Annotated in this window: 38 protein-coding genes; 15 read left to right on the top strand and 23 right to left on the bottom strand. The window is 66.7% G+C overall.

Annotated features, from left to right (window positions below; translation table 11 throughout):
• Positions 1-681: 681 nt before the first annotated feature.
• Positions 682-1914, bottom strand: coding sequence for an ABC transporter substrate-binding protein (locus tag ACQR1E_RS33200; RefSeq protein ID WP_315717056.1), 1233 nt, complete (start codon positions 1912-1914; stop codon positions 682-684).
• Between the two features lie 269 nt (positions 1915-2183).
• On the opposite strand from ACQR1E_RS33200, the gene ACQR1E_RS33195 reads away from it, so the two are divergent.
• The 4 genes from ACQR1E_RS33195 (at position 2184) to ACQR1E_RS33180 (ending at position 6332) form a co-directional block, all read left to right on the top strand.
• Positions 2184-3323, top strand: a complete 1140-nt coding sequence (locus ACQR1E_RS33195) for an acyl-CoA dehydrogenase family protein (RefSeq protein ID WP_316171972.1) — start codon at positions 2184-2186, stop codon at positions 3321-3323.
• A gap of 214 nt (positions 3324-3537) precedes the next feature.
• The gene (locus ACQR1E_RS33190) at positions 3538-4707 is read left to right on the top strand and encodes an acyl-CoA dehydrogenase family protein (RefSeq protein WP_316172609.1); all 1170 of its coding nucleotides are present in this window, start codon (positions 3538-3540) and stop codon (positions 4705-4707) included.
• A complete protein-coding gene (locus ACQR1E_RS33185) occupies positions 4707-5363 on the top strand; it encodes a glutathione S-transferase family protein (RefSeq protein WP_315717059.1) in 657 nt (218 codons plus the stop codon). The genes ACQR1E_RS33190 and ACQR1E_RS33185 overlap by 1 nt, the downstream gene beginning before the upstream one ends.
• A gap of 177 nt (positions 5364-5540) precedes the next feature.
• Positions 5541-6332 carry a helix-turn-helix domain-containing protein gene (locus tag ACQR1E_RS33180; RefSeq protein WP_315827916.1) on the top strand — a complete coding sequence of 264 codons (792 nt, stop codon included), beginning with the start codon at positions 5541-5543 and terminating at the stop codon, positions 6330-6332.
• Here the strand turns inward: ACQR1E_RS33180 and ACQR1E_RS33175 are convergent.
• Entirely contained in the window at positions 6302-8884 is a 2583-nt protein-coding gene (locus ACQR1E_RS33175) for a cation-translocating P-type ATPase (RefSeq protein ID WP_434898065.1), read from the bottom strand. The genes ACQR1E_RS33180 and ACQR1E_RS33175 overlap by 31 nt on opposite strands.
• Positions 8885-9070: 186 nt before the next feature.
• Here ACQR1E_RS33175 and ACQR1E_RS33170 point away from each other — a divergent pair, with 186 nt between their 5' ends.
• From ACQR1E_RS33170 to ACQR1E_RS33155, 4 genes are all read left to right on the top strand, one after another.
• Positions 9071-9937: a 3-keto-5-aminohexanoate cleavage protein gene (locus ACQR1E_RS33170; RefSeq protein WP_315767746.1), complete on the top strand. Its 867-nt coding sequence runs from the start codon at positions 9071-9073 to the stop codon at positions 9935-9937.
• Between the two features lie 119 nt (positions 9938-10056).
• Positions 10057-11652, top strand: coding sequence for an AMP-binding protein (locus tag ACQR1E_RS33165; RefSeq protein WP_316171977.1), 1596 nt, complete (start codon positions 10057-10059; stop codon positions 11650-11652).
• A 140-nt stretch (positions 11653-11792) separates the two neighbouring features.
• On the top strand, positions 11793-13409 hold the full coding sequence (locus tag ACQR1E_RS33160) for an acyl-CoA carboxylase subunit beta (protein ID WP_316185575.1): 1617 nt from the start codon (positions 11793-11795) through the stop codon (positions 13407-13409).
• A gap of 17 nt (positions 13410-13426) precedes the next feature.
• On the top strand, positions 13427-15382 hold the full coding sequence (locus tag ACQR1E_RS33155) for an acetyl/propionyl/methylcrotonyl-CoA carboxylase subunit alpha (RefSeq protein ID WP_434898066.1): 1956 nt from the start codon (positions 13427-13429) through the stop codon (positions 15380-15382).
• Positions 15383-15609: 227 nt separating this feature from the next.
• Here the strand turns inward: ACQR1E_RS33155 and ACQR1E_RS33150 are convergent, their stop codons facing one another.
• From ACQR1E_RS33150 to ACQR1E_RS33130, 5 genes are all read right to left on the bottom strand, one after another.
• Complete coding sequence (locus ACQR1E_RS33150) at positions 15610-15972, bottom strand: response regulator (RefSeq protein WP_315717065.1); 363 nt, start codon at positions 15970-15972, stop codon at positions 15610-15612.
• On the bottom strand, positions 15959-17341 hold the full coding sequence (locus tag ACQR1E_RS33145; protein ID WP_316165647.1) for a sensor histidine kinase: 1383 nt from the start codon (positions 17339-17341) through the stop codon (positions 15959-15961). The genes ACQR1E_RS33150 and ACQR1E_RS33145 overlap by 14 nt, the downstream gene beginning before the upstream one ends.
• A gap of 330 nt (positions 17342-17671) precedes the next feature.
• The gene (locus ACQR1E_RS33140; protein ID WP_315717067.1) at positions 17672-17977 is read right to left on the bottom strand and encodes a c-type cytochrome; all 306 of its coding nucleotides are present in this window, start codon (positions 17975-17977) and stop codon (positions 17672-17674) included.
• Between the two features lie 12 nt (positions 17978-17989).
• The gene (locus ACQR1E_RS33135; protein WP_316165645.1) at positions 17990-18739 is read right to left on the bottom strand and encodes a CBS domain-containing protein; all 750 of its coding nucleotides are present in this window, start codon (positions 18737-18739) and stop codon (positions 17990-17992) included.
• Positions 18740-18830: 91 nt separating this feature from the next.
• On the bottom strand, positions 18831-20393 hold the full coding sequence (locus ACQR1E_RS33130; protein ID WP_316165644.1) for an AMP-binding protein: 1563 nt from the start codon (positions 20391-20393) through the stop codon (positions 18831-18833).
• A gap of 323 nt (positions 20394-20716) precedes the next feature.
• Here ACQR1E_RS33130 and ACQR1E_RS33125 point away from each other — a divergent pair, with 323 nt between their 5' ends.
• Positions 20717-21904 carry an ABC transporter substrate-binding protein gene (locus tag ACQR1E_RS33125; protein WP_315717071.1) on the top strand — a complete coding sequence of 396 codons (1188 nt, stop codon included), beginning with the start codon at positions 20717-20719 and terminating at the stop codon, positions 21902-21904.
• A gap of 59 nt (positions 21905-21963) precedes the next feature.
• On the opposite strand, the gene ACQR1E_RS33120 is transcribed toward ACQR1E_RS33125, so the two are convergent.
• Genes ACQR1E_RS33120 through ACQR1E_RS33105 form a run of 4 tightly spaced genes read right to left on the bottom strand, consistent with a single transcriptional unit; the run spans position 21964 to position 26573 of the window.
• Complete coding sequence (locus ACQR1E_RS33120; protein ID WP_315717072.1) at positions 21964-22356, bottom strand: MAPEG family protein; 393 nt, start codon at positions 22354-22356, stop codon at positions 21964-21966.
• Between the two features lie 26 nt (positions 22357-22382).
• On the bottom strand, positions 22383-23465 hold the full coding sequence (locus tag ACQR1E_RS33115) for a lipocalin-like domain-containing protein (protein WP_434898064.1): 1083 nt from the start codon (positions 23463-23465) through the stop codon (positions 22383-22385).
• Positions 23455-25917: an ABC transporter permease gene (locus ACQR1E_RS33110; RefSeq protein WP_316165640.1), complete on the bottom strand. Its 2463-nt coding sequence runs from the start codon at positions 25915-25917 to the stop codon at positions 23455-23457. The genes ACQR1E_RS33115 and ACQR1E_RS33110 overlap by 11 nt, the downstream gene beginning before the upstream one ends.
• On the bottom strand, positions 25914-26573 hold the full coding sequence (locus ACQR1E_RS33105) for an ABC transporter ATP-binding protein (protein ID WP_315717075.1): 660 nt from the start codon (positions 26571-26573) through the stop codon (positions 25914-25916). Before ACQR1E_RS33105 ends, ACQR1E_RS33110 begins: the two co-directional genes overlap by 4 nt.
• A 256-nt stretch (positions 26574-26829) precedes the next feature.
• Here ACQR1E_RS33105 and ACQR1E_RS33100 point away from each other — a divergent pair, with 256 nt between their 5' ends.
• Positions 26830-28134 (top strand): MFS transporter, encoded by a 1305-nt coding sequence (locus tag ACQR1E_RS33100; protein ID WP_434898063.1) that lies wholly within the window; start codon positions 26830-26832, stop codon positions 28132-28134.
• A gap of 60 nt (positions 28135-28194) precedes the next feature.
• Positions 28195-29070 (top strand): tetratricopeptide repeat protein, encoded by an 876-nt coding sequence (locus ACQR1E_RS33095; RefSeq protein ID WP_316204275.1) that lies wholly within the window; start codon positions 28195-28197, stop codon positions 29068-29070.
• A 4-nt stretch (positions 29071-29074) separates the two neighbouring features.
• Here the strand turns inward: ACQR1E_RS33095 and ACQR1E_RS33090 are convergent, their stop codons facing one another.
• The 9 genes from ACQR1E_RS33090 to soxX all read right to left on the bottom strand — a co-directional run bounded on the left by ACQR1E_RS33090 (position 29075) and on the right by soxX (position 38014).
• Positions 29075-30790, bottom strand: a complete 1716-nt coding sequence (locus ACQR1E_RS33090) for an N-acyl-D-amino-acid deacylase family protein (RefSeq protein ID WP_316204276.1) — start codon at positions 30788-30790, stop codon at positions 29075-29077.
• Between the two features lie 206 nt (positions 30791-30996).
• On the bottom strand, positions 30997-32214 hold the full coding sequence (locus ACQR1E_RS33085; protein ID WP_434898062.1) for an MFS transporter: 1218 nt from the start codon (positions 32212-32214) through the stop codon (positions 30997-30999).
• Between the two features lie 466 nt (positions 32215-32680).
• A complete protein-coding gene (locus ACQR1E_RS33080) occupies positions 32681-33718 on the bottom strand; it encodes an MBL fold metallo-hydrolase (protein WP_315717080.1) in 1038 nt (345 codons plus the stop codon).
• A 105-nt stretch (positions 33719-33823) separates the two neighbouring features.
• Positions 33824-35572 carry a thiosulfohydrolase SoxB gene (gene soxB, locus ACQR1E_RS33075; protein WP_315827931.1) on the bottom strand — a complete coding sequence of 583 codons (1749 nt, stop codon included), beginning with the start codon at positions 35570-35572 and terminating at the stop codon, positions 33824-33826.
• Between the two features lie 137 nt (positions 35573-35709).
• Positions 35710-36012 carry a hypothetical protein gene (locus tag ACQR1E_RS33070; protein WP_409977916.1) on the bottom strand — a complete coding sequence of 101 codons (303 nt, stop codon included), beginning with the start codon at positions 36010-36012 and terminating at the stop codon, positions 35710-35712.
• 23 nt (positions 36013-36035) lie between these two features.
• On the bottom strand, positions 36036-36884 hold the full coding sequence (gene soxA / locus ACQR1E_RS33065; RefSeq protein ID WP_316165632.1) for a sulfur oxidation c-type cytochrome SoxA: 849 nt from the start codon (positions 36882-36884) through the stop codon (positions 36036-36038).
• A complete protein-coding gene (soxZ, locus tag ACQR1E_RS33060; RefSeq protein WP_434898061.1) occupies positions 36881-37192 on the bottom strand; it encodes a thiosulfate oxidation carrier complex protein SoxZ in 312 nt (103 codons plus the stop codon). The genes soxA and soxZ overlap by 4 nt, the downstream gene beginning before the upstream one ends.
• Before the next feature lie 15 nt (positions 37193-37207).
• On the bottom strand, positions 37208-37702 hold the full coding sequence (gene soxY, locus ACQR1E_RS33055) for a thiosulfate oxidation carrier protein SoxY (protein ID WP_315717085.1): 495 nt from the start codon (positions 37700-37702) through the stop codon (positions 37208-37210).
• Positions 37703-37720: 18 nt separating this feature from the next.
• The gene (soxX, locus tag ACQR1E_RS33050) at positions 37721-38014 is read right to left on the bottom strand and encodes a sulfur oxidation c-type cytochrome SoxX (RefSeq protein WP_315717170.1); all 294 of its coding nucleotides are present in this window, start codon (positions 38012-38014) and stop codon (positions 37721-37723) included.
• A 189-nt stretch (positions 38015-38203) separates the two neighbouring features.
• On the opposite strand from soxX, the gene ACQR1E_RS33045 reads away from it, so the two are divergent.
• Positions 38204-38881, top strand: a complete 678-nt coding sequence (locus ACQR1E_RS33045) for a DUF938 domain-containing protein (protein ID WP_316171986.1) — start codon at positions 38204-38206, stop codon at positions 38879-38881.
• Positions 38882-39001: 120 nt separating this feature from the next.
• Here ACQR1E_RS33045 and ACQR1E_RS33040 read toward each other — a convergent pair whose 3' ends face one another.
• Positions 39002-41068, bottom strand: a complete 2067-nt coding sequence (locus ACQR1E_RS33040) for a prolyl oligopeptidase family serine peptidase (RefSeq protein ID WP_434898060.1) — start codon at positions 41066-41068, stop codon at positions 39002-39004.
• A gap of 210 nt (positions 41069-41278) precedes the next feature.
• Between ACQR1E_RS33040 and ACQR1E_RS33035 the strand changes: the two genes are divergently transcribed.
• Positions 41279-42496: an MFS transporter gene (locus tag ACQR1E_RS33035; protein ID WP_315751172.1), complete on the top strand. Its 1218-nt coding sequence runs from the start codon at positions 41279-41281 to the stop codon at positions 42494-42496.
• Positions 42497-42799: 303 nt separating this feature from the next.
• Here ACQR1E_RS33035 and ACQR1E_RS33030 read toward each other — a convergent pair whose 3' ends face one another.
• Positions 42800-43345: a carboxymuconolactone decarboxylase family protein gene (locus ACQR1E_RS33030; protein ID WP_316165627.1), complete on the bottom strand. Its 546-nt coding sequence runs from the start codon at positions 43343-43345 to the stop codon at positions 42800-42802.
• 153 nt (positions 43346-43498) lie between these two features.
• On the opposite strand from ACQR1E_RS33030, the gene ACQR1E_RS33025 reads away from it, so the two are divergent.
• Positions 43499-44683, top strand: a complete 1185-nt coding sequence (locus ACQR1E_RS33025) for an acyl-CoA dehydrogenase family protein (RefSeq protein WP_434898059.1) — start codon at positions 43499-43501, stop codon at positions 44681-44683.
• A 152-nt stretch (positions 44684-44835) separates the two neighbouring features.
• Positions 44836-45975 (top strand): acyl-CoA dehydrogenase family protein, encoded by a 1140-nt coding sequence (locus ACQR1E_RS33020; protein WP_434898058.1) that lies wholly within the window; start codon positions 44836-44838, stop codon positions 45973-45975.
• 207 nt (positions 45976-46182) lie between these two features.
• Here ACQR1E_RS33020 and ACQR1E_RS33015 read toward each other — a convergent pair whose 3' ends face one another.
• Positions 46183-46638 carry a fasciclin domain-containing protein gene (locus tag ACQR1E_RS33015; RefSeq protein ID WP_316165816.1) on the bottom strand — a complete coding sequence of 152 codons (456 nt, stop codon included), beginning with the start codon at positions 46636-46638 and terminating at the stop codon, positions 46183-46185.
• Positions 46639-47330: the final 692 nt, after the last annotated feature.

Below are 47330 nucleotides of genomic sequence, written 5' to 3'. Positions count from 1 at the left end.
CCCCGCGTTGACCGTTTCTTTCGAATGCCCATCGCAACCTCCTCATCGAGTGTTGCGACGACCAATTGAATCCGCCGCCGGCATTCCCTGCGCGATGGGTTGAACGCTTATACGCAGTCTCCCTGGTGCGCCGGCTTGTTGGCCACCATGGCGACAATGCGCTTGCGCGCATTGCGCTGGACACCAGCTTCGGGGTGTCAGGACGCTGCGACTTCACGTCCGCGAGCGATCGTTCGTCCGCGCCCTCGTGAGAAGACGCTGCGATCTCTCGCGGCCACCGCATCCCCGCCTCGCGTGTCGTGACGATCGCGCGCAACGCCCCTCTGCGGTGAGGCGGGATGTCGAGAGATGATCATGAATTCGGAAAAATAGCAAGAAGTTTTTGGATGGCAGAATGTTGCGTCACGGGCAGTCTGCTCCCCTCCCTCCTTGCGGGGAGGGGTCGGGGGTGGGGGTCCACGAAGACCGCTCGAAGTATTGGGGTGATGAGAAGGAATTGTTCTGGGGGGTGGTTGCGGCGCCGAAATGCGCTGTGCCCTTCACGGCCTTTGGAGTGCGGAGACCCCCACCCCCAACCCCTCCCAAGGGGGAGGGGAGCCGATCGTCGGCGTAGAGAGAGGGGGGCTCAAGCGATGCGGCGCGCCGTTGGACGATTCCGAGTGAGGCGCCGCAGCGACGCTGCTATCCCCCGACATCCGCGCTGATGATGTCGCCGAACAGATCCCACTTGCCGCCCTTGAACTGCATCATCTTGAGCTGCTCGATCGGGGCGAAATCGTTCGGGCCGGTGTTGACCTTGATGCCCGGGATCAGGGTATCCGGCGCGAAGTCCTTGAGGCTGGCGGCCTGCTTCATGACATTGTCGCGGGTGAGAGTGTCGCCGCACTGTTTCAGGGTCTGCACCATGGTCTGGGCCGCGGCATAGCCATAGGCGAGGTTGGCGTCGGAGATGTTGGCGCCCGGCATGTACTTGTCGATGAAGGCCATGAACTTCTTCATGCCCTCGTCGTCCTTCCACTGGGGGTCCGACGGATCCTTGAGATAGCCGGCGGACAGCACGCCCTCGGACGCCTCGAGGCCGGCCGGCTTCATCACCGCGCCGATCGAGATCGAGACGTCGGTCATCAGATGCATCGGCTTCCATTCCAATTCGGCGATCTTCTTGATCGCCTGCGCCGCGAATTTCGGCGTCGAGATGTTGACGAACACGTCGGCGCCGGTGCCCTTGAGCTTGACGATGTGGGAGTCGATCGACGGCTCGGTGGTCTCGTAGCTCTCCTCGGCGACGATCATGGTCTTGGCCTTGTCGCCGAGCACCTCCTTGATGCCGAGGACGTAGTCCTTGCCGAAATCGTCATTGGCATAGAAGATCGCGATCTTCGCGTTCGGCTTCTCCTTGAGGATGTACTTGGCGAAGATCCGCGCCTCGACGCGGTAGCTCGGCTGGAAGCCCATGGTCCAGGGGAATTCCTTCGGGTCGTTCCATTTGCTGGCGCCGGTGGCCAGGAACAGCTGCGGCACCTTCTTGGCGTTGTGATATTTCTGCACGGCGGTCTGGGTCGGCGTGCCCAGCGCGTTGAACACCAGGAACACCTCGTCGCTCTCGATCAGCTTGCGCACCTGCTCGACCGTCTTCGGCGGGCTGTAGCCGTCGTCATAGGAAATGAAGTTGATCCGGCGGCCGTTGATGCCGCCCTGATCGTTGATCATCTTGAAATAGGCCTCCTCGGTCTTGCCGATGATGCCGTAGGCCGAGGCCGGGCCGCTATAGGCCTCGACGTTGCCGATCCTGATCTCGGTGTCGGTGGCGCCGGTGTCGTATTTCTTTTGCGCAAGCGCGCTCTGGCTCGCCAGTACGGAAAAGGCGGCCGCGGCCGCGAATGAGAGCAGTGTCCTGGTCGTCATCGGCAACATTCCCTGGGCTTCCTCTGGTTGAATTTTCGTGATTGTCGTTCTTGTTCTTGGCTTGCGGCGATGGCGACCATGGAAGGCCGCTCACGGCAACGAGTGGGCAGATGTGTGCAATGCACTGTCTTGCGTCCAGGCGCTGGCCCCGGGAGGCCGGCCGGGCCGACCGGGCGCGCCGCAGGTGATTTTGCCGGTCAGCCACTCCACGCAAGTTGATGCGGGCGTTTCCGGCGCATCTTCGGAAGCGCACGAAGCAGGATGCTCCCGGCACCGCCATGACGAAAAGCCCGTTCTACACGGCCGAGCACGAGGCCTTCCGCGACGTCATCAAGCGCTTCGTCGACAAGGAGATCGCGCCGTTCGCGAGCGCGTGGGACGAGGCCGGAGAATTTCCGCGCGCGCTGTATCTGAAGGCGGCGGAGATCGGCCTGCTTGGGCTCGGCTTCCCGGAGGAATTCGGCGGCGTGCCGGCCGACCAGTTCATGAAGATCGTGTCGTCGCAGGAACTGGCGCGTGCGGGTGCCGGAGGCATCAGCGCCAGCCTGATGAGCCATACGATCGGCGCGCCGCCGATCGCGCGCGCCGCGCAGCCGCAGGTGAGGGCGCGCGTGCTGCCGGAGATTCTGGCTGGGCGCAAGATCTCGGCGCTGGCGATCACGGAGCCGAGCGGTGGCTCAGACGTTGCCAATCTCAGGACCCGGGCCGTCCGCAACGGCGATCACTATGTCGTCAGCGGCGAGAAGACATTCATCACCTCCGGGATGCGGGCCGACTACATCACGGTCGCGGTGCGCACCGGCGGACCGGGGCCGGCGGGCGTCAGTCTGCTGCTCGTGCCGGGCGACACGCCGGGGCTGACGCGCACCAAGCTCGACAAGATGGGCTGGTGGGCGTCGGACACCGCGACCCTGCATTTCGACGGCTGCCGCGTGCCCGTCGAGAACCTGATCGGAGAGGAGGGGCAGGGCTTCAAGCTGATCATGCACAATTTCAACAGCGAGCGGATGGGCATGGCGGCGAGCTGCACGGCCTACGCCCGTGTCTGCCTCGACGATGCGATTGCCTACGCCAAGGAGCGCCAGACCTTCGGCAAGCCGCTCGCGCAGCACCAGGTCATCCGCCACAAGCTGGTCGACATGGCGCAGCGCGTGGCGGCATCGCAGGCGATGCTGGAAATGCTGGCGTGGCGGCTCGAACAGGGCGACAATCCGGTCGCCGAGATCTGCATGATGAAGAACCAGGCGACGCAGACGATGGCCTACTGCGCCTCCGAAGCCGTGCAGATCTTCGGCGGCGCCGGTTTCATGCGGGGTGTCCGCGTGGAACGGATCTATCGCGAGGTCAAGGTCAACGCCATCGGCGGCGGCACCGAGGAGATCATGAAGGATCTGGCGAGCCGGCAGATGGGATTGTGACGCGCGCCTTCTCAGCACGTCATTCCGGGGCAGCCCGCAGAGCTGAACCCGGAATCTCGAGGTTGTTGCAACGAACGCAAAGCAATCTCTGGATTCCGGGTTCAAGGCCTGCGGCCTTGCCCCGGAACGACGAGCGTGACTCAGTCAAATGAGACCATATCGAGATTCCCGGTTCGGTCGCTCGCGATCGCCCCGGAATGACAGGGAATGAAACATGCTCTTCACCGCCGACCACGACGAACCGCGCCGCATCCTGCAGAAGTTCATCGCCGCCGAGATCAATCCTCACGTCGACGAATGGGAGGAAGCCGGCATCTTCCCCGCGCATGAGCTGTTCAAGAAGCTCGGTGACCTCGGCTTTCTCGGCCTCAACAAGCCGGTCGAGTTCGGCGGCCAGGGGCTCGACTATTCCTACGCGCTGATGATGGCGGAAGAGCTCGGCGCCATCAATTGCGGCGCGATCCCGATGGCGATCGGCGTACAGACCGACATGGCGACGCCGGCGCTGGCGCGGTTCGGCTCGGACGAGGTGCGCAAGGAGTTCCTGGCGCCCGCGATCTCAGGCGACTACGTCGCCTGCATCGGCGTCTCCGAGCCCGGCGCGGGCTCCGATGTCGCCTCGATCAAGACCCAGGCGCGCGGCGATGGCGACGACTACGTCATCAATGGCGGCAAGATGTGGATCACCAACGGCACCCAGGCCGATTTCATCTGCCTGCTCGCCAACACCAGCGACGGACCTGTCCATCGCAACAAGTCGCTGATCTGCGTGCCGATGAAGAGCAAGGGTGTGCAGGTCGCGCGCAAGCTCGACAAGATGGGCATGCGCTCGTCGGATACCGCGCAGATCTTCTTCGACAATGTCCGGGTGCCCAAGCGCAACCGCATCGGCGAGGAGGGGCAGGGTTTTACTTATCAGATGATGCAGTTCCAGGAGGAGCGGCTGTGGGCGGGCGCCGCCTGCCTGAAGGCGCATGAGTCCATCATCAACGCGACCATCGAGTACACGCGCAACCGCAAGGCCTTCGGTCGCTCGATCCTCGACAACCAGGTCGTCCATTTCAAGCTCGCGGAAATGCAGACCGAGGTCGAGCTGCTGCGCGCGCTGACCTACCAGGCCGCGGAGGCGCTGATCGCCGGCGAGGACGTGACGCGGCTCGCGACGATGGTGAAGCTCAAGACCGGCCGGCTCGGCCGCGAGCTCACCGACGCCTGCCTGCAATATTGGGGCGGCATGGGCTTCATGAACGAGACCCCGGTCAGCCGCGCCTATCGCGATTCGCGCCTGAGCTCGATCGGCGGCGGCGCCGACGAGGTCATGTTGACCATCCTGTGCAAGATGATGGGGACTTTGCCCGGCACCGGCAAAGCTGGGAGCGCCTGATGATCACGCTGTATCATTGCGACGGCGCCCGCTCGTTTCGCCCGTTGTGGATGCTGGAAGAGCTTCGACTTAACTATGAGTTGAAGATGCTGCCGTTCCCGCCGCGGGTGCTGGCGAAGGAGTATCTGGCGATCAATCCGCTCGGCACGATCCCGTTCATGATCGACGGCGAGACGAAAATGACGGAGTCCTCGGGCATCTGCCATTATCTCGGCATCAAGCACGGCCCGACGCCGCTGATGGTCGGGCCTGAGGAAAAGGACTACGGCGCGTTCCTGAACTGGATGTATTTCTCCGACGCCACGCTGACGTTCCCGCAGACGCTGGTATTGCGATACACTCAGCTCGAGCCGGAGGAGCGTCGCTCGCCGCAGGTCGCCACGGATTATGCCAAGTGGTTCCTGGGACGGCTGCGCGCCGTGGAGGCAGCGACCGCGAATGCCGAGTTCTTGTGCGCGGGTCGTTTCACCGCGGCCGACATCGTGATCGGCTATGCATTGCGTCTCGCAGACACGCTTGGGCTCGCCAAGGATTTTGGGCCGAATGTGGCTGCCTATTGGGTGCGATTGCAGCAGCGCGAGGGCTATCAGCGGGCACGCGCCGCCGAGCAGCGCGCGGGCGTGGAGCAGGGCATCGAGCCGCGGGTAAGGCCGTAGCTTTGGACACGTCATTCCGGGGCGATGCTCACGCGCGCCCCGGAATGACGATCATCTCGGATCGATGAGTTAACCGCGACAAAAATCGGCAATCGTCGCCGATGACAGGGGCGCGAATTGCGCTATGGTTCTTCTCCAAAGAAGCGGCCGACAGAGCCGCGCCTCAGGAGGAAGACCATGGATGTGACCCGCCGGGACTCCGGCCATCTCATGCTGATCACGCCCGAGCGCGTCTTCTACGCCGGGCTGCTCGGCCGTCCGCGCCAGCGCTGCTCGGGCGCGTGCCATATCTACGTCGCGCTCACCGGCAGCCTGCGGCTGATTCCCGACGGCGGCGAGGAGCGTCGCGGCGAGCTGCTGGTCGTGCCGCCCAACAGGCCGCACACGATCGAGAGTGATTATCGGACCGTCATCGTCGTAACGATCGAGCCGGAGAGCGTGCCGATCGGCACCTTGGATCGCTTCGCGAGCAAGGTCACCCGCGAGGCGGAGGCCTATGCTGGCCGCATCCGCGCCGCCTATGAGGAGCTGGTGCAGCGGCCGCTGAGCGGCGACGTCACCAGCGCCGTGTTCGACCGGCTGTGCTTCGGCGAGGTGCTGCCGCAGCGGACGCTCGATCCCCGCGTGGTCAAGGCGATCGGCCTGATCAGCCGCTTCTCCGGCGAGCCGGCCACGGCCGAGAGCTGCGCCGCCGCCGTCGGGCTCTCGACGTCGCGCTTCCTGCATCTGTTCAAGGAGGAGACCGACATCTCCTTCCGCTCGTTCCGCGCCTGGAAGCGCGCGCGGCATCTGCTCAACTACGCCAACCAGGACCTCAACCTGGCGCATCTCGCGCAGGACATCGGTTATCCGGATTCCACGCATTTCAGCCACTCAATCCGCCGCTTCTACGGGCTGAAGCCGCGCGCGATCTTCTCCGGCTCGCGCGATCTCGCGATCTACCGCGCCGGCGAGGTCGCCTTGACCTGACCTTTCCTGGCTGCGTGCCGCGCGAGCGCGGCGCGCAGCGGAAACTTCGACAGTTCGAGCAGGATCAGCGTGGTCAGCGCGGCTGTCGCGGTCAGGGCGAGATCGTCGGCGTGCAGCGGTCCGAACCGGAACAGCGCCGCGGCGGCGGGCAGCGTCAGGCTGGTCGCGAGCACGGCGACGACGAAGCCGATCACCAGCAGCAGCATGCGGTTCGGCCGCAGCAGCGCCTCGCGCAGCGAGCTCGAGAACGAGCGGTTGACGAAGATCAGGCTGACGATCACCGACACCAGGGTGAAGAACACCAGCGCGCGGAGCTCGTCGTCCGGCATGCCGTTGCGGTGTGCCAGCAGCAGGACGCCGCCCGTGGTGAGCATCGCCAGGATGCCCTGCAGCGCCCCCCACAGCACCAGCGGCCGCGGCAGCAATGGCTCCTGCGGATCGCGCGGCGGCCGCCGCATGATGTCGCTTTCCTCGGTCTCGGCCTCGAACACCAGCGAGCAGACGGGATCGATGATCATTTCGAGAAAGGCGATGTGCACAGGTCCGAGCAGCAGCGGCAGGCCCGTGACGAGCGGCAGCAGCGCCAGCCCGGCGATGGGAAAGTGCACGGCGAGGATGAAGCTCATCGCCTTGCGCAGATTGTCGTAGATGCGCCGGCCGAGCCGGATCGCCTTGACGATCGAGCCGAAATCATCGTCGAGCAGCACGATCGCCGAGGCCTCGCGCGCGACGTCGGTGCCGCGGCCGCCCATCGCGATGCCGATATGCGCGGCCTTGAGCGACGGCGCGTCGTTGACGCCGTCGCCGGTCATCGCGACGATCTCGCCACAGGCCTTGAGCGCGGTGACGATGCGCAGCTTCTGCTCCGGCATGATGCGCGCGAACGCCGTCGGCGCGCGCGCCGCAAGCGCCAGGGCGTCGTCGTCGAGATCGGCAAGCTCGGGGCCCGCGATGACGCGCTCGGGATCGATCCCGGCCTGCCGCGCAATGGCGGTGGCCGTCGCGGGATAGTCGCCGGTGATCATGATGACGCGGACGCCGGCGGAGCGGCACTCGGCGACGGCATCCTTCACCTCCGGACGCAGCGGGTCGGCGAAGCCGACGAGACCGCGGAACGAGAACGCGAAGTCCTGCTGTGTGTCGGGGAGCGCCTCGCCGCTCCAGCTCGCCTGGGCGACGCCGAGCACGCGCAGGCCCTCGGCGGCGAGCGTCTCGACGCGCGCCTGCAGCGCCGCCAGCTCGTCACCGTCGACGCCGCAGAGCGATGCGATCGCTTCCGGCGCGCCCTTGGCCGCCACGACGCCGGCGCCGTCGCGCGACCAGACGTTGGTCATCGCCAGCAGGTCGGGGCGCAGACCGTAGCGCCGCTGCAACGTGGCGCCCGCGGTGGCGTCGGCGCCGAGCGCGTGCAGCGCCTGCTCCATCGGATCATGCGACTGCGGGTCGCAGGCGAGCACGGCGGTGGCGACGAGATCGCGGAAGGGCGGTGTGATGGCGTCCGGCGTCGCCGTCGCAGGCTGCAGCGCGCCGCCGTCCGGCAGCACCAGCCTGGCCACCATCATGCGGTTCTGCGTCAGCGTGCCGGTCTTGTCGGAGCACAGCACGGTGGCGGCGCCGAGCGATTCGATCGCCGAAGCGCGCCGCGTCAGCACCCGCGCCTGCGAGATGCGCCAGGCGCCCATCGCCAGAAACACCGTCAGCACCACCGGGAATTCCTCCGGGAGCATCGACATGCCCAGCGCGATGCCGGCGAGGATTCCCTCCAGCCAGCCGCCGCGGTACACCGCATAGAGCACGACCGTGACCGCAACCACGATGGCGCCGGCGATCGCGAACGCCAGCACCAGGCGCCGGGTCTGCTGCCGCAACCGCGGCGTCTCGGTCTCCAGGGCGGTCACCGACTGGCCGATCCTGCCGATCGCCGTGTGCGGCCCGGTCGCCATCACCTCGGCAATGCCGCCGCCGCGCACCACCAGGCTGCCGGAGAACACGAAGGGCTGGTCGTCGCCGCCGGCCACGGTTGCCGCGTCCATCGCTTCGCCGGCGGCCGGCCGCTTGCGCACCGGCACGGATTCGCCTGTCAGCAACGATTCATCTGTCAGCAGATCGTCGCATTGCCGCAGCACCGCATCGGCTGCGACGCGATCACCTTCCGCCAGCACGATGAGATCGCCGCGCACCACCTCGCGGCCGGCGATGCGGATGCGCTCGCCGTCGCGGATCACCAGGGCGCGCGGGCTTGACAGGTCGCGCAGCGATTCCAGCACGCGCTCGGTCCGCGCCTCCTGCACGATGGTGATGAAGACGGAGGCCGAGGCGAACACGCCGAGCAGCATCGCTTCCGCCGCGTCGCCCAGCGCGAGATAGATGCCGGCGCCGCCCAGCAGCAGGAGAAGCATCGGTTCCTTCAGAACGTCGGCGACGAGGCGCAGGATCGAGCGCGAGCCCGGTTGCGGCAGCTCGTTGAAGCCTTCCGTCCGCAGCCGGCGCGCTGCCTCCGCCGCGCTCAAGCCATTGGGAAACATCGGCGCAGGTTGTGGGTCGATCGACATTGCACGCCCGTGAGGAGAAGCAGGAACCGCTTAGCGCCGTTTCCGGCCGCGGACTTGATGCAAAGCAATATCCGGTTGCGCCGCATGTCACCAGCGAGTCAACGCAAGCAGATCCCGGCGTGCGGCCGTCATATACGGACCCTGTCAGCACAGCGCCGCCTGCGCGCAGCCCATCGAACGAGTGCCATGAGCGACAAAGCCGTCATCACCTGCGCGCTGAACGGCGTGCTCACCGATCCCAGGCAGCATCATGTGCCGGTCACGCCCGAGGAGATGGCGCGCGAGGCGCGGCGCGCCTATGACGCTGGTGCTGCGATCATGCACATCCATCTGCGCCAGCAGGCGCCGGGCAAGGGGCATCTGCCGTCCTGGGACGTCGACGTCTCCCGCGAGATCCAGCAGGCGATCCGGGAGGCCTGTCCCGGCGTGATCATCAATCACACCTCGGGCGTGTCGGGACCGAACTATCAAGGCGCGCTCGACTGCATCCGGCAAACCCGGCCGGAGATCGCGGCCTGCAATGCCGGCTCGCTGAACTATCTGAAGGTCAAGGCCGACAACAATTGGGCCTGGCCGCCGATGATGTTCGACAACTCGGTCGAGAAGATCCAGGACTATCTCGCCGCGATGAAGGACGCGCACACGATCCCGGAATTCGAATGCTTCGATGTCGGCATCGTCCGCTGCGTCGGCATGTATCGCCAGGCCGGCATGTATGACGGCCCGCTCGAATACAACTTCGTGATGGGCGTCGCGTCCGGCATGCCGGCCGATCCCGAGCTGCTGCCCATCCTGCTCAAGCTGAAGCTGCCGGAAGCGCACTGGCAAGTCACGGCAATTGGCCGGGCGGAGATCTGGCCGCTGCACCAGCGCTGCGCCGAGCTCGGCGGCCATCTCCGCACCGGGCTGGAGGACACGTTCTATCTCGCCGACGGCACCAAGGTGACCTCGAACGGCCAGCTGATCGAGGCCATCGCGGCGTGCGCGCGGCGCGCCGGCCGCGAGATCGCAAGCCCGGCCGAGGCGCGGCAGATGTTCGGCACGGTGAACTGACGCAGGCAGACGCCGTCATTGCGAGCGCAGCGACGCAATCCAGAGTTCTGCACGACGCCCTGGATTGCTTCGTCGCCTTCGGCTCCTCGCAATGACGTGAATGGGGAGGGAACAGACCAATGACCAATCTCGACGCCACCGGCGGCGTGTCCGGTCCCGGCCGCATCGGCCGGGTTGCGATCGGCGACCTCCTGAAGCGCGCGGCGCGCCGCTTTCCCGAGCGGGTGGCGATCACCGATGGCGCCCGTCAGGTGACGTTCACCGAGCTCGAGCGCGATGCCAACCGGTTTGCGAACCATCTCGTCGCCAAGGGGCTGAAGCCGGGCGAGAAGATCTCGACCGTCTGCAACAACTCGATCGAGTTCGTCAAAGCGCTGTTCGGCATCCATCGCGCCGGTCTCGTCTGGGTGCCGATCAATACGATGCTCGGGCCCGCCGACATGGATTACATCCTCGGCCATGCCGAGGTGCGCTTCGCGCTCGTCGATGACAATCTGTTTGCGCAGCCGGAGCGGCGGGCGGCGCTGGAACAGCGCGGCGTCGAGCTGGTCGCCGTCGATCTCACCGGCACGGCGAGGACCGCGGGGCTTGCCAGCTTCGCCGACCTCATCCAGGGGCATTCGGACGTCGAGCCCGAGATCGAGATCAACGATCGCGATCTCGCGATGATCATCTACACGTCGGGCACGACGTCGCGGCCGAAGGGCGCGATGCACTGTCACCTCGCCGTGGTGATGGCCGTCATGAGCAACTGCATCGAGATGCAGCTCTCGCGCGACGACGGCATCACCGGGCAGTTCCCGCTGTTCCACTGTGCCGGTCACGTGCTGCTGCTCAGCTATCTCTCGGTCGGCGGCCGCATGGCGCTGATGCGCGGCTTCGACCCGGTCGCCTGCATGGAGGCGATCGTACGCGATCGGCTGACCGTGTTCGTCGGTCTGCCGCTGATGTACCAAGCCATCCTCGATCATCCGCGGCGGAAGGAGTTCGATCTTTCGCATCTGCGCACCTGCCTCTACACCATGGCGCCGATGGGCCGGCCGCTGCTGGAGCGCGCGATCAAGGAGCTGTGTCCGAACTTCGCGCTGACCAGCGGTCAGACCGAGATGTATCCGGCGACGACGATGTCGCGGCCCGAGGTCCAGCTCGACCGCTTCGGCAACTACTGGGGCGAGTCGCTGTTCGTCAACGAGACCGCCATCATGGACGATGCCGGAAATCTGCTGCCGCCCGGCGAGATCGGCGAGCTGGTGCATCGCGGGCCCAACGTGATGTTGGGCTACTACAAGGATCCGAAATCGACCGAGGACGCCCGCAAGTTCGGCTGGCACCACACGGGCGACCTCGCGGTCATCGACAAGGGCGAGGTGCTGTTCCTCGATCGCAAGAAGGACATGATCAAGTCCGGCGGTGAGAACGTCGCCTCGGTCAAGATCGAGGAGACCCTGCTGGCGCATCCGGCGGTGCAGAATGCCGCCGTCGTCGGCCTGCCGCATCCGCAATGGGGCGAGGCCGTCTCGGCCTTCGTCAAGCTCAAGCCCGGCGCGCGGGCCAGCGAGACCGAGCTGCTCGAGCACTGCCGCAATTCGCTTGGCGGCTTCCAGGTGCCGAAGCTGGTGCGGGTGCTCGAGGAGATGCCGATGACGGCCACCGGCAAGCTGCGCAAGGTCGAGCTGCGCCAGGCCTATGGCGAGCATTTCGCGAAGAGCGCGTGAGCCGTATCAACGACTTCCGCCGTCATTCCGGGATGGCCCGAAGGGCCAGGCCCGGAATCCATAATCACCATCGGGAGTATGGATTCCGGGCTCGCGCTCCGCGCGCCCCGGAATGACGGCCAAAAGAGAGAACCTCGTTCGTGGCAGTGATCGACAACACCATCTCTCCCGCCGGCGCGGCCTTCCAAGCCAACCGTGACGGCATGCTCGACCTGATCGCGCGGATGCGCGATCTCGAGGCGCGCACGCGCAATGCCTCGGCGGCGGCAAAGGAGCGCTTCCATCAGCGCGGCCAGTTGTTGCCGCGCGAGCGCGTCGCCTTGGTGCTCGATCCCGGCGCGCCGTTCCTGGAGCTATCGACGCTTGCCGGCTACATGTTCGATACGCCGGACCCGGCCAAGAGTGTGCCGGGCGGCGGCGTCGTCGCCGGCATCGGCTTCGTGTCCGGCGTGCGCTGCATGGTCTCGGCGAACGACGCCGGCATCGATGCCGGCGCGCTGCAGCCTTACGGCCTCGACAAGACCCTGCGCGTGCAGGAGCTGGCGCTGGAGAACAAGCTGCCCTACGTGCAACTGGTCGAGAGTGCCGGTGCCAACCTGCTGCGCTACCGCGTCGAGGATTTCGTCCGCGGCGGCAACATCTTTCGCAATCTGGCGCGGCTCTCGGCGGCGGGCCTTCCGGTCGTCACCGTGACGCATGGTTCGTCGACCGCGGGCGGCGCCTATCAGACCGGATTGTCCGACTACATCGTGATGGTGCGCGGACGCACCCGTGCCTTCCTCGCCGGGCCGCCGCTGTTGAGGGCCGCGACCGGCGAGATCGCCACCGAGGAGGAGCTCGGCGGCGCCGAGATGCACACCTCGATCTCCGGGCTCGGCGACTATCTCGCCGAGGACGATCGCGACGCGCTGCGCATCGCGCGCGAAATCATGGGCAAGCTCAACTGGGACCGGCCATCGCAGGAGTCGTCGCCGGTACAGCCGCCGCGCTACGATCAGGAGGAGCTGCTCGGCATCATGCCGCTCGACCACAAGCGCCCCGTCGACATGCGCCAGGTCATTGCGCGCATCGTCGACGACAGTGACTTCGTCGAGATGGCGCCGAACTACGGGCCTGCGACGGTGTGCGGCCATGCCCGCATCGAGGGCCAGGCGATCGGCATCGTCACCAACAATGGCCCGCTCGATCCGGCGGGCGCCAACAAGGCGACGCACTTCATCCAGGCCTGCTGCCAGACGCGCACACCGATCCTGTATCTCAACAACACCACCGGCTACATGGTCGGCCGCGCCTATGAGGAGGCCGGCATGATCAAACACGGCTCCAAGATGATCCAGGCGGTGACGTCGGCGACCGTGCCGCAGATCACGATCTATTGCGGGGCCTCGTTCGGGGCGGGCAATTACGGCATGTGCGGCCGCGGCTTCCACCCGCGCTTCTGCTTCTCCTGGCCCAACGCCAAGACCGCCGTGATGGGTGGTGAGCAGGCGGCGGAGACGATGGCGATCGTGACCGAAGCGGCCGCAGCGCGCCGCGGCAAGCCGGTGGAACGCGAGAAGCTCGACGCCATGAAGGCGCAGATCATCGGCGTGTTCGACAGCCAGATGGACGTGTTTGCGACTTCGGCGCGCGTGCTCGACGACGGCGTGATCGATCCGCGCGACACCCGCGCGGTGCTGTCGGAGGTGCTGGCGATCTGCCGCGAGGCGGAAGCGCGGCAGCCGCAGCGCATGCAGTTCTCGGTGTCCAGGCCATGAGCGGAGAGATGACGGGAATGCAACGCAGGCCGTTCCACAAGGTGCTGATCGCCAACCGCGGCGAGATTGGCTTGCGGATCATGCGCACCGCGCGCCGGCTCGGCTACGGCGTGGTCGCAGTCTATTCCGATGCAGATTTTGAGGCGCCGCATGTCCGGCTCGCCGATCAGGCGGTCCGCATCGGCGCGCCGCCGCCGGCACAGTCCTATCTCAACATCGCAGCGATCATCGCCGCCGCAAAGGCGACGGGCGCGGATGCCGTGCATCCCGGTTATGGCTTCCTCGCCGAGAACGAGGATTTTGCGCAAGCGTGCAAGGAGGCCGGTCTGGTGTTCATCGGGCCATCGCCCGAGGCGATCAAGGCGATGGGCAACAAGGCCGGCGCCAAGGTGATCATGAGTTGCGCCGGTGTGCCCTGCGTACCCGGCTATCAGGGGGAGGACCAGGGCGACGACGCGATGCTGCGCGAGGCGCGCCGCATTGGTTTCCCGGTAATGATCAAGGCCGTCGCCGGTGGCGGCGGCCGCGGCATGCGGCTCGTGACAGACGCCGGCGCGTTCCCCGATTTGCTGCGCAGTGCGCGCTCCGAAGCGGCCGCCGCGTTCGGTGACGGCACCGTCATCCTGGAGAAGGCGATCGCCAATCCGCGCCACATCGAGATCCAGGTGTTCGGCGATCGGCACGGCAATGCCATCCATCTCGGCGAGCGCGACTGTTCGGTGCAGCGCCGGCACCAGAAGCTGATCGAGGAGGCGCCGTCGCCCGCGGTCGGGCCGGAGCTGCGCGTGCGCATGGGCGCCGTGGCGGTGCAGGCGGTGAAGGCGCTCGGATATGAGGGCGCCGGCACCCTGGAATTCCTGCTCGACGGCGACGGCCAATTCTACTTCATGGAGATGAACACGCGGCTGCAGGTCGAGCATCCCGTGACAGAGGCACTGACGGGACTCGATCTCGTCGAATGGCAATTGCGCATCGCCGCGGGCGAGCCCCTGCCGTTGCGCCAGGAGCAGATCAGCTTCTCGGGTCACGCGATCGAGGTGCGACTGTGCTCCGAGGATGCGGCGCACGACTTCATGCCGCAGTCCGGGCGGATGACGCTGTGGCAGATGCCCGGGACGATCCGGGTCGAGCATGCGCTGGAGTCCGGCGCGGAGATCCCGCCCCATTACGATTCGATGATCGCCAAGCTGATCAGCCATGCTGCGACTCGTGAGGAGGCGCGCGCAAGACTGATCGCCGGATTGGAGCAGGCCATTGCCTTGGGCGTCCCGACCAACCGGGCCTTCCTCATGTCCTGCCTGCGGCATCCGGCCTTCTCCGCGGGCAAGGCGACCACCGCATTCATCGCGGCGCATCGTGACGAGCTGCGTGCGCCGGCGGTCGAAGCGGCAGACCTCTCGCTGGGTGCGTTGCTGCTCTCCGTCAGCCATCCGCTCGCGCATCCCGTCCGCCGCGGCCGCTCGCTCGCGGCAGCCTTCGCGACGCCGCTCCGGTTCGAGATCGCCGGTGAGGTGGCCGAGTGCGAGCTGCTGCGCGAGCGTGACGGAATCTATCGCGTGACGCGTGGCGATGCAGAGCATCGCTTCGAGATCGTGTCGCTCACGGATGATGCGATCCGCGTTCGTCACGCCGAGATCGTCGAGAGCGCGCGCTTCGTCCGCGACAACGATCGGCTGTTCGTCCAGCATCGCGACCAGACGCTGGCGCTGCGCGACGTGACGTTGGCGAGGCCGCAATCCTCAGCCGCTGGCGGCGGTGATGGCAGGGTTCGCGCGGCGTTGAATGGTCGTGTGGTCGCGGTGCTGGTGAAGCCGGGCGACAGCGTGGCTGTGGGACAGCCGGTGGTGACGCTCGAGGCGATGAAGATGGAGCACGTCCACACCGCCGGCATCGCCGGAACGGTGACCGCGATCGAGGTCGCCGAGGGCGACCAGGTGACGACGGGGCGGATCGTGGCGGAGATTGCGGCCTGACCGTCGGGCAGGTGGGCGTGAGTTGCCTGCCTGCGTCCTTTCAGGGCGCGACGTCGATGTGGATGGCCGGGACAAGCCCGGCCATGACGACGTGGAAACAGACGGTCGAAAGACGGAGACCGCCACAAGCGATTGCGCTGGCAGTTGCGGGGAGAGGTCGGCTTGTCTCGAAGATGCAACCGCTGCAGCCACGTCACGCGGAAGCTCGTCTCCCGCTGCAACAGACTTCACTGATGCAATTGCCGCTTCAGTGCGGCTACCAGCCGCGACGTCTGGAACGGCTTCGACAGCAGCGGTGCCGTGGCGAATTCTTCCGGGCATTGATCGACGGAATAGCCGGTGACGGCGACGAAGGGCACGCCGGCCGCGACCAAAGCGCGCGCGATCGGCGCCGATGTTTCCTGCCCGAGATTGACGTCGAGCACGGCGAGATCGCAGTGATTCCGCTCCAGCAGATGGAGGGCTTTGTGCACGGTCGCCGCCACGCCGACGACCGTGAATCCGGCGGCTTCGAGCTCGACCGCGAGGTCGAAGCCGATCATGGGATCGTCCTCGACGATCAGGAGATGAGTCTTCTCACTGTCGCGCATGATGACGGTCGCGGCAGAGGCGTTGCAGGGGGCACCTCAGGTGCCAGCGTAGTCCGGTCGGCAGGAACTCGACCTCGACCGTTCCATCCAGGCCGGCGCGTACCAGATCGGAAATCACCCGGCTTCCGAAGCCGGTGTGCTCCGGCGGCGCGACCTCAGGTCCGCCGCTTTCGACCCACGTCATGTCGAAGCTGTCGTCGATGCGCGTCCAGCGGACCGCGATCCGTCCCTCGTCGTTCGACAGTGCGCCATATTTGGCGGCGTTGGTGGCGAGCTCGTGGACTGCCATGCCGATCGACTGCGCGGCCTCCGGCGTCAGCTCGATCGGCGGCCCGTCGATCGCGATGCGGTCGCCGATCAAGTCGCTGAACGCCCCGAGCTGCGAGCGGACCAGGCCGCCGAGTGGAATGAAACGCCAATCGTTCTGGATCAGGAGATCCTGATTGCTCGCGATCGCCTGCAGGCGCTCCAGAAAGCGGTTGAGGTCGAGCTGGCGGCCGTGACGGGTCATCTGCCGGGCGATCGCCTGCACCAGCGACAGCAGGTTCTTGCTGCGGTGGTTCACCTCGGCCAGCAAGGTGCGCAACTGCTCCCTTGTCTGGCGCTTGTCGGTGATGTCACGCACGATCTTGGAGGCGCCGATGATGCGGCCGCTGGAGTCCCGGACCGGCGAGACCGTCACCGACACGTCGATGAGCGCCCCATCCTTGCGCAGGCGGATGGTCTCGAAATTGTCGATGATCGCGCCGGATAGGACGGTGGCGAGGATCCGGTCCTCCTCGGCCTGGCGCTCCTGCGGGATGATCGTGCGGATCGAGCGGTTGATCATCTCGCCTTCCGAGAAGCCGAAGATGCGTTCGGCGCTCTTGTTCCAGCTGGTGATCGTGCCGTCCAGCGTCTTGCTGACGACGCCGTCCGAGGACGAGGCGACGATGGCCGCGAGCATCGCCGCCGCACGCTCGGTCTTCTTCGACAGCGTGACATCGCGGATGACTTTGGAGATGCCGACAATCACGCCGGTGCTGCTGCGGATCGGCGAAAACGTGATGGAGACCTCGATCGGGCGTCCCTGCTTGGTCAGCCGGACGGTCTCGAAGCTCTCGATCGCTTCGCCCGCGTTGACCCTGGCGCGCAAGGCGCTCGCTTCTTCCGCCAGCTCGGGGGGGATGATCTCGGAGACGGATCTGCCGATCATTTCAGCCGCGGTGAACCCCAGCATCCGTTCGCTGGCCGCGTTCCAACTGCGGATGACGCCGTCGGCGGTGGTGCCGACAATGGCGTCGGCCGAGGACTCCACGATCGCCGCCAGATAGGCCGTATCGTCGTCGGTTACGCGTGGGGCGGGGGAGGCGCCGGGCATTCCGTGCACGTCGCAGGCTCCTTGCTAACAGGTCGGCAGAGAAGACGCCGTGCACCGGATTACCAACTTGTTTGTGTACAAATGCAAGGGCTATCTCGATCGCTGCTTGTTGTTGGTTTTTCCGGCAACGAGGACAGGACGATTTGCCGTCGGCAGACCCCCTTGGGGCCGTGCGACGTGCTCCAGCTCACGACGGCGAACACGGAGAACGCAGGCATGGGCGTTTTGTTCCAGGAGATCCTGCTAAATTGCCGCCGAACGTTCGGCGCCAGGGGTCCGCTTGCATCCGGACGCCGCCGACCGGGGGGCGGCTCAACCCATTGGCGAATGTCGCATCAACTACTTCCTCAGGCTGAGGATGTAGCCTGCCAGGTCGGCCGCATCATTCGCACTGAGCGGATTGTTGGCCATCGTCGCGTGGGGAAGCAGGAGGAACTTGGCCAGCATCTCCTTCGTCACGTCATCCCTGGCCGCGATGGCGACGAACGGCCGGGCGCGCCGGAACTTGGTCGGCTCTGTGGCCACGGCGTGGCAGGCGGCGCACCAGCGCTCGGCGAGCTGGCGGCCGTGATCGAGATCCTCGGCGGCCGCCGGGGCGGACAGCAGGACCAGCAGCAGCAGCGATGGTACGGAGGCACGTCGCACGCCCGGCTCTCCTCACAGCGGCTGGTCGTCGTCGGTCGACGGCTGGTCCTGCAGCGAGACGATGTCACCGCCGCCGAACTCGTCCTCTGGCGGCGGATAGACCCACATGTGGTCGCGCACGTTCCTGACGCCCTGGACGCTCTTGGCCGCCACGATCGCCGTGGCCCGCTCCTTCTCGCTGCGCACCGCGCCCGTGAGATGCGCGATACCGTTGCGGACGACGACGTTGAAGCGGCAATGCTTGCAGGCGGCCTGGTCGAGTGAATCGAGGATGGCGTTGCGGATCCCGTCATCGTCAGGGGTGGGGCCTGGAACGGCAGTGGCGAGGTCGGCCACGGTTTGCAGGAAATCCGTATGGGTCACCACGCCGGCCAGCCGGTCGCCACTCATCACAGGGAGACGCTTGATGTTGCGCTTCTCCATGATCTCGGCGATCTCCGCCAGGCTGGCATCGACGCTGACCGTGACCGGAGGCTGGCTCATGATGTCGCCAACCGTACGGCCGTGGGAATGGACGAAGTCGGCGCCGATGCGGCCGCGGCCGACCAGGAGGTCGAGCCAGCGGCCTTGCCTGCGTTCGGTGCCGAGCTCGGCGCGGCGCAGGAAATCACCGTCCGTGACCATGCCGACGAGCGTGCCGGACGCGTCGACCACAGGCAGCCCGCCGATGTGGTTGCGCAGCATGATCCGCGCTGCCTCGGCCACCGGGGTTCCGGGCGTCACCGCGATCACGGATCTGGTCATGATTTGATGAGCGCGCATGTCGTCGTCTCGTGCTGCGATCGCAATTGGCGGAGAATAGCTGCGCGGCACCGCGCGCGCTTGACCAGGATCAATCCGAGGTCGTGCCGCCCTACACGATCCTTGACGTCTTGTTGCCCCAATAGCGGTCGCGCAGCAGGCGCTTGTAGAGCTTGCCGGTCGGCAGCCGCGGCAGCTCCTTCTCGAAATCGATCGAGCGCGGCACCTTCTGCCGCGACAGCGACTGCCGGCAGAACGCGATCAGCTCCTCTTCCAGCTCGGGCCCAGGCATGATGCCCGACATCGGCTGGACCACCGCCTTCACCTCCTCGCCGAGATCGGGGTTGGGCACGCCGAATACGGCGGCATCGGCGACCTTCGGATGCGTGATCAGCAGGTTCTCGCATTCCTGCGGATAGATGTTCACGCCGCCGGAGATGATCATGAAGGTGGCGCGGTCGGTGAGATAGAGATAGCCGTCGGCATCGACATAGCCGACGTCGCCCACGGTGCTCATGCTGCCGTCGGCCGAACGGGCCTCCTTGGTGCGCTCGGGGTCGTTGAAGTACTCGAACGGCGATCCCGTCTTGAACCACACCGTGCCGGCCGTTCCTGTCGGGCACGGCTGCATGGTCTCATCGAGAATGTGCAGGTCGCCGAACAGCACCTTGCCGACGGTGCCGCGATGCGCGAGCCATTCCGCGCTGTCGCAGGCGGTGAAGCCGAGGCCTTCGGTGGCGCCGTAATATTCGTGGATGATCGGCCCCCACCATCTGATCATGTCCTCCTTGACCTGTGCCGGGCAGGGCGCGGCGGCATGGATCGCGACCTCGAGCGAGGAGAGATCATAGCGCGTGCGGATCTCTTCCGGCAGTTTCAACATGCGCGAGAACATCGTCGGCACCAATTGCGTATGCGTGATGCCCCATTGCTCGACCAGTTGCAGGTAGCGCTCGGGGTCGAACGTCTCCATGATGATGGCGGTGCCGCCGACGCGGATGGTGAGGTTGACCGCGGCCTGCGGCGCGGAGTGATAGAGCGGCGCCGGCGACAGGTAGATCATGCCTTCGCGGTAGCGCCACAGTCTTTCCAGGAAGTCGAAGATCGGAAGCTGCTGAACCGGCGGCTGCTCGGGCAGCGGCCGCAGGATGCCCTTCGGCCGGCCCGTGGTGCCGGAGGAGTACAGCATCGCGGTGCCGACGCATTCGTCGGCGATCGGCGTCGCCGGCAGGCCGGCCGTGGCCTCGGCGAGGCCGACGATCCGCTCGCTCTCGCCAAGTTCGTCCCGTCGGCCATCGGCGACGATGCAGAGCTCGATGTCGGGCGCCTGCTTCAGCGCCTCGCGCGCGACGTCGAGCTTGGCGAGGGAGGTGATCAGAAGCCGCGACCGGCTGTTATTGAGGATGTAGGCCAGCTCGCCGGGCGTGAGGTAGGAGTTCACGCAGGTGAAATACAGCCCGGAGCGCTCGCCGGCGCCGCACGCCTCCAGATAGCGGCTGTTGTTCTCCATGAAGATCGAATAGTGGTCGAGCCGCTTCAGGCCGCGTTGGCGGAACAGATGCGCCAGCCGGTTGCTGCGCGCCTCCAACTCGCGATAGGTCACCGCCTCGCCGGTCGAGGCCATGATGAAGGCAGGCTGCAATGGGCGCAGCCGGGCGTGCTTGCCGGTGTACATGTGTCCTCCTGCCGATGCGCGCAGCTCGCCGCGGCGCGGCGCGCAGGCGGGAGGAAGGCGCCTGCCGCGGCACCTCGGCATGGCGACGCGATGCAGACGGTGCTGCCTCACGCGTCCAGGCGGTTTCCTTCCCTGCGCACCATCCCGGCGGGACGGCTCGTTGTTTGGACGCGAATGTAGCGGAGGAGCCTGCGTCTCTCAACATGGCTGTCAGCCGATTGGCTGAGGCGGGAAGGGATGGGCGTGGCCGGGGTTCTGGCATAACATGAGCGCGCATTCCAACGAATGACATCTCAAGACCAAGACATGCGGGGAGAGACCATATGAAATCGGGTTTGCTGGCTTTTGCGGCCGTCGGTGCGCTGCTGGCGGCGGCGCCGGCGTCGGCGCAGGTCAAGATCGGCATCCTCAATGACCAGTCCGGCGTCTATGCCGACTACGGCGGCAAATATTCCGTCGAAGCGGCCAAGATGGCGATCGAGGATTTCGGCGGCGAGGTGCTGGGGCAGAAGGTCGAGCTGGTCACCGCCGACCATCAGAACAAGCCCGATCTCGCCTCGTCGATCGCGCGGCGCTGGTACGACACCGAGGGTGTCGACATGATCACCGAGCTGACGACCTCCTCGGTCGCGCTGGCGATCCAGGATCTGTCGAAGGAGAAGAAGAAGATCGACATCGTCGTCGGTGCCGCGACCTCGCGCATATCGGGCGATGCCTGCACGCCCTACGGCTTCCACTGGGCCTATGACACCCGCGCGCTCGCGGTCGGCACCGGCGGCGCGCTGGTCGAATCCGGCGGCGATACCTGGTTCTTCATGACCGCCGACTACGCCTTCGGCTATGCGCTGGAGAAGGACACCAGCGACATCGTGACGTCGAAGGGCGGCAAGGTGCTGGGCTCGGTGCGCATCCCGCTCAACTCGTCGGACTTCTCCTCCTTCCTGCTGCAGGCGCAGAGCTCGAAGGCCAAGATCATCGGGCTTGCCAATGCCGGCCTCGACACCACCAACTCGATCAAGCAGGCGGCCGAGTTCGGCATCGTCAAGGGCGGGCAGAAGCTCGCCGGCCTGCTGATGACCCTGTCCGAGGTGCATGGTCTCGGGCTGGAGGCGGCGCAGGGCCTGATCCTCACCGAAGGCTTCTACTGGGATCGCGACGACAAGTCCCGCGCCTTCAGCGAGCGCTTCATGAAGCGCACCGGCCGGATGCCGAGCATGATCCACGCCGGCACCTATTCCGCGACATTGTCCTATCTGAAGGCGGTGAAGGCCGCCGGAACCAAGGACTCCGATGCGGTGGCTGCGAAGCTGAAGGAGCTGCCGGTCGACGACGCCTTCGCGCAGGGCAAGGTGCTCGCCAACGGTCGCATGGTCCACGACATGTACCTGTTCGAGGTCAAGAAGCCGTCGGAATCGAAGAAGCCGTGGGACTACTACAAGCAGCTCGCCACGGTGCCCGGCGACAAGGCGTTCTTCACCGCCAAGGAGAGCGGCTGTCCGCTGACGAAGTGATCGTCACACTATCGCCGTCGTCGCGGCGAAAGCCGGGGCGACGGCGATGGGTGCAGCAATCAGCCGTGCAGCATCCGCCACAGGATGGCGATCAGCGCGCCGGCGAGGAGTACGGATGCGGCGAGCGCCTGCACGCCGAAACCGGGGCCGCGCTTCTCCGCGGCCTTCGCATAGGACACCATGTACATCGCGCGACCCGCGATCCAGACGAGGCCGATCAGGGCCGCGATCGGGTCGCTGACATAGATCGCGAACAGCCACAGCGCCGGCAGGAAGATCGGCATCCATTCCAGCGTGTTCACTTGCACGCGATAGGTGCGCTCGAAATCGAGATTGCCGGTGACGGCCGGCGCCTTGACGCCGAACCTGGCGCGCGCTTGCGCGACGCGGACCCCCATGTAGAAATACAGCATGAGCGCGAGCACGGTGACGAGTGCGGTGAAGTGATACATGCGCGGTTCCCCCTGATGACGGCTTGTTAATATCCCGTCAGCTCGAGATAGCCCACCCCGGTGTGGCTGCCCTTGAAGCTGATCGGTCCCTCCCAATATGGCACGCGGGTGCCCATCCAGGCCCTGGGGTTGAGCGGCGTCGAGTCGATGGCGATGCCGAGCGCTGATATCTCGACGCGCCAGCCGACCGGCAGCCTGCGCTCACCGATCGCAACGATATCCTTTGGCGTCATCACGATGCCCCCGGGGCCGAGCGCGCGCGAGACGCCGTCGGCCGTGATCCAGGTGCCGGACGTGTAGTCGCCATTGCCCTGCCGCATCCGGTACAGCATCAGCTTCTCGCCGCCGGAAAAATGCAGCGCGAACCAGTCCCAGCCGCTCTGGTCGGCGGCTAGCGGCTGGCTGCTCCATTCGCGGTCGAGCCAGGCCACGCCTGTTACCTCGACCGGCGTGTCGTCGAAATTGATCTGGCCGCGGGCGCGGTAGAACGGCTGGCTGTAATAGTAAGACGCCTGGCCGCGCTCGGATTTGCGGCTGTAGCCGCCGATGCCCTGCAGCACCACCGGACGGTCCGCCTCCAGATGCAGCGCGTAGGAGAAGTCCGGCCCGGCGGCCGTCATGTCGAGCGGCGCCAGCGATCGATCGTCGGTGGCGGCGGTGCCGCTCAGCAGCCAGTCATCGATCCAGGCCTGGAACGGCTTGGCCTCGACGCCGGCCTGGCCGACGCCGCCGCGCGCGAATTTCTCGGCGGAGCGATGGCTGTCCGCGCGCGTCACCGCGGCATGCGCCATCCAGAGCTGCTGATTGTCGAACCCCTCGGCTTGCGGCCCCGGCCGCGCCGCCGAGCGGAACAGGGTCCATTGCAGGCCATAGGCCTTGCCGCTGCTATCGCTGAGGTTTGCGGTGACGTACCACCACTCGATGCGGAAATCGTCGTGCGGCCCGTGATCCGCAGGGAAGCCGAACGCTCGTCCGGGCGTCACCGGTGCAAAGCCGTCGGCGCTGTCGCTCAGGCCCGCAAAGCCCTGTGCATGTGCGAGGCGCGGCAGGGCCAGCAGGCCGAGCCCGCCGATCAGGCCGCGCCGCGTGATCGTCGTTCTAGCGCTCAATGGTGAAGGTCCTGACCAGATCGGCCGGCTGCATCCGGGCCAGCCGCAGCACCGGCAGCAGCGAGGCGATCACCGCCGCGACCAGCGTGACGACCAGCAGCCGGATGAGCTGCAGCGGGAACACGTCGAACGGCAGCCGCCAGCCGAACGCTTTGACATTGACGATCGCGATCAGGCACCACGCCACGACGAGCCCGAGCGGCAGCGCGAGCAGCGCGGTCAGGCCGGCGAGCGACAGCGTCTTCAACAGCTCGACTTCGGCGAGCCGCCGTCGCGTCAGCCCGATGGCCCATAAGGGTGCGAGCTGCGGCAGCCGCGAGTTCGCCAAGGTCAGCAGGCTGGTCAGCAGCGCGATCGCGGCGACGCCCAGCGTGAAGGTGTTGAGCGCGCCGGTGACCGCGAAAGTGCGGTTGAAGATCTGCTTCGACTCCTGCTTCACGGTGGCCTGGTCGATGACGTTGCGGCCGTCCAGGCCGAATTTGTCGGTTAGCGCGCTGATCAGTCCCGGCACGTCGGGCGGCGCTGCGCGCACGGCCATGCGCGTGATGGGCGTCGCCGGGAAGCGGCGCGTCAGCGCGGCGACGTTGACCGTGATCTGGCCCTTGGGATTGCCGTAGTCGGCATAGATGCCGGCGATCGTGATGCGCCAGTCGCCGCCGGATGCGGGGAGGTCGATGCTGTCACCGACAGACAGATGGAGCCGGCGCGCCAACTGCTCGCTGACGAAGCCGGCGTCGCCGCGCACCAGCTGCTTCCAGGCGCTGTCGCCGGCCTGCAGCAGCGGCCAATGGTCGCGATAGGTGTCGTGATCGGGCAGGCCGAGAATGTCGATCGGCGCGCCCGCCAACTGCGTTTCGGCGCGTCCGCCCGGCAGAACGGCCTGGACATCGGGCCGCGCGCGCAGCCAGGTCTGGATGTCGCGCGCCTGCGCTTCATCCGCGGCGCTGACGTAGACGTCGGCGGCGAGCCGGCCATCGAGCCAGACCAGGAAGGTGCGGCTGAAGGTCTCGACCATCGTGGCGACGCCGACATTGACGGCGAGCGCGAGCAGCAGCGCCATCAGCGCCAGCGACAGGCCCGAGATCTGCTGGCGGCTGTCGGCCCAGAACCATTGCGCCAGCGCCGCGCGCGCGCCGCGCTCGCCGAGCCGCAGCACCAGCTCCAGGATCGCGGGCAGCAGCAGCGCCGCGCCGAGCATCATCGCCGCGAGCACGCCGAAGCCAGCCAGCAGCGACTGCCCGAGCCACAGCAGCAGGCCGGCGGCGACGAAGAAGGCGAGCGCGACCGCGCTCTGCAAGCGCAGCCAGCGCCGCTGCGCCTCCTGCCACGCATAGGGCTGCGCGGTGGAGAGGATCGGCAGCCGCATCGATTTGATCAGGCTGGTCGTCGCGGCCGCGAGCGCGCCGGCGATGCTGATGACGAGGCCCGCAAACCACCATTCCGGCTGCAGGCTGAGCTCGCCCGGCACCTGCGCGCCATACAGCCCGCGCAGCGATGCCGCCACGTTCGGCAGCAGCGCGGCGGCGATGACGTAGCCGCACACCAGCCCGACGAGCCCCGCCACCAAGGCAAAGGCGATGAGCTCGCCGATCAGCACGCCGTTGAGCTGGCGCGCCGACACGCCGCAGGCGCGCAAGGTGCGCAGCACCGGCAGGCGCTGCTCGAAGGCGAGGCCGATGGCGGAATTGACGATGAACAGGCCGACGACGAAGGACAGCAGGCCGAAGGCGGTGAGGTTGAGGTGGAAGCTGTCGGTCAGTCGCTCCAGGTCGGTCTCGGCCTCCGGCTGCACGAGCTGTAGCCGGCCGCCCGCGAACGACTGCAACGGCGGTCGTTGGACCGACGTCTTGCCGACCAGCAGCCGCGAAATCTGGCCGGGCCTGTCGAGAAGCCGCTGCGCGTCGCTGATATCGACCACGAGCACGCCGGGCGCGAGCTGCTGCTGCGCCATCAAGGGTGGCAGCAGGGCGTCGTTGCTGAGCCGCGGCGCCGTGCCGTCTTTCAGTCCGAGATCGGCCAGCGTCTCCGGCGAGATCAGCGTGCGATGTGGCGGTGTGAGAAAGGCCTCGAGCTCGCTGCGCCCGACCATCGGCGCATTGCCGACCTCCCGGGGGATGCTGAACGGCTCGATGCCGAGCAGCCGCACCGAATGGCCGTCGATCTGCACGCGGCCCTCGAGCACCGGCGACACCGGCCAGCCGGCGCGGCGCAATTCCGCGAACACGCTCTGCGGCAGCATCTTGCCGTCGGTCGCGACCAGCATCGGCGTGCGCGCGCCGCCGAAGATCGCCGCGGCGCGATCATAGGAGCTGCGCGCCTGCTGGTTCAGCGCCTGCACGCCGCTCCACAGCGCGGTCGCCGAGATCAGCCCGATCAGCAAGGTCGCGAGCTGCATCGGATGCCGGCGCCAGTGGCTGAGCAGCACGGCGAGAATCCACAGCGCGCGCCTCATGCGATGCGCCCACCATGCAGGTGGACGCGGCGGTCGAGCATCGCCGCGAGCCGCGCGCTGTGCGTCACCATCAGGAAGCCGCAGCCGGTGCGCGCGACGAGGTCGCGCGTCAGCGCCATCACCTCGTCGGCGGTGTCCTCGTCGAGATTGCCGGTCGGTTCGTCCGCGAGCAGCAGGGCCGGCTTGACCGCCAGCGCTCGGCCGATCGCGACGCGCTGCTGCTGTCCGCCCGACAGTTGCTCCGGATAGCGCTTGAGCAGCGACTTCAGCCCGAGCCGCTCGACGAGCTCGGTGTGCCACGCCGGATCATGCCGACCGGCCAGCCGCGCCTGGAAACTGAGATTGTCCTGAACCGACAGGCTCGGCACCAGATTGAACTGCTGGAACACGAGGCCGAGCCGCTCGCGCCGGACCGCCGCGCGTGCCGAATCGTCGAGCGCCCCGACCGAAACGCCGTCGAGCAGAATGTCGCCGCCGTCGGCGGCATCGAGCCCGGCGATGAGATGCAGCAGCGTGCTCTTGCCGGAGCCGGATTCACCGGTCAGCGCGACGCGCTCGCCGGAGGAGACGTCGAGGTCGACGCCACGCAGGACGTGGATCGGCTCGCCGCCGGATCGATAGGACTTGGTGAGATGACGGACGCTGAGCACGAGCATGATCGGGGTTGTTGCGTCACAACATAACAAGGGCCAACGCGAACATCACGCGCTCGTTCTTCATGACGCCCCCGATGTGATGCCGGCCGCGCGCAATCAGGTTGCGAGGGTATCGCGATGCAGCCCAAGAGGGCGAATTCCCGCGTTGCAGCAATAACTTAGCGCGCCAACCGGTTGCCTGCGAAGCCGCTTCGTGGGTAGCATCGTCAAAACGCCCGGACGACAGGGGCGGATCATGACAGAATGGGGAAGGACCATGGCCGCGCCAACGACGCTGAAGGGCACATCCCGCGCAAGCGCGACACCGAAAGGCGCCTGGAAGATCACCTTCCTGCTGTTCCTGTTCATGCTGGTGAACTTCGCTGACAAGATCGTGGTCGGGCTCGCCGGCGTGCCGATCATGACCGAGCTCAATCTGAACGCCGAGCAGTTCGGCCTGCTTGGATCATCCTTCTTCTTCCTGTTCTCGATCTCGGCGATCGTCGTCGGTTTCGTCGTCAACAAGGTGCCGACGCGCTGGGTGCTGCTGATGCTGGCGCTGATCTGGGCGCTCGCGCAATTCCCGATGGTGGGCACCGTCGGCTTCACCACGCTGCTGATCTGCCGCATCATTCTCGGCGCCGGCGAAGGCCCCGCGGCGTCCGTCGCCGTTCACGCGGTCTACAAATGGTTCCCCGATGAGAAGCGGGCGATGCCGACCGCGATCCTGTCACAGGGATCCGCCTTCGGCGTCATCCTCGCCGTGCCCGCGCTGAACTGGATCATCGTGAATCACGGCTGGCACTATGCCTTCGGCGCACTCGGCGTGGTCGGGCTGATGTGGAGCGTGGCGTGGCTGTGGCTGGGCAAGGAAGGGCCGCTGGCGGAGGTCGAGCTCGCCGGATTGCGCGAGCGGCGCGTTCCCTATCTGCAACTGCTGACGTCGCGGACCTTCGTCGGCTGCGTCGCCGCGACCTTCGGCGCCTATTGGGCGCTGTCGCTCGGGCTGACCTGGTTCACGCCGTTCCTGGTGAAAGGCCTCGGCTTCTCGCAGCAGCAGGCCGGCTTCATCTCGATCCTGCCCTGGATCTTCGGCGCGTGCGTGGTGCTGACCACGGGCTTTGTGTCGCAGACGCTGATGGCGCGTGGCGTCTCCACGCGCATGGCCCGTGGCGTGGTCGGCGCGACGCCGCTCGTGATCGGCGGCGGGCTGATGGCGATGATGCCGCATGTCGACGCCGCTTCGGCAAAGATCGCACTGCTCGTGGTCGGATCGGGATTGTGCGGCTCGATCTACGTCGTCTGCCCGCCGATGATCGGCGAGTTCACCCCGGTCACGCAGCGCGGCGCCGCCATGGCGATCTACGGCGCGCTCTATACGCTCGCCGGCATCGTTGCGCCCCTCGTGATGGGCAAGATGATCCAGGCCTCTGGCAGCCTGCTTGAAGGCTACATGTCCGGCTTCACCATCAATGCTGTCATCATGGTGATCTCCGGCCTGCTGGGTCTGGCGCTGCTCTGGCCCAACAGCGAGCGTGCGCGCCTGCAGGCGCAGCAGGGTGTGGCGCCGGAATTTGCGTGATACAACCCCCGCCCGGGGTCATCAGGAGGCGGCCTCGCATTCATCCGCGTGAGGTCCCGCATGATGCGCCTGTTCTCTCATATGCTGCAGTACTGGCGCGGCGTGCGATGCCTGACGATCGAGGACTTCTCGGGCGCCATCTTCCACTTCAGCAAGGTGGTTCAGCTCAATCCGCGCAACCATTACGCTTACCACAATCGCGGCGTGGCGCTCCAGGGCATGGGCAGCTACGCCAGCTCGATCGAGGATTTTGGTCTCGCGCTCAAGCTCAAGCCCAACGCGCAGACCTACGGCGCCCGCGGCGTGTCACGCAAATTCCTCGGCGACTTCGACGGCGCCATTGACGATCAGACGCGTGCTCTCGCGCTCGAGCCCAGGCTCGCGGCGGCTCATGGTGAACTCGCGTACCTTCATCATGTGAAGGGCGATCTGGATCGCGCGATCGCCCAGAGCACGACAGCAGTCGGCCTCGCGCCCAAAGACCCGGTCATGCATCGGGGACGTGGCTATATTCAGTTCTGCCGCGGCAGGTTCGAAGCCGCGGCAGCTGACATGGAACGATCGCTCGCGCTCCAGTTCGAGCCCTATGCGGCCCTGTTTCGTTACCTGTCGCTGGCTCGGTTGCCGGGGCGCGCCAAGCCAGATCTCGCTTCTTTCGCTGCGTACTGGGCGGCGGGGCAGTGGCCCTGGCCCGTGTTCGATCTTCTCATGGAGCGTTCGACGGCGCAGCAGCTGTTGAACGCGGCGGCAACGGCTCGAGAACAGGCTGAAGCCTATTTCTACATCGGTGAGTGGCATCTCCTGCACGGCCGCAAAGACGAGGCCGGCAGGGCACTCGAGATCGCGCTGCGCTCGTTGCCACCCTGGTTCAACGAGCATCCCGCCGCGCAAGCCGAGCTTGCAAGGCTTGCCGAGACAGTCGCCGCGGCCAGTTGACGTCTCAGCTCAGCTGGCGCGCACCCCTCACCAGCCGCCCGGGCCGTGCGCCGGTGGCTTCGCCATGCCGGCGTGTCACCACGCCCGATACGATCGTCGCCTCATAGCCGTCGACCTCCTGCATCAGGCGGCGGCCGCCGACCGGCAGGTCGTAGTGCACCTTCGGCGGATGCAGATGCAGCCGGTCGTAGTCGATGACGTTCACGTCGGCCTTGTAGCCTGGCGCGAGCAGGCCGCGATCGTCGAGGCCGACGGAGAGCGCGGTCTTGCGCGACTGCGCGGCGACGACGAACGGAATGGAGAGCTTGTCACCGCGCCTGCGGTCGCGGGTCCAGTGCGTCAGCAGATAGGTCGGGAAGCTGGCGTCGCAGATGATGCCGCAATGCGCGCCGCCGTCGCTGAGGCCGGGCACGCTGCGCGGGTCGCGCAGCATCTCGTAGGTGGCATCGAGATTGCCGTCGGAATAGTTGAGGAACGGCACGTAGAGCATGCCGCGCCCGCCGTCCGTGAGCATCGCGTCATAGGCCAGTTCCTCGGGACGACAGCCGCGCGCGCGGGCCTGGGCGCCGAGTGACCGCTCCGGCGGCTGCTCATAGTCCGGCGGATCGCCGAGCAGATACATCTTGTCGTAGTTCGGCTTGAAGAACAGCGGGTCGTCGGTCGCGCTGGCCTGCTCGCCCAGGATGGCCGCGCGCAGCGCCGGATCGCGCATCCGCGCGACGCGCTCATCCAGCGGCAGATGCGCGATCGCCTGGTAGCTCGGATGCGTCTGCAGCGGGTTGCGCGACAACTCCAGCCCAAGCAGCAGCCCAACCGGGCGCGCCGCGATCTGCGCCGTCACCGACAGGCCGCGCGCGGCGGCGGCGTTGATTTCGGCCAGCGTCTGCCGCCAGCGTTGCGGCGCGCGGTCGTTCTGCGTCACCGAGAACGAGATCGGGCATTTCGTCGTGTCGGCGATGCGCAGCATCATCGGCAGGTCTTCGTGGATGGTGGAGATGTCGAGCACGAATTGCAGCACGCTGCGGCCGGCGCCGTGCATGGCCTGGGCGATCGTCGTCAACTCGTCCTCGCCGGCCTTGAGCGTCGGCGTGTAGTCACCGGTCGATGTCCGATGGTTGAGCGTGCGCGAGGTCGAGAAGCCGAGCGCGCCGGCCTTGACCGCATCGCGCGCCAGCGCCGCCATGGCGCGGTTGTCGTCGGCGGTGGCCGGATCGCGGCGCGCGCCGCGCTCGCCCATGACATAGACGCGCAGCGCCGCATGCGGCAGCTGCGCGCCGATGTCGAGATCGAATTCACGCTTGCCGAGCCACTCCATGTAATCCGGAAAGCTCTCCCATTCCCAGGGAATGCCGGCTTCGAGCACCGGTTCGGGGATGTCCTCGACGCCCTCCATCAACTGGATCAGGCGCTGATGATCGGCCGGCCGGCACGGCGCGAAGCCGACGCCGCAATTGCCCATGATCGCGGTGGTGACGCCGTTCTGCGACGACGGCGAGATGTCTTGGCTCCAGGTCACCTGGCCGTCGTAATGGGTGTGAACGTCGACGAAGCCTGGTGTCACGAGTTTGCCGCGCGCGTCGATCTCCTCCCGGCCGGTCGCATTGACCTTGCCGACGGCGACGATACGGCCGTCCGCAATCGCCACATCAGCTTCGTAGAGTTCGCCGCCCGAGCCATCGGCAACGGTTCCGCCGCGGATCACGAGATCTGGCTGTGTCATGGCGTGTCTTCCCCGGGTGTTGTTGTTGGCCGCATCATCGGCGGGAAGGCGATGATGTCAACACGCGGGGATCAGGCAGCAGCGTTGCGCCGGCGCAGGTGACGCGAGCGCCGTAGGGTGGGCAAGGCGGCGCGCGCCCACCATTCTCAGCGGTGATTTCTGGCGGACGGTGGGCATGCTTCACGTTGCCCACCCTACGAAGACTGCTACGCCTTGGCCTTCTTCGGCTCGGTGAAGAACGCGAGCACGATCGTCAGCAGCATGAACACGACGGAGGCGCCGAACACCCAGCGCGGCGCGTTCATGTCCATGATCCAGCCGAACAGCAGCGGGCTGACCACGCCGGCGAAGTTGAAGCCGGTCGACACGATGCCGAAGGCGCGGCCGGCGGCACTCGGCGGGGCGGCATTGCGCACCAGCATGTCGCGCGACGGCGCGATCACGCCGCTCATGAAGCCCGCGACCAGCATGATCGCCGTGAGCAGCACGGTCGGCAGGTTGATGAAAGTGATCATCAGCACCAGCACGGCGTTGATCGCATAGGCGACGGCCGCGACCAGGTTGTGATGGCGGATGCGGTCGGCGAGCTGGCCGCCGGCGAGCACGCCGACGGCGCTGGCGCCGAGGAACGCGGTCAGTGCGATGTTGGCGGTCGAGAACGAGATGCCGTAGCCGTTCATGAGCGCGACAACGCCGAAGCTGGCGATGCCGGCGTTGGACAGGCTGAGCAGCATGAAGAACACGGTCAGCAGCATCAGCATCGGCGTCAGCAGGCTGGGCTGTTTGACCTTGCTGCCGTCGGCGCTGGTGTGATGCGGATGCGGCGGCACCTCGGGCACGTTGCCGACGAGCAGCAGCAGCGCGGCGAGCGGTCCGACCAGGCCGGCTGCGATCAGCGCGCCGGAGCCGCCGACGGTGGTGACCAGCGCCGCCATCACGGCGGGCGCGACGGCGCCGCCGAGATAGCCGGCGAAGGTATGCACACCGAACGCGCGGCCCATGCGCTTCTCTTCCATGTGTGCGGCCAGCAGCGCGTAGTCGGAAGGATGGTAGACCGCGTTGGCGAGGCCGAGCAGCACCGCCGAGACGACAAGGCTGGCATAGCTCAGGTAGACGCCGAGCATCGCCAGCGACAGGCCACCGAGCGTCAGGCCGATCAGCAGGATGCGGCGGGCACCGGCGCGGTCGACCAGATAGCCGACGGGCGCCTGGGTCAGGGCCGAGACGACCGCGAACACGGTGAGCGGAAAGCCGAGCTCGATGTAGCCGACGCCGAGCTTCTCCTTCAGGTAGGGAAACAGCATCGGCAGCACCAGCATGTGCAGATGGCTGACCCAGTGCGCCAGCGAGATCAGCGCCAATGTGCGCAGCGGCGAGGCGGTCCGGACCGGAGCATGTTGCGGTGCGGCGAGAACGTCAGCCATGGTCGATCCGTTGGCCCCCGGCGTCAGCGATGGAAAGGAGGGCGCGTTGCCGGCAAACCGCCGATGCTCCCGAAATCAGGGGCCGCGCGCGACACAACGCCACACTATCGGAATGCGGTTCATTGTCCACGAACGCCCGCGCATGGCACCTGCGCGCCGCGGCCGGCGTTTGCGGGCTGGGGTAGAGGAAACACGGCAGGGTGTCGGCTCTGCATGCATCCGCGCTGAGGGAGCCACTCCGCAACGCCAACCCCGGTGTCATCCCCGCGCACGCGGGGATCCATAACCACCCGCCGATGTTTGTTGCGATGCAGGTTCAAACGTGCAGCCCGCCTCAAGACAGATCACGCGGTATGGGCCCCGGGTCGGCGCCCGCCGACGCTTCGCGCCCGCGGGCTTGCCCGGGACGACAGCGGAGTGTGAGGGCGCCGTCAAGGGCTGCCGAAAGGTGGGAGAGCGTTACCTCCTACGGCACCACCGGCCCGCCGGCCTTTTTCCACGCGTCCAACCCGCCTTCAATATGCGCCGTATTCGCCAGCCCCGCCGCCTGTGCCGTCTGCACGGCCATCGCCGAGCGCTCGCCATAGGCGCAGAAGAACACAATGCGGCGGCCGGTGGCGGCGGCGACCTCGCGCAGCATGCCGCCCGGCTTGAGATTGTCCTCGATCGCAGGATAGGGCGCGTGCAGTGCGCCGGACAGCGTGCCATGCTTGGCGCGCTCCGCGGCCTCGCGCAAATCGACCAGCAGCACGTCGGGGCGTCCCAGGCACTCGATCGCCTCGCGTGCCGGCAGCGACAGGCCCCGCTTCGCCAACTCCTCCTGATGCAGCCCGACGCGCATGTTGGCGGGCACCGCGACATCCATCATCTTCGGGTTCGGCAACTTCAGATTTGCCATCAGCGCGACGTAGTCGTCGACCGACTTGACCTGCAGGCGCGGATTGTAGCGGCGCTCCTCGCCGATCGTGGAGACGGTGTCGCCCTTGTAGTCGTGTGCGGGATAGACCAGCGTGTCGTCGGGCAGCCGCAGCAGCTTGTTGAAGATGGAGTCGTACTGCTGCCGCGCATCGCCGTTCTGGAAATCGGTGCGGCCGGTCCCTCGGATCAGCAGCGTGTCGCCGGTGAAGACGCGGTCGCCCAGCGAGAAACTATAGGAATCGTCGGTGTGCCCGGGCGTGTACATCACGTCCAGGCTGATGCCCTCGATGGCGATCCGGTCGCCCTCGCTGACGCGCATCGCCACCACGTCGGCCTTGGTCTGCTCGCCCATGATGGTGACGCAATGGGTTCGGTCGCGCAAAGCGCCGAGGCCGGTGACGTGATCCGCATGCAGGTGGGTGTCGACGGCCTTCACCAGGCGCAAATCGAGCTCGCGCAAAAGCTGGCAGTAGCGCTCGACCTTCTCCAGCACCGGATCGATGATGACGGCCTCGCCGCCGCTGCGGCTGGCGAGGATGTAGCTGTAGGTGCCGGAGACGCTGTCGAACAATTGGCGGAAGATCATCAGCGCCTCCTTCCGATCTGGATCATCGTGGCATTAGCACGACCGGCCCGATGTCACCAATGCGGCGAACGCTCGGCAGGTCGGATTGCATCGCGCAATCCGCGGTCACGACTGCGATGCAAATCCGGGATTGCCGTCGACACCCGAGAGCGTGACCTTGTTCGTTCCGACCAGCACCAGTTGGCCGTTGCGCAGGTGGTTGGCCACCACGTCCCACACCGGCTTGCCGTCCTGCGCGTTCATCGAGGCCCAGCCGGCGACCTTGTAGCTCTTGCGGGCGTCCAGCGGCCGGCCATCGTCGAGCGTGAGATCGGAGATGCGGCGGCCGATCGGCTCGGCGGGCGCGCAGCGGTAGGATAGCCCTCCGGTTCGCACCATGTCGCCGCCCTGCTGCAGATAGGGGTCGGCGTTGAACAGGTTGTCGCAGACGTCCTCGAGCACGTCCTTGATCTCTGCGCCGGACATCCGCTGCACATAGGTCTCGGGATAGGTGATGGCGGTCTGCGCCAGCACGTCCTCGAGCAGGATGGATTGGTTCGCGAGCAAGGTCGGGCCCCAGCGGAATCCGGGCGACAGCGCGATCTCGGCATCGAGCTCGCGGCGCAGCGCCGCGCAGATCAGGTCGTCGGTCGCGCCTTCGAAATTGCCGCGCCGGTAAAGCAGCCGGTCGGACGTCGCGAGCTTCTCGCTCCAGGCCGCGACCTGCGGCTGCTGCGTCTGATCGATCAGCGCCTGCATCGCCGGGTCCGGCTTCAGCAGCTCCGAGTAGACGGGCAGCAGCCGGTAGCGCGCATCGGCGACGCGGCCCTTGCCGACGTCGAGATCGAGCACGGCGAGGAATTTGCCGTTGGAGCCGGCATTGGTGACGAGCGTTGCGCCCTTGGAATTGCTGACCGCGACCGGCTGCGGAACCGCGTCATGGGTATGGCCGCCCAGGATGACGTCGATGCCGGTGACGCGGCTCGCCAGCTTGAGGTCGACATCCATGCCGTTGTGCGACAGCAGGATCACGGCATCGACCTTGTCGGCGCCGCGCAGGCCATCGACCAGCTTCTGCAGTTCCTCCTCGCGGATGCCGAACGTCCAGTCCGGCGTGAAGCGACGCGGATGCGCGATCGGCACGTAGGGAAAGGCCTGGCCGATCACGGCAATGCGGGCGCCGCCGATCTCCTTGATGGTGGCCGGCTTGAACACGCGGCCGGAGCCGGGATCGAACGCCTTGGCGTCGTTGAACGCCGCCTCCTCCGTCAGGAACACGTTCTGCGCCAGGAATTCGCCCTTGAAGCGGGCGAGGTTGGTGCGCAGCGCCTCCTCGCCATAGGTGAACTCCCAATGCCCGGTCATGGCGTCGATGCCGAGCAGGTTGGCGGCGCTCACCATGTCGGCGCCGCGCATCGCATTGGCGAGCCCGGTGCCCTGCCAGAGGTCGCCGCCATCGAGCAGCACCGAGCGATGGTCGCCGGCATCGGCGCGCAGCTTGTCGACCAGGGTCTTCAGATGCGCGAATCCACCCATCCGGCCGAAGCGGACGGCGTACTTCTCGAACTCGAACGAGGTGAACGCATAGGCCTCGGCGCTGTCGGGCCGGATGCCGTAGCGGTCGAGGAAGGCGCGCTCGACCAGATGCGGCGGCCGTCCCCACATCTCGCCGATGCCGAGATTGACGCTAGGCTCGCGGAACAACAGCGGCCGCAACTGCGCGTGCGTGTCCGTGATGTGCAGGATGCGCGCGTTGCCGAACTTCTCGATGTCGTAGAGGCTGACGGTGTCGGCGGCGCGGGCGCTGCGCAGCAACGCCGGCGCGGCGAGCGTGGCGACAACTGATGCCTTCAGAAAGTCCCGGCGCCGAATCATGGCTCGCGTCCTAGATCATGATGCGATTCCACGGAATCGCATCATGATCCATCCCTTTGTTTGAGCATGATCTCCGCACAAACGCCTTCGGCGTTCGTCGCGAGGGAAAACCGGTTGCCACTTCTCCGGATCATGCTCTAGCGGATCTCCATGTCCTTCCAGCGCTGCTTCTCGCTGGTGGCCTGGACGACCGAGGCCTTGGCGAGCGCCTCGGCCTCCTGCGCCGACTTCAGCGCAGAATCGAAATTGCCGGAATCCGCTGCCTTCTTCGCAGCGGTGAGTGCGGCCTGGGTCACGGTCCATTGGTTGCGCAGACGTCCGGCTTCCTTGTTGGCGCTCTCGGCCGCCGCGACAGCCGCGAGATAGTCGGCCTCCGACGCGGCCCGCGCGGAGCCGGCGCCGACCGCTGATACCATCATGGCGAACACGATCTTTTTCATGACGCTTGCTGTCGTGACGTTTTTCATGGCCGTGCTCCAGGTCCTGAAACCGGCAGGCCGTTCGACACGTAGGACAGGTAATATTCGAGGTTGCGGTATTCGTCCGATTGCGGCTCCAGCGGCACGGCGCGTGTCTGGCTGTTGCAGGTGACGAAGCGCCGGCTGATCGTGCCCATGCCGCTCCATTCCGAGCGGTAGATCGGCATCGCGTTGAGGATGCCGAGCGCCGGCGCCAGGATCTCGGCGCGGATCCGCTCCCCCGGGCTCTGCACGTGGCAGCTCGCGCAGGAGAAGTTCAACTGGCCGCGGCGGGTGTAGAAATACTCCTTGCCCTTTTCGAAGGCCTCGAGCGCACGCGGGTCGTCGGGGATCTTGATGTCGAAGCGCTTGCCGCGCGACGTGTACGCCATGTAGGCGGTCAGCGATGCCATCTCGTCCTTGACGTAGGAGTAGGGCTGCTCGCCATTGGCCTCGCGGCAGCGGTTCAGCGCCAGCTCGAGGGTGATGACCTTGCCTTCCTTGTCGTCGAAATAGGGATAGTTCTGGCGGATGCCGATGCCGCCGTTCGGGAAGCAGTCGGCATAGGTCTTGCCGTTCTTGAACGGCTTGGCGAACATCTCCTTGCCGGCATCGAGCGCGAACTCGTAGGGCGGAAACTGCTCCTTCTCCTCCCATTGCTTGCGCATGTCGGCGTTCATCGAATACGGCCCGTTGACGAAATCGTCGAACGCCACCTTCGGAAACTTCTTGACGAAGTAATCCTGGAACGCCTTGGCGTCGGCGGCCGGGTTCGGCTTGTCCGCGGCCGCGACGCCGGAGGCGCCGAGAGCGAGCGCGGCCGCCACGGTCAGCGCGAGGCGCGGCGCCCTCATTGGATCGTCGCCGTCAGGCTGTCGGTCGCGCCCTTGCTGTCGACCCAGCTCACCTTGAGCTCGTCGCCCTTGGCCGCGCCCTTGAAGGCGAACTTGACATAGGGGTCCTTCGACACCGCGGTGCCCCAATCGGCCAGGAACACCGTCTTGTCCTTGTGCACGAAGGTGACCTGCTGGATGTAGTGCGCCGGGATCACTTCGCCCTTGGCGTCCTTGACCAGGCCCGTATCCATCGGGTGCTGAATCAGTGTCTGGACCTCGGCGATGTCGCCATTCAGGACGGCGCGGACGCGGATGCTCGATACCATGATGATCTCCTGACCTTAGCCGCCGCAGCCGCCGACGGTGACCTTGACCTCCTTGGTCGCGCTGTAGAGCTTGCCGCCGGATTCGACGAGCGCGATCACGTTGGAGGTCTTGGCCATCTTGAGCCGGTTCGCCACCGCGGGCACGGTGCCCTCGGGGATGTGGTACGACGCCGCCAGCGCGAACGGATTCTCGCTGACGATGAAGGCGATCGAGGTGACGTTCGGCAGCGACGTCGTCACCGCGATCGGCACCACGCCGCCGTTCTCGGCGATCTCCGGCGCGTCGAGCTTGATCTTGTCGGACGCTTCGTGGTCACGGCCGTACAGCGCCTTGACCGCGTCGCCCGCATTCTTCTGCTTGAAGGCGTCTTCCGGATATTTGTTGTCATTGGTCGCGGCAAACACGGGGGTCGCGTGCAGCACGGCGTTGCCGAGGCCGATCAGCGCGACGAGGCCGGCGCCCTTCAGGAACAGGCGGCGGTGGGCCAACGGGCCGAACGAGGCAGTCATGGCGGTCTCCAAACGGAATCAGAGGGTCTGCAGGAAGTCGACGATGGCGCTGATTTCCTGCTCGGTCAGGATGCGGTTGCGGCCGAACGGCGGCATCACCGTCAGCGGATTGCGCCTGGTCTCGTCGTTGAGAATCGCGATCAGCTCGGCGCGGTCGTATCTCGCCTTGAGGTTCTCCAGCTTCGGGCCGATCGAGCCCGGCAGGTCGCCGCCCTTGATCTCGTGGCAGGTCAGGCAGTTGCCCTTGCCGCGGTCGAAGGCGAGCTTCTGGCCGTCGACGGCACCGGACTGGGCGTGAGCGGCCATGGACATGGCGAGCGAGAGCCCCATCGCCAGGGCGGTACGCAGGACAGGTGTGATCAAGGTGGAGTTCCGACGTCTCGGTGATCTCGGCAATATAGGCGCTGCAAAGCATAAAGACCATCGGCTGACAATGCAGCTATGGTGGCCGCCGCAACGCGGTTAACGAGGGCCGTCCATGGGGCGGCCGGGAGAATGGTCATGGCGGAATATGTCGTGGAGTTCGGCCGGGACGGCCGGCCGGTGGAACCGGACGGACGGCTGGACGCGGCCGCGTTCCACCGCAACCACCAGCCGATCTGGGCGGTGCTGGAACGGCTGCTGGCGGGCAAGACCGGCGACGTGCTGGAGGCCGGCAGCGGCACCGGCCAGCACGTCGTGCATTTCGCCTCGCAGCGCCCGGACCTGACGTGGTGGCCGAGCGATCTCAACGCCAACCACCTCGCCAGCATTGCGGCTTGGCGCAGCCATGCCGGGTTGTCCAACATCCGTGATGCCCAGCGCATCGACCTGTCAGATCCCGGCTGGCCGGCGGCGTTCCGCGCCGCGGGCGGGCCGTCGCAGCTCGCCGCGATCTTCTGCGCCAACGTGATTCACATCGCGCCGTGGTCGGTGGCGGAGGGATTGTTCGCCGGCGCCGGGCAGGCGCTGTCGGCGGACGGCGCACTGGTGCTCTACGGCCCGTTCAAGCGCGACGGCAAGCACACGGCGGTCAGCAATGCCGTGTTCGATACGTCGCTGCGCGAGCGCAATCCGGACTGGGGCGTGCGCGACATCACCGACCTCGAGGCGCTCGCCGCGCGCCACGGGCTCGCCTTGCGCGAGACGATGGAAATGCCCGCCAACAACATGATCCTGGTGTTCGGTCGGACTTCGTAGGTTTGCGACGGCGCCTCGCCGATCTCCGTCATTGCGAGCGAAGCGAAGCAATCCAGGGTCGCGTTGGGACTCTGGATTGCTTCGTCGCTTCGCTCCTCGCAATGACGGAAGATGGGCCGCTCACTTCGCCTCCAGCCCGACATGCCGCGCCAGAAACCGCGTGCCCAGCGTGATGAAGCTGGCGCGCTCACGGTTGTCGGTGCCGTAGCCATGGCCGCCGGCGGCGGGTTCGTAGAACCAGGCGTCGTAGCCCATGGCCTGCAGCTTGGCGGTCATCTTGCGCGCGTGGCCGGGATGGACGCGGTCGTCGCGCCGCGTGGTCGCGATCAGGATCGGCGGATAGGGCTGGCCGGGCGTTGCGGTGTGATAGGCCGAGTAGGTCGACAACCAGCTCCAATCCTGGTCGCTGTCGGGATCGCCATATTCGGCGATCCAGCTCGCGCCGGCGAGCAGCTTGGTGTAGCGGCGCATGTCGATCAGCGGGATGGTGCAGAACAAGGCGCCGAAGTGCTCGGGGTAGCGCACCAGCATGTTGGTGATCAGGATGCCGCCATTGGAGCCGCCTTGCGCCGCGATGCGCTTCGGCACCGTCACGCCGCGGCGGACGAGGTCGGCGGCGACCGCGGCGAAATCATCATGCGCGAGCCGCTTGCCCGCATAGCGGCCGGCGTCGTGCCAGGCGGTGCCGAACTCGCCGCCGCCGCGGATGTTGGCCTCCACGAGCGTGCCGCCACGCTCGAGCCACAGCTTGCCCAGCGCCGCATTGTAGGCCGGACGGAGCGTGTGACCGAAGCCGCCATAGGCGCTCATGTGCACTGGCGCGTCGCCTGTCAGCTCGGCCGGCCCGGTCTGGGTGTAGGGAATACGCTCGCCATCCACCGAGATCGCCTCGTGTCGCGTGACGACGTGCCCCTCGGCGCTGAAGGTGCGAGGCGCCTGCTTCAGCACGATCGGCGCGGCCAAGCCCTCGATCAGTAGCAGCGACGGCGGCGTCAGCGGATCCTGGATGTTGGCGAGCAGGTCGCCGTTGCTTTCGGCCTCGTCGGTGTCGAGACGCCAGACGTCCACCGTCGCGATCTCCGGCAGGCCGGGAAGCCGCTCGCAGCTCCACTCCCCCGGTGACGGCGTCCACACCTCGAACCTTGCCCTGAGCTCGTCGAGGATCGACAGCACCAGCCGGTCGCCGGCCCAGGACAGGCCCTGCAGCGCCCGTCGCGGCGCGGGCTCGAACACGCGGGTGAAATCGCGGCGCCCGGCAAGGAATGCCGAGAGCTGGAGACCGAGCACCACATCCGCGGGATGGGTGACCTCGCCGACGGTCCAGGGTTGGCGCAGCTTGATGGCCATCCAGTCGCCATGCGCTGACATCCAGCAGTCGGTCGGCAGGTCGAGCCTGGTCCGCGCCCCGCCGCCGTCACCGAGCCATAGATATTGGTTGAAGAAGTCGATGCCCTCGGCAAACCACACCCGCGCCGGCGCGACGCTGCGATCGACACCGACATGCACCCATGTCGACTGGCTGCCTTCGGCGGCGAAGATCACCTCCGCCTGCCCGGCCGGCTGGCCGCGCCGCCAGCGCCGCACCGTCCGCGCGTAGCCCGACGGCGTCGCCATGCCCGCGCCGAACGCGCTCGCCAGCAGCAGGGTGTCGGCATCGAGCCAGGCGGCGCCGCCCTTGGCCTCCGAGAGCGTGAAGCCGCCCGTCACGAAGCGCTTCGTCGCGAGGTCGAACTCGCGCAGCACCACGGCGTCGCTGCCGCCCCGCGACAGGCTCAGGACGGCGCGCTCATGCGCCGGCGGCAGGCTCGAGACCCCGTTCAGCGCCCAGTCCTCGCCTTCGTCGGCAGCGAGTCGGTCGATGTCGAGCAGGTCCTCCCATTGCGGTTGCGCCTTGCGGAACTCCGCCATCGTCGTGCGCCGCCACAAGCCGCGCGGATGCGCCGCGTCCTTCCATTGATTGTACAGCAGCCCGCCGCGGCGGCTGACGAACGGGACGTTGTCCGGCCGATCCAAGATGGCGGCCAGCGTGTCGCGGTCGCGTTCGAAGGCCGCATCGCCGAACGCGGCGAGCGTGCGCTGGTTCTGCGCCGCGACGAAGGCGAGCGCGCGCTCGCCGTCGATCTCCTCGAGCCACAGATACGGATCGTCATCGGGCGCCGCGATGGTCGGACGATCGTCGATTGACATGGCTCAAGCTCCGCGGGCGCCGTTGACGCGAGAATACAGCCGGCTTGATTAGCCGGGCAGGTCGGGAGTGTCGAATCACGCTCCGTGGCGCGTTCGCTGCCGCATGGCTTGTCTCCGTTCGCGCCCGTTGCCTCGGGCGCGCGCTTCCCGCAATAGTGCGGCTGAACCAGCAAGGCGGGAGCGTGCGTGCCACGCCTCCGGATACCTGAGATGATCGATCTGACCGTGAGCGAAGACACCTCCGATGATGCCCGCGCTCGCCGTAACGTGGCGCGGCTCGCGGCCGCCCAGGCGCTGACCGGCGCCAACTCGGCCGTGATCTTCGCCACCGGCGCGATCGTCGGTGTCACCATTGCCCCGAACATCGGGCTCGCGACGGTACCGATCTCGATGTACGTCGTTGGCCTCGCCGCCGGCACCTTGCCGACCGGCGCGATCTCGCGCCGCTATGGCCGCCGGGCGGCCTTCCTGATCGGTACCGGCTGCGGCGCCGTCACCGGCGTGCTCGGCTGCCTCGCCATCTTGCGCGGCTCGTTCGCACTGTTCTGCCTGGCGACGTTCCTCGGCGGCGTCTATGGCGCCGTCGCGCAATCCTATCGCTTCGCGGCGGCCGATGGCGCCAGCGCGACGTTCCGGCCCAAGGCGGTGTCGTGGGTGATGGCGGGCGGCATCTTCGCCGGTCTGCTCGGTCCACAGCTCGTGCAATGGACCATGGACGTCTGGCAACCCTATCTGTTCGCATTCAGCTATCTGGTCCAGGCGGCGGTCGCGCTGGTCGCGATGGGGATCGTCGCCGGCGTCGATCTGCCGAAGCCTGAAGCTGCCGATCTCCATGGCGGCCGGCCGCTGTCCGAGATCGTGCGCCAGCCGCGCTTCATCGCAGCTGCCCTGTGTGGCACCATCGCCTATCCGGTGATGAACCTGGTGATGACCTCGGCACCTTTGGCGATGCAGATGTGCGGGCTCACCGTGTCGGATTCCAATTTCGGCCTGCAATGGCACATCGTGGCGATGTACGGCCCGAGCTTCTTCACGGGATCGCTGATCGCGCGCTTTGGTGCGCCTGCCATCGTCGCGGTGGGCCTGGGGCTTGAAGCGGTCGCTGCCGTCATCGGCTTGTCGGGCCTGACCGCGATGCACTTCTGGGCCACCCTGGTCATGCTCGGCGTCGGCTGGAATTTCGGCTTCGTCGGCGCCTCCGCGCTGGTGCTGGAGACACATACATCCGCCGAGCGCAACAAGGTGCAGGCGTTCAACGATTTCCTGATCTTCGGCCTGATGGCGCTGGGCTCGTTCTCCTCGGGCCAACTGCTCGCCAATTTCGGCTGGTCGGCGGTGAACCTCGTGGTGTTCCCGCCGGTGCTGCTGGGATTGTGCGTGCTTGCACTGGTGTGGTCGTCGAAGCGGCGCGAGGCAGCGGCGGGCTGACTAAAACGGGCGTAGTAGTAACGAGGTCGCGCCGCACCCACGGTGCGCTCCCCTCCCCCTTGCGGGGAGGGGGCGGGGGTGGGGGTCCACGAACCGTGCTCTCTCAGATTACAAGGATCAAAGTCTCTCGCTCGGCCGAGCGGTGGATGCCCAGCCTTGAGAGCCGATAGCAGTGCAGATTGATAAGGTCGCACCTCACTTCGCGCAGCGCCCGGAGACCCCCACCCCCGACCCCTCCCCGCAAGGGGGAGGGGAGTGCACCGGCATCGTGGCGACAGCGGCGCATCGCAGCTCACGCGCTTCTCACTTCAACTCCGACACCTCGCCCTCCGGCAGGTCGAACTCGAACGCGTTCAGCGTCATCGACACCATCGTGTAGTAGCCGCACAGGCCGATGATCTCGACCAGGCCGCGTTCGCCGAGCAGCGCGATCGCTTCCTTGTAGAGCGCATCCGTCAGTCCATGGCCCTCATGCAGCGACTTGGCGACGTCGTAGATCATCTGTGCCTTGGGATCGGAGAATTCCGGCGTGCGACGGTCGCGGATGTCCTCGATGATCTTGATGTCGAGCCCGCCGGCCAGCGCCAGACGCTTATGCGCGTACCATTCGTAATGCGCGGTCCAATGCCGCGCCGTCACCAGGATCGCGATCTCCGAGAGTGCTGCCGGAAACACCGTGTCGTAGCGCAGGAAGGCGCCGAGCCGCGTCGCGTGCCGCGCCATCTCCGGGCTGTTCAGCCAGGCCATCATCGGCGGCGGCGGCGAGCCGCGCTTGCTGGCGATCGACTCGTCATAGGTCTGGCGCTGGTCGGCGCTCATTTCGCCAGGCGAAAGAAGTTTCAGGCGCATGTTCGTTTCCTCGTATTTCACGCGGCGGCATCATGACCATAGAACGCTTGGCAAGGCGAGGGCGCCCGCGGCGACATCGATGTTGAATTCCCTGACGGGCTGAGGTTAGGTCGTTTCAAAGACAGCAATCATGGAAACGCGTGAGGACTTGGCATGGCCGATCTCGACACATTCCGCCGCGAAACCAGGGCCTGGCTGGAGGCCAATTGCCCGCCGGAGATGCGCCGGCCGATGACCTCCGAGGAGGACACGTTCTGGGGCGGCCGCAATGCAAAATTCTCCTCTGAGCCGCAGCGCGTCTGGTTCGAGCGCATGCGCGACAAGGGCTGGACGGTACCGCACTGGCCCAGGGAATATGGCGGCGGCGGCCTCGACGGCGAGGAGGCCAAGATCGTGCGCCAGGAGATGGCGGCGATCGGGGCGCGCGCGCCGATCACCTCGTTCGGCATCTCCATGCTCGGGCCGGCGCTGCTGAAATACGGCACGGACGAACAGAAGCGCGAGCATCTGCCGAAGATCACCGCCGGCCTCATCCGCTGGTGCCAGGGCTATTCCGAGCCGAATGCCGGCTCCGATCTCGCCTCCTTGCAGACGCGGGCCGAAAGCGACGGCGACGACTACATCATCAACGGCCAGAAGATCTGGACCTCCTACGCCAACTACGCCGACTGGATCTTCTGCCTGGTGCGCACCGATCCGGCGGCGAAGAAGCATGACGGCATCAGCTTCATCCTGTTCGACATGACGTCGAAGGGCGTGTCGACCAAGCCGATCCTCCTGATCTCCGGCCGCTCGCCATTCTGCGAGACCTTCTTCGACAATGTCCGCGTGCCCAAGGCGAACGTGCTGGGTACCGTCAACCGTGGTTGGGACGTTGCGAAGTACCTGCTGCAGCACGAGCGCGCGATGATTTCCGGCATGGGCGAGCGCGGCGGCAGCCGGCCGCTCGGCCAGGTCGCGGCTGACACCGTCGGCAGCGATGCGCAGGGGCGGCTCGACGACGCGCTCTTACGTGCGGACATCGCGACCTTCGACGTCGACGAGGCCGCGCTTGCCGCCGCCGCCGAGCGCATGGTCGATCTCGCCAAGGCGGGACAGGGGCATCCGGCGTTCTCGTCGGCGATGAAGTACTACGGCACCGAGCTCAACAAGCGTCGCCACGAGCTGCTGATGGCGGCCGGCGGCATCGACGCGCTCGAATGGGAGAGCGAGCGCTCCCACGAAGGCGCGCGTCCCCGCGCCTGGCTGCGCACCAAGGCCAACTCGATCGAAGGCGGCACCTCCGAGGTCATGCTCGGCATCGTCGCCAAGCGCATCCTCGATCTGCCGGGGGCGTAGTTCGCACCCACGCCGTCATTCCGGGGCGCCGCGACGCGGCGAGCCCGGAATCCATAACCACGATCGTGAGTATGGATTCCGGGCCTGGCCCTTCGGGCCATCCCGGAATGACAAGACCAAAATTGATTGCCATCGTTGCAACGGGATCTCCCATGCCTCTCCTCCTCACCGAAGAACAATCCATGCTGCGCGACAGCGCGCGCGGCCTCATCAGCGATCACGCACCGATCGCGCACCTGCGCAAGCTGCGCGATGATCGCGACGCGACCGGCTTCTCGCGCCAGCTCTGGGCCACCTTCGCCGAGATGGGCTTTGCCGGATTGCTCGTGCCGGAAGAGCACGGTGGCTCCGGCCTCGGCGCGGTCGAGGCCGGCGTCGTGATGGAGGAGATCGGCCGCACCTTGATGCCGTCGCCGTTTCTGGCGACGTCGGTGCTGTCAGCCTCGGCGCTGGCCCGCGCCGGCTCGGCGGCGCAGAAATCCGAGTATCTGCCGAAGATCGCCAGCGGCGCGCTGCTCGCCGCGCTGGCGCTCGACGAAGGCGCCAAGCATCGTCCTTTGCAGACTGCCCTGCAGGCCGTGCGCTCCGGCAACGGCTTCAAGCTGAACGGCACCAAGGCGATGGTGGTCGACGGCCACGTCGCCGATCTCTTGCTTGTCGTCGCCCGCAGCGCCGGCGCGCCCGGCGATCGCGATGGCCTCACGCTGTTCCTGGTCGATCCCAAGGCCAAGGGCGTGGCGATCGAACGCACCATCATGGTCGACGCGCACAACGCCGCGCGGGTCACGCTCGACAACGTCGAGGTCACCGCGGATCACGTGCTCGGCGAGGTCGATGGTGGCGCTGCCACGCTGAGCGCCGTGCTCGATCTCGGCCGCGGCGCGGTCGCCTCCGAGATGGTGGGTCTCAGCGAGGAGGTGTTCGGCCGCACCGTTGCCTATCTCAAGGAGCGCAAGCAGTTCGGCAAGGCCATCGGCGAATTCCAGGCGCTGCAGCACCGTGCCGCGCAGCTCTATATCGAGATCGAGATCACCCGCGCCGCGGTGCTGAAGGCGCTGCAGACGCTCGACGCCGATTCCGCCGGCGCGACGGCCGCCGTGGCCGTCGCCAAGGCCCGCGCGGGCGCGACCGCGACCCGCGCGGTGCAGGAGGGCGTGCAGATGCATGGCGGCATGGGCATGACCGATCAGTTCGACATCGGCTTCTTCATGAAGCGCGCCCGGGTCTGCGAGGAGCTGCTGGGCGATGCGAACTATCACGCAGCGCAGCTGGCTCAGCTCAGGGGGTACTAAGCAAGGCCGCTTGTCGGCACCTGCCGTCTCCCCACGCTCAGCTGTCATCGTCCGCGAAGGTGGGCGATCCAGTACGCTGAGAGAGTTGTGATTGACCGACAAGCCGCAGCGTACTGGGTACCCCGCCTTCGCGGGGTGACTATCGACGGCAACAGCAGACTTCGCAGAAAAAGAGCGCGCCATCACCGATGGCGCGCTCTCATTCGATCAATGATGCATCGCGGTCTTGGCCGGTGGCAGCAGCACCTTGTCGATGACGTGGATGACGCCGTTCGAGGCCATGACGTCGGCCTGCACCACATGCGCGTCGTTGACCTGCACGCCGAAGAAGGTGCCGTCGACGGCCACCGGCTGGCCTTGCGCCGTCTTCACGCTCAGCTTCTTGCCGGCGACGTCGCCGGCCTTCACCGCGCCGGGGATCACGTGATACTTCAGGATCGCGGCGAGCTTGCCCTTGTTCTTCGGCTTGAGCAGATCCTCGACGGTGCCCGGCGGCAGCGCGGCGAACGCCGCGTCGGTCGGTGCGAATACGGTGAAGGGACCCTTGCTCTTCAGCACCGGCACGACACCTGCGGCCTTGGCGGCGGCGACGAGCGTCTTGAACTGACCGGCGCCGACGGCGGTGTCGACGATATCGGCGGCACGTGCCGCGACTGCTGACATGGAGAGCGCGCCCAGCATCAACGCGCCGGCCACGAACGAACGGAATCCCAGCGTCATTCGAGTTTTTCCCTGTGAACTGAACTGATGAGTTGGCTGATGCGCAAAGGGATTTCGGTCCCCCTTGTTCTCCCTGTTGTGCAGGGGCGCATCACCCGACCGGATTGGTCAGGCTCGTTACGATCGCTGCGATTGGCTGGATTTGAGAATGAGTTCACGAACTCGTGAGCGGCTCCCCGAGCCTCCCGGGCAGATCGCGCGAGAGCCATGAATCCGCGGGACTAATTGCTTTGCGGGAGCATCCGCAGTGCCCGTCGGGCCATTTTGTCGCAACCCGACGGGCGTTGTCTCGTCGGGCAAATCAGCCGCACATTCCCCGCCGTCACGGCCCGCAAGAGGGACGCTTCGCGATCGTTACGAAACGTGGGCCGGTGACGCGATGGACGCATCGGATCGCAGCGCGAGTGATCGCGCCGACGAACGATGGCGATGCGGACGTGAAAGCGCGTGGTCCTGGCGCCCCGATGCTGGCGTCAAGTCGACGGGTGATGATCCCGGGCGGCGACGGTGGCTAACAGGCCGGACACCGAGGAGAGCGCGCCATAAGCGTTAACACCGTCGCGCAGGGAAGGCCGGGTGGCGGGCTCAAGCGGTGGTCGCAACACCAAGTGTTTTCATTCGTGACAGCAGCTCGT

Source organism: Bradyrhizobium sp. HKCCYLRH1030 (assembly GCF_051168395.1).
Taxonomy (GTDB): Bacteria; Pseudomonadota; Alphaproteobacteria; order Rhizobiales; family Xanthobacteraceae; genus Bradyrhizobium.
The sequence above is the reverse complement of the archived record's forward strand: the minus strand, read 5'-3'. Positions and strand labels throughout refer to the sequence as shown.

Bases quoted from the DNA above. Each gene is read 5' to 3' on its own strand.
- ACQR1E_RS33200 (WP_315717056.1), bottom strand. From the start codon at position 1,914: ATGTTGCCGATGACGACCAGGACACTGCTCTCATTCGCGGCCGCGGCC.
- ACQR1E_RS33195 (WP_316171972.1), top strand. From the start codon at position 2,184: ATGACGAAAAGCCCGTTCTACACGGCCGAGCACGAGGCCTTCCGCGAC.
- ACQR1E_RS33190 (WP_316172609.1), top strand. From the start codon at position 3,538: ATGCTCTTCACCGCCGACCACGACGAACCGCGCCGCATCCTGCAGAAG.
- ACQR1E_RS33185 (WP_315717059.1), top strand. From the start codon at position 4,707: ATGATCACGCTGTATCATTGCGACGGCGCCCGCTCGTTTCGCCCGTTG.
- ACQR1E_RS33180 (WP_315827916.1), top strand. From the start codon at position 5,541: ATGGATGTGACCCGCCGGGACTCCGGCCATCTCATGCTGATCACGCCC.
- ACQR1E_RS33175 (WP_434898065.1), bottom strand. From the start codon at position 8,884: ATGTCGATCGACCCACAACCTGCGCCGATGTTTCCCAATGGCTTGAGC.
- ACQR1E_RS33170 (WP_315767746.1), top strand. From the start codon at position 9,071: ATGAGCGACAAAGCCGTCATCACCTGCGCGCTGAACGGCGTGCTCACC.
- ACQR1E_RS33165 (WP_316171977.1), top strand. From the start codon at position 10,057: ATGACCAATCTCGACGCCACCGGCGGCGTGTCCGGTCCCGGCCGCATC.
- ACQR1E_RS33155 (WP_434898066.1), top strand. From the start codon at position 13,427: ATGCAACGCAGGCCGTTCCACAAGGTGCTGATCGCCAACCGCGGCGAG.
- ACQR1E_RS33150 (WP_315717065.1), bottom strand. From the start codon at position 15,972: ATGCGCGACAGTGAGAAGACTCATCTCCTGATCGTCGAGGACGATCCC.
- ACQR1E_RS33135 (WP_316165645.1), bottom strand. From the start codon at position 18,739: ATGCGCGCTCATCAAATCATGACCAGATCCGTGATCGCGGTGACGCCC.
- ACQR1E_RS33130 (WP_316165644.1), bottom strand. From the start codon at position 20,393: ATGTACACCGGCAAGCACGCCCGGCTGCGCCCATTGCAGCCTGCCTTC.
- ACQR1E_RS33125 (WP_315717071.1), top strand. From the start codon at position 20,717: ATGAAATCGGGTTTGCTGGCTTTTGCGGCCGTCGGTGCGCTGCTGGCG.
- ACQR1E_RS33120 (WP_315717072.1), bottom strand. From the start codon at position 22,356: ATGTATCACTTCACCGCACTCGTCACCGTGCTCGCGCTCATGCTGTAT.
- ACQR1E_RS33110 (WP_316165640.1), bottom strand. From the start codon at position 25,917: ATGAGGCGCGCGCTGTGGATTCTCGCCGTGCTGCTCAGCCACTGGCGC.
- ACQR1E_RS33105 (WP_315717075.1), bottom strand. From the start codon at position 26,573: ATGCTCGTGCTCAGCGTCCGTCATCTCACCAAGTCCTATCGATCCGGC.
- ACQR1E_RS33100 (WP_434898063.1), top strand. From the start codon at position 26,830: ATGGCCGCGCCAACGACGCTGAAGGGCACATCCCGCGCAAGCGCGACA.
- ACQR1E_RS33095 (WP_316204275.1), top strand. From the start codon at position 28,195: ATGATGCGCCTGTTCTCTCATATGCTGCAGTACTGGCGCGGCGTGCGA.
- ACQR1E_RS33090 (WP_316204276.1), bottom strand. From the start codon at position 30,790: ATGACACAGCCAGATCTCGTGATCCGCGGCGGAACCGTTGCCGATGGC.
- ACQR1E_RS33085 (WP_434898062.1), bottom strand. From the start codon at position 32,214: ATGGCTGACGTTCTCGCCGCACCGCAACATGCTCCGGTCCGGACCGCC.
- ACQR1E_RS33080 (WP_315717080.1), bottom strand. From the start codon at position 33,718: ATGATCTTCCGCCAATTGTTCGACAGCGTCTCCGGCACCTACAGCTAC.
- soxB (WP_315827931.1), bottom strand. From the start codon at position 35,572: ATGATTCGGCGCCGGGACTTTCTGAAGGCATCAGTTGTCGCCACGCTC.
- ACQR1E_RS33070 (WP_409977916.1), bottom strand. From the start codon at position 36,012: ATGAAAAAGATCGTGTTCGCCATGATGGTATCAGCGGTCGGCGCCGGC.
- soxA (WP_316165632.1), bottom strand. From the start codon at position 36,884: ATGAGGGCGCCGCGCCTCGCGCTGACCGTGGCGGCCGCGCTCGCTCTC.
- soxZ (WP_434898061.1), bottom strand. From the start codon at position 37,192: ATGGTATCGAGCATCCGCGTCCGCGCCGTCCTGAATGGCGACATCGCC.
- soxY (WP_315717085.1), bottom strand. From the start codon at position 37,702: ATGACTGCCTCGTTCGGCCCGTTGGCCCACCGCCGCCTGTTCCTGAAG.
- soxX (WP_315717170.1), bottom strand. From the start codon at position 38,014: ATGTCCATGGCCGCTCACGCCCAGTCCGGTGCCGTCGACGGCCAGAAG.
- ACQR1E_RS33045 (WP_316171986.1), top strand. From the start codon at position 38,204: ATGGCGGAATATGTCGTGGAGTTCGGCCGGGACGGCCGGCCGGTGGAA.
- ACQR1E_RS33040 (WP_434898060.1), bottom strand. From the start codon at position 41,068: ATGTCAATCGACGATCGTCCGACCATCGCGGCGCCCGATGACGATCCG.
- ACQR1E_RS33035 (WP_315751172.1), top strand. From the start codon at position 41,279: ATGATCGATCTGACCGTGAGCGAAGACACCTCCGATGATGCCCGCGCT.
- ACQR1E_RS33030 (WP_316165627.1), bottom strand. From the start codon at position 43,345: ATGCGCCTGAAACTTCTTTCGCCTGGCGAAATGAGCGCCGACCAGCGC.
- ACQR1E_RS33025 (WP_434898059.1), top strand. From the start codon at position 43,499: ATGGCCGATCTCGACACATTCCGCCGCGAAACCAGGGCCTGGCTGGAG.
- ACQR1E_RS33020 (WP_434898058.1), top strand. From the start codon at position 44,836: ATGCCTCTCCTCCTCACCGAAGAACAATCCATGCTGCGCGACAGCGCG.
- ACQR1E_RS33015 (WP_316165816.1), bottom strand. From the start codon at position 46,638: ATGTCAGCAGTCGCGGCACGTGCCGCCGATATCGTCGACACCGCCGTC.